50 protein-coding genes and 1 pseudogene are annotated in these 57,284 nt (G+C 63.8%); 34 read left to right on the forward strand and 17 right to left on the reverse strand.

Annotated elements, in window-relative coordinates; all coding sequences use genetic code 11:
• From VGH41_RS00075 to VGH41_RS00110, 8 genes are all read left to right on the forward strand, one after another.
• On the forward strand, positions 1–1,324 hold a 1,324-nt coding region (locus VGH41_RS00075), incomplete at its 5' end, for a mannose-1-phosphate guanylyltransferase/mannose-6-phosphate isomerase (protein ID WP_331595261.1).
• Positions 1,325–1,372: 48 nt separating this feature from the next.
• The gene (locus tag VGH41_RS00080; protein WP_331595262.1) at positions 1,373–2,761 is read left to right on the forward strand and encodes an undecaprenyl-phosphate glucose phosphotransferase; all 1,389 of its coding nucleotides are present in this window, start codon (positions 1,373–1,375) and stop codon (positions 2,759–2,761) included.
• Positions 2,762–2,873: 112 nt separating this feature from the next.
• Complete coding sequence (locus VGH41_RS00085) at positions 2,874–3,953, forward strand: polysaccharide biosynthesis/export family protein (protein ID WP_331595318.1); 1,080 nt, start codon at positions 2,874–2,876, stop codon at positions 3,951–3,953.
• Positions 3,954–4,038: 85 nt separating this feature from the next.
• Positions 4,039–6,276, forward strand: a complete 2,238-nt coding sequence (locus VGH41_RS00090) for a polysaccharide biosynthesis tyrosine autokinase (RefSeq protein WP_331595263.1) — start codon at positions 4,039–4,041, stop codon at positions 6,274–6,276.
• 92 nt (positions 6,277–6,368) lie between these two features.
• The gene (gmd, locus tag VGH41_RS00095; RefSeq protein ID WP_331595264.1) at positions 6,369–7,487 is read left to right on the forward strand and encodes a GDP-mannose 4,6-dehydratase; all 1,119 of its coding nucleotides are present in this window, start codon (positions 6,369–6,371) and stop codon (positions 7,485–7,487) included.
• Positions 7,488–7,491: 4 nt separating this feature from the next.
• On the forward strand, positions 7,492–8,448 hold the full coding sequence (locus tag VGH41_RS00100) for a GDP-L-fucose synthase (protein WP_331595265.1): 957 nt from the start codon (positions 7,492–7,494) through the stop codon (positions 8,446–8,448).
• Between the two features lies 1 nt (position 8,449).
• Entirely contained in the window at positions 8,450–9,595 is a 1,146-nt protein-coding gene (locus VGH41_RS00105; protein ID WP_331595266.1) for a glycosyltransferase family 4 protein, read from the forward strand.
• 74 nt (positions 9,596–9,669) lie between these two features.
• Positions 9,670–11,001, forward strand: coding sequence for a glycosyltransferase WbuB (locus VGH41_RS00110; protein ID WP_331595267.1), 1,332 nt, complete (start codon positions 9,670–9,672; stop codon positions 10,999–11,001).
• 64 nt (positions 11,002–11,065) lie between these two features.
• Here VGH41_RS00110 and VGH41_RS00115 read toward each other — a convergent pair whose 3' ends face one another.
• Positions 11,066–11,566, reverse strand: coding sequence for a hypothetical protein (locus VGH41_RS00115; protein WP_331595268.1), 501 nt, complete (start codon positions 11,564–11,566; stop codon positions 11,066–11,068).
• 273 nt (positions 11,567–11,839) lie between these two features.
• On the opposite strand from VGH41_RS00115, the gene VGH41_RS00120 reads away from it, so the two are divergent.
• A complete protein-coding gene (locus VGH41_RS00120; protein ID WP_331595269.1) occupies positions 11,840–12,469 on the forward strand; it encodes a DapH/DapD/GlmU-related protein in 630 nt (209 codons plus the stop codon).
• A 285-nt stretch (positions 12,470–12,754) separates the two neighbouring features.
• Positions 12,755–14,503 carry a GMC family oxidoreductase gene (locus VGH41_RS00125; RefSeq protein ID WP_331595270.1) on the forward strand — a complete coding sequence of 583 codons (1,749 nt, stop codon included), beginning with the start codon at positions 12,755–12,757 and terminating at the stop codon, positions 14,501–14,503.
• Between the two features lie 67 nt (positions 14,504–14,570).
• On the opposite strand, the gene VGH41_RS00130 is transcribed toward VGH41_RS00125, so the two are convergent.
• Both VGH41_RS00130 and VGH41_RS00135 read right to left on the reverse strand, forming a co-directional pair.
• The gene (locus VGH41_RS00130) at positions 14,571–15,785 is read right to left on the reverse strand and encodes a glycosyltransferase (protein WP_331595271.1); all 1,215 of its coding nucleotides are present in this window, start codon (positions 15,783–15,785) and stop codon (positions 14,571–14,573) included.
• On the reverse strand, positions 15,782–17,200 hold the full coding sequence (locus tag VGH41_RS00135) for a hypothetical protein (RefSeq protein WP_331595272.1): 1,419 nt from the start codon (positions 17,198–17,200) through the stop codon (positions 15,782–15,784). Before VGH41_RS00135 ends, VGH41_RS00130 begins: the two co-directional genes overlap by 4 nt.
• 577 nt (positions 17,201–17,777) lie before the next feature.
• Between VGH41_RS00135 and VGH41_RS00140 the strand changes: the two genes are divergently transcribed.
• Complete coding sequence (locus VGH41_RS00140; protein WP_331595273.1) at positions 17,778–18,947, forward strand: acyltransferase; 1,170 nt, start codon at positions 17,778–17,780, stop codon at positions 18,945–18,947.
• 147 nt (positions 18,948–19,094) lie between these two features.
• On the opposite strand, the gene VGH41_RS00145 is transcribed toward VGH41_RS00140, so the two are convergent.
• On the reverse strand, positions 19,095–20,333 hold the full coding sequence (locus tag VGH41_RS00145) for a glycosyltransferase (RefSeq protein WP_331595274.1): 1,239 nt from the start codon (positions 20,331–20,333) through the stop codon (positions 19,095–19,097).
• A gap of 163 nt (positions 20,334–20,496) precedes the next feature.
• On the opposite strand from VGH41_RS00145, the gene VGH41_RS00150 reads away from it, so the two are divergent.
• The 5 genes from VGH41_RS00150 (at position 20,497) to VGH41_RS00170 (ending at position 24,657) form a co-directional block, all read left to right on the forward strand.
• A complete protein-coding gene (locus VGH41_RS00150) occupies positions 20,497–21,714 on the forward strand; it encodes an oligosaccharide flippase family protein (RefSeq protein WP_414696551.1) in 1,218 nt (405 codons plus the stop codon).
• Positions 21,714–22,787, forward strand: coding sequence for a glycosyltransferase family 4 protein (locus VGH41_RS00155; RefSeq protein ID WP_331595276.1), 1,074 nt, complete (start codon positions 21,714–21,716; stop codon positions 22,785–22,787). Before VGH41_RS00150 ends, VGH41_RS00155 begins: the two co-directional genes overlap by 1 nt.
• A gap of 128 nt (positions 22,788–22,915) precedes the next feature.
• The gene (rfbC, locus tag VGH41_RS00160) at positions 22,916–23,467 is read left to right on the forward strand and encodes a dTDP-4-dehydrorhamnose 3,5-epimerase (RefSeq protein WP_331595277.1); all 552 of its coding nucleotides are present in this window, start codon (positions 22,916–22,918) and stop codon (positions 23,465–23,467) included.
• A 123-nt stretch (positions 23,468–23,590) separates the two neighbouring features.
• Positions 23,591–24,241, forward strand: coding sequence for a GNAT family N-acetyltransferase (locus tag VGH41_RS00165; protein WP_331595278.1), 651 nt, complete (start codon positions 23,591–23,593; stop codon positions 24,239–24,241).
• A gap of 95 nt (positions 24,242–24,336) precedes the next feature.
• Positions 24,337–24,657 (forward strand): hypothetical protein, encoded by a 321-nt coding sequence (locus tag VGH41_RS00170; protein ID WP_331595279.1) that lies wholly within the window; start codon positions 24,337–24,339, stop codon positions 24,655–24,657.
• Between the two features lie 169 nt (positions 24,658–24,826).
• Here the strand turns inward: VGH41_RS00170 and VGH41_RS00175 are convergent, their stop codons facing one another.
• The 3 genes from VGH41_RS00175 to VGH41_RS00185 all read right to left on the reverse strand — a co-directional run bounded on the left by VGH41_RS00175 (position 24,827) and on the right by VGH41_RS00185 (position 27,464).
• Positions 24,827–24,988, reverse strand: a complete 162-nt coding sequence (locus VGH41_RS00175) for a DUF1328 family protein (RefSeq protein ID WP_331595280.1) — start codon at positions 24,986–24,988, stop codon at positions 24,827–24,829.
• Positions 24,989–25,176: 188 nt separating this feature from the next.
• Entirely contained in the window at positions 25,177–26,592 is a 1,416-nt protein-coding gene (locus VGH41_RS00180) for a GGDEF domain-containing protein (protein WP_331595281.1), read from the reverse strand.
• 239 nt (positions 26,593–26,831) lie between these two features.
• Positions 26,832–27,464 (reverse strand): LysE/ArgO family amino acid transporter, encoded by a 633-nt coding sequence (locus tag VGH41_RS00185; protein WP_331595282.1) that lies wholly within the window; start codon positions 27,462–27,464, stop codon positions 26,832–26,834.
• A 98-nt stretch (positions 27,465–27,562) separates the two neighbouring features.
• Here VGH41_RS00185 and VGH41_RS00190 point away from each other — a divergent pair, with 98 nt between their 5' ends.
• The gene (locus tag VGH41_RS00190; protein ID WP_331595283.1) at positions 27,563–28,456 is read left to right on the forward strand and encodes a LysR family transcriptional regulator ArgP; all 894 of its coding nucleotides are present in this window, start codon (positions 27,563–27,565) and stop codon (positions 28,454–28,456) included.
• A gap of 105 nt (positions 28,457–28,561) precedes the next feature.
• Here the strand turns inward: VGH41_RS00190 and VGH41_RS00195 are convergent, their stop codons facing one another.
• Both VGH41_RS00195 and VGH41_RS00200 read right to left on the reverse strand, forming a co-directional pair.
• The gene (locus tag VGH41_RS00195) at positions 28,562–29,806 is read right to left on the reverse strand and encodes an MFS transporter (protein ID WP_331595284.1); all 1,245 of its coding nucleotides are present in this window, start codon (positions 29,804–29,806) and stop codon (positions 28,562–28,564) included.
• Entirely contained in the window at positions 29,803–30,843 is a 1,041-nt protein-coding gene (locus VGH41_RS00200) for a PRC-barrel domain containing protein (protein WP_331595319.1), read from the reverse strand. Before VGH41_RS00200 ends, VGH41_RS00195 begins: the two co-directional genes overlap by 4 nt.
• Positions 30,844–31,449: 606 nt before the next feature.
• Here VGH41_RS00200 and VGH41_RS00205 point away from each other — a divergent pair.
• From VGH41_RS00205 to VGH41_RS00220, 4 genes are all read left to right on the forward strand, one after another.
• Positions 31,450–32,832, forward strand: coding sequence for an NCS2 family permease (locus VGH41_RS00205; protein WP_331595285.1), 1,383 nt, complete (start codon positions 31,450–31,452; stop codon positions 32,830–32,832).
• A 207-nt stretch (positions 32,833–33,039) separates the two neighbouring features.
• A complete protein-coding gene (locus VGH41_RS00210) occupies positions 33,040–33,444 on the forward strand; it encodes a metalloregulator ArsR/SmtB family transcription factor (protein WP_331595286.1) in 405 nt (134 codons plus the stop codon).
• On the forward strand, positions 33,351–33,779 hold the full coding sequence (locus tag VGH41_RS00215; RefSeq protein ID WP_331595287.1) for an SRPBCC domain-containing protein: 429 nt from the start codon (positions 33,351–33,353) through the stop codon (positions 33,777–33,779). Before VGH41_RS00210 ends, VGH41_RS00215 begins: the two co-directional genes overlap by 94 nt.
• Before the next feature lie 21 nt (positions 33,780–33,800).
• Positions 33,801–34,547 carry a thioredoxin family protein gene (locus tag VGH41_RS00220; RefSeq protein WP_331595288.1) on the forward strand — a complete coding sequence of 249 codons (747 nt, stop codon included), beginning with the start codon at positions 33,801–33,803 and terminating at the stop codon, positions 34,545–34,547.
• A 39-nt stretch (positions 34,548–34,586) separates the two neighbouring features.
• On the opposite strand, the gene VGH41_RS00225 is transcribed toward VGH41_RS00220, so the two are convergent.
• Positions 34,587–35,435, reverse strand: coding sequence for a helix-turn-helix transcriptional regulator (locus tag VGH41_RS00225; protein WP_331595289.1), 849 nt, complete (start codon positions 35,433–35,435; stop codon positions 34,587–34,589).
• Positions 35,436–35,664: 229 nt separating this feature from the next.
• Between VGH41_RS00225 and VGH41_RS00230 the strand changes: the two genes are divergently transcribed.
• Complete coding sequence (locus VGH41_RS00230) at positions 35,665–36,483, forward strand: carbon-nitrogen hydrolase family protein (RefSeq protein ID WP_331595290.1); 819 nt, start codon at positions 35,665–35,667, stop codon at positions 36,481–36,483.
• Between the two features lie 207 nt (positions 36,484–36,690).
• Entirely contained in the window at positions 36,691–38,052 is a 1,362-nt protein-coding gene (locus VGH41_RS00235; RefSeq protein WP_331595291.1) for an APC family permease, read from the forward strand.
• 9 nt (positions 38,053–38,061) lie between these two features.
• Here the strand turns inward: VGH41_RS00235 and VGH41_RS00240 are convergent, their stop codons facing one another.
• Together VGH41_RS00240 and VGH41_RS00245 are read right to left on the reverse strand one after the other, a co-directional pair.
• A complete protein-coding gene (locus tag VGH41_RS00240) occupies positions 38,062–38,244 on the reverse strand; it encodes a hypothetical protein (protein WP_331595292.1) in 183 nt (60 codons plus the stop codon).
• 197 nt (positions 38,245–38,441) lie between these two features.
• Entirely contained in the window at positions 38,442–39,338 is an 897-nt protein-coding gene (locus VGH41_RS00245) for an NAD-dependent epimerase/dehydratase family protein (protein ID WP_331595293.1), read from the reverse strand.
• A gap of 148 nt (positions 39,339–39,486) precedes the next feature.
• On the opposite strand from VGH41_RS00245, the gene VGH41_RS00250 reads away from it, so the two are divergent.
• From VGH41_RS00250 to hutG, 8 genes are all read left to right on the forward strand, one after another.
• Positions 39,487–40,374 (forward strand): LysR family transcriptional regulator, encoded by an 888-nt coding sequence (locus tag VGH41_RS00250; protein WP_331595294.1) that lies wholly within the window; start codon positions 39,487–39,489, stop codon positions 40,372–40,374.
• A 226-nt stretch (positions 40,375–40,600) separates the two neighbouring features.
• Complete coding sequence (gene hutH / locus VGH41_RS00255) at positions 40,601–42,124, forward strand: histidine ammonia-lyase (RefSeq protein ID WP_331595295.1); 1,524 nt, start codon at positions 40,601–40,603, stop codon at positions 42,122–42,124.
• 15 nt (positions 42,125–42,139) lie between these two features.
• Positions 42,140–42,835, forward strand: coding sequence for a histidine utilization repressor (gene hutC, locus VGH41_RS00260; RefSeq protein ID WP_331595296.1), 696 nt, complete (start codon positions 42,140–42,142; stop codon positions 42,833–42,835).
• Positions 42,836–42,897: 62 nt separating this feature from the next.
• A complete protein-coding gene (gene hutU, locus VGH41_RS00265) occupies positions 42,898–44,586 on the forward strand; it encodes a urocanate hydratase (protein ID WP_331595297.1) in 1,689 nt (562 codons plus the stop codon).
• A gap of 17 nt (positions 44,587–44,603) precedes the next feature.
• Positions 44,604–45,269: a HutD family protein gene (locus VGH41_RS00270; RefSeq protein ID WP_331595298.1), complete on the forward strand. Its 666-nt coding sequence runs from the start codon at positions 44,604–44,606 to the stop codon at positions 45,267–45,269.
• 98 nt (positions 45,270–45,367) lie between these two features.
• A complete protein-coding gene (hutI, locus tag VGH41_RS00275) occupies positions 45,368–46,603 on the forward strand; it encodes an imidazolonepropionase (RefSeq protein WP_331595299.1) in 1,236 nt (411 codons plus the stop codon).
• Between the two features lie 69 nt (positions 46,604–46,672).
• On the forward strand, positions 46,673–48,076 hold the full coding sequence (locus VGH41_RS00280) for a formimidoylglutamate deiminase (RefSeq protein ID WP_331595300.1): 1,404 nt from the start codon (positions 46,673–46,675) through the stop codon (positions 48,074–48,076).
• A gap of 29 nt (positions 48,077–48,105) precedes the next feature.
• The gene (gene hutG, locus VGH41_RS00285; RefSeq protein ID WP_331595301.1) at positions 48,106–48,921 is read left to right on the forward strand and encodes an N-formylglutamate deformylase; all 816 of its coding nucleotides are present in this window, start codon (positions 48,106–48,108) and stop codon (positions 48,919–48,921) included.
• Positions 48,922–49,106: 185 nt separating this feature from the next.
• Here the strand turns inward: hutG and VGH41_RS00290 are convergent, their stop codons facing one another.
• The gene (locus VGH41_RS00290; protein WP_331595302.1) at positions 49,107–49,253 is read right to left on the reverse strand and encodes a hypothetical protein; all 147 of its coding nucleotides are present in this window, start codon (positions 49,251–49,253) and stop codon (positions 49,107–49,109) included.
• Positions 49,254–49,667: 414 nt separating this feature from the next.
• On the opposite strand from VGH41_RS00290, the gene VGH41_RS00295 reads away from it, so the two are divergent.
• The gene (locus tag VGH41_RS00295) at positions 49,668–50,333 is read left to right on the forward strand and encodes a hypothetical protein (protein ID WP_331595303.1); all 666 of its coding nucleotides are present in this window, start codon (positions 49,668–49,670) and stop codon (positions 50,331–50,333) included.
• Between the two features lie 42 nt (positions 50,334–50,375).
• On the opposite strand, the gene VGH41_RS00300 is transcribed toward VGH41_RS00295, so the two are convergent.
• A complete protein-coding gene (locus VGH41_RS00300) occupies positions 50,376–51,230 on the reverse strand; it encodes a LysR substrate-binding domain-containing protein (protein ID WP_331595304.1) in 855 nt (284 codons plus the stop codon).
• A gap of 120 nt (positions 51,231–51,350) precedes the next feature.
• On the opposite strand from VGH41_RS00300, the gene VGH41_RS00305 reads away from it, so the two are divergent.
• Both VGH41_RS00305 and VGH41_RS00310 read left to right on the forward strand, forming a co-directional pair.
• A complete protein-coding gene (locus VGH41_RS00305; RefSeq protein WP_331595305.1) occupies positions 51,351–52,562 on the forward strand; it encodes an aminotransferase class I/II-fold pyridoxal phosphate-dependent enzyme in 1,212 nt (403 codons plus the stop codon).
• Between the two features lie 379 nt (positions 52,563–52,941).
• Complete coding sequence (locus tag VGH41_RS00310; protein WP_331595306.1) at positions 52,942–54,999, forward strand: DUF3857 domain-containing transglutaminase family protein; 2,058 nt, start codon at positions 52,942–52,944, stop codon at positions 54,997–54,999.
• On the opposite strand, the pseudogene VGH41_RS00315 reads toward VGH41_RS00310, so the two are convergent.
• From VGH41_RS00315 to VGH41_RS00325, 3 genes and pseudogenes are all read right to left on the reverse strand, one after another.
• A pseudogene (locus VGH41_RS00315) lies at positions 54,996–55,463 on the reverse strand (undecaprenyl-diphosphatase); the annotation flags it as partial. The gene VGH41_RS00310 and the pseudogene VGH41_RS00315 overlap by 4 nt on opposite strands.
• Before the next feature lie 51 nt (positions 55,464–55,514).
• A complete protein-coding gene (locus tag VGH41_RS00320; RefSeq protein ID WP_331595307.1) occupies positions 55,515–55,715 on the reverse strand; it encodes a hypothetical protein in 201 nt (66 codons plus the stop codon).
• Positions 55,716–55,816: 101 nt separating this feature from the next.
• Positions 55,817–56,971: a branched-chain amino acid ABC transporter substrate-binding protein gene (locus VGH41_RS00325; protein ID WP_331595308.1), complete on the reverse strand. Its 1,155-nt coding sequence runs from the start codon at positions 56,969–56,971 to the stop codon at positions 55,817–55,819.
• Positions 56,972–57,284: the final 313 nt, after the last annotated feature.

Below are 57,284 nucleotides of genomic sequence, written 5' to 3' on the forward strand. Positions count from 1 at the left end.
GCGCATGGCCGGATTTCCTTCGCAATGGACAGTACGCGCGGCGCCCATCATCGTGTGCGGCGACGAGCATCGCTTTGTGACTGCCGAGCAGTTGCGCGAGAACGGCGTCACGGCACAACTGGTGGTAGAACCGGCGCGCCGCGATACGGCGCCCGCCTTGACGCTCGCTGCCGCAGCCGCGCTGGTCGGCGGCGAAGACGCGATTATCGTCGCGATGCCTGCCGATCACACGATGCTCGACACGCCCGCCTTTCAGCAAGCCGTCGCGCAAGCCGCATTGCACGCGCAGCGCGGCGTAATCGCCACCCTGGGCGTGCCGCCGACGCGTCCTGACACCGCGTTCGGTTACATCCGGGTCGGCGCCGAACTCGAAGACGGCGCTCACCGGATCGACCGTTTCGTCGAAAAGCCCGCGCTTGAACTGGCTGCGCAGTATGTGGCGTCGGGCGGGTACTGGTGGAATAGCGGCATTTTCGTTGTACGCGCATCGGTGTGGCTCGAACTCGTCGAGCGTCTGCAGCCTGCCATGGCCGAAGCCTGTCTCTGCGCATACACGGCCGGCAAGCTGGACGGTCCGTTCTTCCGGCCGCAAGCCGAGGCGTTTTCGAAAGCGCCGTCGGATTCGATCGACTACGCCGTGATGGAGCGGCTCGGCACCGCAGGCGCCGATGGCGGTCCGTTCGAAGGCGTGGTCGTGCCGCTGGTGGCGGGCTGGTCCGATCTGGGATCGTGGGACGCGGTGTGGGATGCACTCGACAAGGACGCCGCGGGCAACGTGGCGCGCGGCCGGGTGCTGTTCGAAGGTGCGAGCTCGTCATACGCGCATTCGGAAGGACGCCTCGTGGCCTGCGTCGGCACCCACGACATCGTGGTGGTCGAGACCGCGGACGCCGTGCTGGTAGCGGATCGTTCGCACGTGCAGGACGTCAAGGGACTGGTTGCGCGGCTCAAGGCGCAGCAGGGGCCCGAAGCGAACGAACATCGCAAGGTGCGCCGCCCGTGGGGCTTTTATGACTCGATCGATCACGGCGAGCGCTTCCAGGTGAAGCGCATCGTGGTCGCGCCGGGTTCGCGGCTGTCGCTGCAACTGCACCATCACCGCGCCGAGCACTGGGTCGTCGTAAGCGGCACGGCGCTGGTCACACGCGGCGAAGAGTGCTTTTTGCTGAGTGAAAACGAATCGACCTTCATTCCGCTAGGCGTGCGTCACCGATTGGAAAACCCGGGCAAGGTGTCGCTCGAAATCATCGAAGTGCAATCAGGATCGTATCTCGGCGAAGACGACATCGTGCGGTTTGACGACACGTACGGCCGCTGCAGTTGACCATGTCGTAGTTGGCGAATCCGTTTCGATGCAGGTGGGGAGAAAAAAATGATCAAGCCGGAAGCATTGGCCGCACGCCTCGTAGACGTCGTGCTGGTCGTGTCGGGTGCGGCGATCGCGTCAAACATACGCTTTGACGACATCGGGCAGCGTAATTCCTATTACGCGTTTGTTGCATTTTCAGCCGCGTTCGCGCTGGCGCTGTTTCCCGCGTTCGGGGTTTACGTGTCCTGGCGGGGCCGTTCGAAGATGGGACTGGTCGGGCAGGTATCGCTCGCCTGGATCACGGTGCAGACCTGCGCACTGGTGCTGATGTTCTCGCTGCACCGCGCCGATTTCGTCTCACGTCTGTGGTTCGCTTACTGGACCGGCACGACGGGCGCCCTGATGATCGCCTCGCGGATCGTCGTACACCGCGTGCTGGCGCGCGTGCGTCTGGCCGGCATGAACCTGCGCCAGGTGGCGGTGGTCGGGCGGGGCGCGCACGCCGCCGCCCTGGTGCGCAAGATTGACGGCTGCACCGCCGCCGGCTTTCGCACCGCCGCGGTTCTCGACGTGTCGCATGACACGCCCGCTCTGGAAGGGGCCATTCCCTCCGTGCGATCGTTCGACGATCTGCGCGCCTTCGCGGACTACATCCGCGCTCAGGACGTTCACGAATTGTGGCTGGCGTTGCCGCTATCGGAAGAGCACACCATCTATGAGTGCGTGAAGGAATTGCGCGACGATCTGATCAACATCCGCTTCATGCCGGATCTGCGCAGCGTGGCGATGTTCGAAAGCACCATGATCGATCTGCTCGGCGTGCCCGCCATCAATCTGGTGGCCTCGCCGCTGTCGCAGACTTCGCAATTGCAGAAGGAGATGTTCGACCGGCTTTTTGCGGCGGTCGCGCTGGTTTCTCTGGCACCGTTGCTGGCGGCGATTGCAATTGCGGTCAAGCTCTCTTCACGTGGCCCGGTACTCTTCAGGCAGAAACGCAAGGGTGCGGACGGCCGCGTCTTCACCATCTACAAGTTCCGTTCCATGCGCCTGCATACCGAGCAGGCCGGCATGGTTCATCAGGCGACCCGTCACGATTGCCGTATCACCCGCGTGGGTGCCTTTTTGCGCCACACGAGCCTCGACGAATTGCCGCAGTTCTTCAACGTGCTACGCGGCGATATGTCGGTGGTCGGACCGCGTCCGCATGCGCTGGAACATGACGACCTCTATCAGAAAGTGGTGGCGGGCTATATCCAGCGCTACCGGATCAAGCCGGGCATCACCGGATGGGCTCAGATCAATGGTTTTCGTGGCGAAACCGACAGGATCGAAAAAATGGAGCGGCGTGTGGAGCATGACCTGTATTACCTGGGCAACTGGTCCTTTGGTTTGGACATGCGCATCATTGCGGCAACGATCGTCAAAGGCCTGGTGCATAACAATGCTTATTGACGCAGTGAGGGAGACGAAGATGTTTCAAATAACAAGAGCAGCGAATAAGGTGGAGTTCGCGCACACGGCGGTCAGGCGTGCACGGGGTCTCTTGATCGTGGCGTCATTCGCAATGCTGTCGGCGTGCTCGCTCTCGCCGGGCATGCGGATGCTCCAGCCACCTACATTACCCGTCAGTAATACTGATGATGGCAAGGCCACCGGCGAGCAGCAGGTTCCGATTACGGATATCACGCTGGCTTCGGTGCAGAAAATGCGTCAGACCGTGGTGCAGGGCGACGCGAACGGTATTGCGGCGCTCTACGGCAAGCCGGGTGCCTACAAGCTCGGCCCGGGCGACGTGTTGCAGATCACCGTCTGGGACCACCCGGAACTGGCCGCCGCACTGGGTCAGCCGGCAGCCTCCGCGCGTCCTGCGGATGCGGCAATCGGTTTTGTCGTCGATCACGACGGTAACCTGCAGTTTCCGTACGCCGGCAATCTGCATGTAGCCGGTGAAACGGCGGAGCAGGTGCAGACCAAGATCTATCAGAAGCTGAGTGCTGTGATGGTCAAGCCGCAAGTGACGGTACGGGTCGCTTCGTTCCGTGCGGCGCAGATCTACATTGACGGTGAAGTGCGGGCGCCGGGTGCACAGACCATCAACGACATTCCGATGACGTTGACCGAGGCGGTCAACCGGGCCGGCGGCTTTACCCCGAACGCGGATCAAAGCCACCTTGTCGTCGTGCGCGACGACAAGACCTACGAGATCAACATTTCGCAAATGCTTCACAACAACCAGAACCCGTCGAAGATCGTGCTGCAAAACGGCGATCTGCTGCGTGTCGAGGCGCGGGAAGATTACGGCGTGTATGTGATGGGAGAAGTCGGCAAGCCGGCGACGATCCTGCCGATGAAGAACGGCAAGCTGTCGCTCGCTGAAGCGTTGTCGCAAGCCGGCAGCGTGAATCCGGCCTCGGCCGATGCGAAAGAACTGTATGTGATTCGCGGCGGCCCAGGCATCGAGCCGCAGGTCTATCACCTCGACGCGACTTCGCCGGTTTCGATGCTGCTCGCCAACCAGTTCGAACTTGAACCCAAGGACGTCGTGTATCTGGATAGCAGCGGTCTGGTGCGCTTTAGCCGGGTGCTGAATCTGTTGCTGCCGCTGGTCAACGCAGGGCTGACTGCGGCGATTGTCACGAAGTAAGTCGCTCGCCGGGCACCTGGGCATGGTCCACTGCCCGGCGCGGCGCGCCGATTCAACGCAATTGTTGTGCGGGATTGAAGAAACCATGGCTACTAACTTCGAAAATCGTTACATCGATGTCCAGACAGGCGATGAATTGCGCCTGTCGGACTACCTGTCCGTCATCACGCAGCATTGGCGCATGATCATGGTGGTCACGCTGCTCGCGCTGCTGGTCGGCACTACCGTTGCGTTCGTGATGACGCCGGTATATCGCGCCGACGTGATGATTCAGGTAGAGGACACCAGCAACGATGGCAACGGCGGCGGCGGCGCCAACGGCAAGCAGGATGCGTTGCAAACGATGGCGTCGATCTTTGACACCAAAGCGGTGACCTCGGCGCAAATCGAGTTGATCCGCTCGCGTCTCGTGATCGACGAGACCGTGCGCAAGCTGCATCTGGATATGTCGGCCACGCCGCGCCACTTTCCGGTGATCGGCACCTTTCTCGCGCGCTGGCGCGGCGGCGACGGCGTCGCAGCGCCGCTGTTCGGCATGCCGCAATACGGCTGGGGCGGCGAGCAGATCAGCGTCGCCACTTTCGATACGCCCAAGGAAATGTATGGCAAGCCGTTCGTGCTGACCGTGCAGCCGGACGATTCATTCATCGTGACGGACGAGAGCGGCGCCGAGGTGCTGCGGGCGCGCACCGGGCAACTCGCTGTCGGTACGACCTCGCGCGGTCCGGTGCGTTTGCAGGTGGATACGTTGTCGGCGCGCCCCGGCACGCAGTTCGATTTGACGCGTGCTTCGACGCTAGATACGGTCACCAGGCTGCAAAAGGCGCTTAACGTCGTGGAGACGACCGTGCAGTCCGGCATCATCGCGGTGACGCTGGAGGGCACCAACAGCGAACTCACGGCGGCGATCGTCAACAGCATTGCGCGGCAATACGTGCAGCAGGATATCGACCGCAAGTCAGCGGAAGCCGAGCACACGCTGGCCTTCCTCGACCAGCAATTGCCGCAGCTGCGTACCGAACTGGATCAGGCCGAGCAGCGCTACAACTCGTTTCGCAACAAGCAGGGCACGGTCGATCTGAGCGAGGAAAGCCGCCTGCTGTTGCAACAGATCGTCGAAAACAAGACCAAGCTGGTGGACCTGCAGCAACAGCGCGCGGAACTTGCTACGCGCTTTACTGCGGCACACCCCGCGGTTGCCGCGCTCGATGCGCAGATTTCGCAATTGCAAAGCGTGCAGGGCTCGCTGACACATAACGTGTCGACACTGCCGGACACCGAGCAGACCGCGCTGCGTCTGTTGCGTGACGTGCGGGTGGACACGGAGCTGTACACGAACCTGCTCAATAGCGCGCAGCAGCTGCGCATCATCAAGGCGGGGCAAGTGGGCAGCGTGCGCGTGGTCGACTACGCGGAACCGTCCGACGATCCCGTGCGCCCGCAACGCGCGCTGTTCATTCTGATTGCCGGCGGTCTGGGTCTGGTGCTGGGCATTCTGGCGGCTTTCACGCGCAAGACACTCTACGGTGGTGTGCAGAACACGACGGAAATCGAATCGCTGCTCGGCGTACCGGTCTGTGCCGTGGTGCCGCGCAGCAACCTCCAGCTGCGCGTGCAGCGCAACGTCGGCTTGCGTCGCGCGGGTGTGCATGTGCTGGCCGCGCAGGCGCCCGACGACGTCGCCGTGGAAGGCGTGCGCAGTTTGCGCACGACGCTGCAGTACGCGCTGGTCTCGGCGCGCAACAACGTCGTGATGCTGACCGGCTCGCGACCGGACGCCGGCAAGTCGTTCATGTCGGTGAACCTGTCGGCGCTGGTGGCTTCGGCGCACAAGCGCGTGCTGCTGATCGACGGCGACATGCGGCGGGGCGACATTCACAAGCATTTCGGCTTGCCCCATACGCCGGGCCTCGCCGATGTGCTCAACGGTGCCGATCCGCAGGAATGCGTGCTGCACGACGTGCTGCCCGGGCTGGATGTGCTGACCAAGGGCGGCTTGCCGGGCAACCCGTCCGAACTGCTGATGAGCGACCGCTTCCGCACCTTGCTCGAGCATTTCTCCCGCGCCTACGACCTCGTGATCGTCGATACGCCGCCGGTCCTCGCCGTCACCGACGCCGCATTGATCGGCAAGCACGCGGGCACGACGCTGATGGTGGTGCGCCATGGACGGCACCCGCCGAACGAAATCTCCGAGGCGCTCAAGCGTCTCGTGAATGCGGGCGTCAATCTGCACGGCGTATTGCTCACAGACGTGCCGCCACCCTCGCTCAATCTGGGCGGCTACACCGGGTACTACGGCTACGAGAGCCGCGCGGACTGATTGCGCGCGGATATTCAGGTTGGTTTTCACGCATGGCCGGTGGACCGCCGGCCGCGCAGTAATGCAGTCAAACGCTCGTCGAGGGGAACAGAATGGATCGGAAGGTCGCTTTGATTACCGGCGTCACAGGGCAGGACGGCTCCTATCTGGCCGACCTGCTGCTGTCCAAGGGCTACGATGTGCACGGCATCAAGCGTCGCACGTCGTTGTTCAACACCGATCGGATCGATCATCTGTGCTGTGATCCGCACGTGGCCGACCGTCACTTTTTCCTGCATCACGGGGATTTGACGGACTCGTCCAGCATGGTGCGCATCATTCAGCGCGTGCAACCGGACGAAATCTATAACCTCGCCGCGCAAAGCCACGTTGCGGTGTCATTCGAAGAGCCCGAGTACACGGCGAATGCAGATGGCCTTGGCCCGCTGCGGATTCTGGAAGCCATGCGCATTCTTGGACTCGAAAAGAAAACGCGCTTCTATCAGGCGTCGACCTCTGAGCTCTATGGTCTGGTGCAGGAAGTGCCGCAGAAAGAAACCACGCCGTTTTATCCGCGCAGCCCGTACGCGGTGGCGAAGCTCTACGCCTACTGGATCACGGTGAACTATCGCGAAGCGTACGGCATGTATGCATGCAACGGCATCCTGTTCAACCACGAGTCGCCGGTGCGCGGCGAAACCTTCGTGACGCGCAAGATCACGCGTGCCCTCGCTCGCATTGCGGTCGGGCTGCAGGACGATATGTACCTGGGCAATCTGTCGGCGCTGCGCGACTGGGGCCATGCGCGCGATTACGTCGAAATGCAGTGGATGATGCTGCAGCAGGAGCAGCCTGAAGACTTCGTGATCGCCACCGGTCAGCAGTACAGCGTGCGCGAATTCATTCAGGCGGCAGCGGGCGAGTTGGGTGTGACAGTGCGTTTCGAAGGCGAGGGTGTGGATGAGCTCGGCATCGTCGACAAGGTGGAAGGCAAGGAAACGCGTCTGTCGCCCGGCGACGTGATCGTGCGTGTCGATCCGCGCTACTTCCGTCCGACGGAAGTGCAGACTCTGCTCGGTGATCCGTCCAAGGCGCATGCGAAGCTGGGCTGGAAACCGACCACGCCGTTCCAGACGCTGGTGAAGGAAATGGTGCGCTCCGACTATCAGTTGGCGCGTCGCGATGCGCTGGTCACCCTGGCTGGCTTCAAAGCCCTCGAACATCACGAGTGACGCCATGAACAAGAGCGCGCGCATTTTCGTCGCCGGCCATCGCGGCATGGTCGGCTCGGCGCTCGTCCGCCGGCTGCAGGCGGACGGCTATACGGACATTCTGACCCGGTCCCACGCAGAACTGGATCTGCTCGATCAGGCGGCGGTGCGGCGCTTTTTCGATAGCGAGAACGTCGACGTGGTGTTGCTGGCGGCGGCGCGAGTAGGCGGTATTCTTGCCAACGCCACGCAGCCGGCGGACTTCATTTACCAGAATCTCGCGATCGAAACCAACGTGATCCACGCGGCCTATCAGGCAGGTGTGACGCGCCTCGTGTTTTTCGGTTCATCGTGCATTTATCCGAAGGCTTGCGCGCAGCCGATCGAGGAAGAGTACCTGTTGAGTTCGGCGCTCGAATCGACCAACGAGCCGTACGCCATCGCCAAGATTGCCGGTCTCAAGCTGTGCGAGGCGTACAACCGCCAGTACGGTACGAAGTTCGTCGCGCTGATGCCCACCAATCTTTATGGACCGAACGACAACTACGATCTGCGCAACAGCCACGTGCTGCCCGCGCTGATCCGCAAGGCCCACGAGGCGAAGCTGCACGGCGAGAGCGTGCTGACCGTATGGGGCACCGGCACACCGCGCCGCGAGTTTCTGCATGTCGACGATCTCGCTGCGGCCACTGCATTCGTACTGGAGCGCGAAGTGGCGGATGGACTGCTGAACGTGGGCGTCGGCGACGACCTGTCGATTCGCGAAGTGGCGGAGCGTGTGGCGCAAGCCGTGGGCTTCGACGGCCAGATCGTGTTCGATACGTCCAAGCCGGATGGCACGCCGCGCAAACTACTCGACGTGTCGCGCCTGGCGCGAATGGGCTGGCGCGCGCGCATCGGCCTGCAGGAAGGCATCGAAGCAACCTATAAGGACTTCATTGCGCGCTTTGGCACCGCTACGCTTTCTGAAGGGACAGTCTGAAATGGCAACCGGCTCCGTCACGATCTTCCACAACGTGGTCTGGTCGCGCCATAAAGGCGTGGTGTTCTCGGCGCTGCACGCCAGCTCCGCGGCAAGCGCGATCAAGTATTCGATCGTGCAGATTTCGGAGACCGAGCACTTCAGGCTCGGCTTTTCCGATGTCGATTATTCGTACCACCGTTATCCGATGCGCAAGCTGTTCGACGGCTGCTACGAGGACGTGCCCAGATGGCGCATGACCTATCGCCTGACGATGGAGGTGCTGAAGACCAGAGCCGATCTCGTCGTGCTGCCCGGCTATCATCGCCCGGAGTACTGGGCCATGCTGATTGCCTGCATCCTGACCGGCAAGCGCCGCGCCGTGTTCTGCGATTCGACCGGACGCGACCGTCCGCGGCGTTTGTTGACGTCGATTCCGAAGCGCGTGTTTTTCGCGCTGTGCGATGGCTATTTCGGTTTTGGCGAACGCAGCCGCGAGTATCTGATGTCGCTGGGTGCTAAACGCGAACGCATTTTCATTCCGTGCCAGGCGGCTGCGTTGCCGAAGTCCTTCGTGCCGGACGAGGCGCTCGACGAACGCTTGCGCGCGCGCAGCGGCCAGCAGCCGGTATTTCTGTTCGTCGGGCGTCTGTCGCAGGAGAAGGGCGTGGACGCGCTGATCGACGCGTTTGCGGCGGTCCGGCGCAGCATTCCGGAAGCGCATCTGCGGATTGTCGGCACCGGCCCGCAAGGCGAGCAGCTGCAAAAAACCGTGAACGAAAGCGGTCTTGCCGAGGCGGTGACGTTTGTCGGCAGTCTGCAGGACGAAGGCTTGTCGCGCGAATATTTCGGCGCGACCTGTATGGTGTTGCCGAGCTTCAGCGAGCCGTGGGGCCTCGTCGTCAATGAGGCGCTCAACCATGGCTGCCCGGCGGTGGTCAGCGACAACTGCGGCTGTGTGCCGGAACTGGTGATCGACGGCGTCACGGGTTATGCGTTCCGTTCCGGTGATAGCGCGTCGTTGCATCGCACGATGCTCAAGGCCCTCGAAGCCTTCGCCGATACGGAGAAGACGGCACGTGCCTGCATGGAGGTGATTGGGCGCTTCGACCCGCCGAATGCCGCATCGAACATTGCACGTGGATGTGCCGTCATGCTTACCAGCTGAACACGCAGCGCCGCTGGGCAGATCGAAGCGGGGCGCCGGCGCGTGCTCCGCGGAGTGCTGAAGGGGAGAGGGGTATGAGAATATTGATTGTCGGGCTCAACTACGCGCCGGAGCTCACCGGAGTCGGTAAGTACACCGCTGAAATGGCGGAAGCGCTGGCCACCGAAGGACACGACGTACGGGTCGTGTGCGCGCCGCCGTACTATCCGCAATGGCGGATTGCCGAGGGCTTCAGCGCGTGGCGCTATCGCTTCGAACAGCGCAGCGGCGTATCCGTCATGCGGGTACCGCTCTGGGTGCCCGCCAAACCGTCAGGCGTTTTGCGCCTGCTGCATCTCGCCAGCTTTTCGTTGACGTCGCTGCCGGTGCTGGCGGCCCAGGTGGCGTGGCGCGCGGACGTCGTGATGAGCATCGCCCCCAGTCTGATGAGCGCGCCTGCGGCATGGCTGGTTGCGCGCTTGAGCGGTGCGAAATCGTGGCTGCATATTCAGGACTACGAGGTGGATGCGGCCTTCGATCTGGGCATGATCAAGGGCCAGCTCACGCGGCGCATCGCGCTTGCCATCGAGCGCCGGCTGCTGACCCGTTTCGACATGGTGTCGAGCCTGTCTGAAAAGATGGTGGAGCGTGCCGTTCTCAAAGGTGTCGACCCGCTCAAAACGGCCTGTCTGCCGAACTGGGTCGATACGCGCTCCATCGTGCCGCTCGCGCACGCCCGCCACTACCGCAGGTTGCTCGGTCTCGACAAAGGCCCTGCGCCGCAAACGGTGGTGCTGTATTCCGGCAACATGGGTTCCAAACAAGGGCTGGAAATTCTCGCGGAGGCCGCGGCTCAACTGGTTCGCCGTCCGGATATCAGTTTCGTGTTTTGCGGGAATGGGCCGCTGCGCGCGAAACTCGAAGCACGCTGCGCGGGCCTCGCGAATTGCAGCTTCATTCCATTGCAGCCGGCGCGACAGCTGAATCAGTTACTCAACCTGGCGGACATTCATGTGCTGCCGCAACGTGGCGGCGCAGCGGATCTGGTGATGCCGTCCAAACTCGTCGGCATGCTGGCGAGCGGTCGCGCAATCGTCGCGATGGCCTGCGCCGGAACCGAACTGTCGGACGTCGTGGCGCCGCGTGGTGTGGTCATTCCTCCGGAAGACGTCGATGCACTGGTGCAAGCCATCGAGGCGCTTGCCTCGGATCCGGCGCGCCGTGCCGCGCTCGGTGCAGCAGGGCGTGAGTACGCCGAACGCAGGTTGTCGAGCGTAAGTGTGCTGGGTGGTTTGAATCTGAAGCTGGCGGAACTGTGCGGCCAGGGCGCCGAAGCCGTGCATGGTGGTGGCGCGGCGAGTCCGGCGAATGGTCTGTCTCACGAGAAGCTGGCTGCTGCGCCGCTCGAGCCGACTCAGGTTGATTGAAATCGACATGATGTAATGAATCAGGCCGCCCTCAGGCGGCCTGATTCAGGCGCTGCGATGGGGCTTACCAGGGCTGCTTGTAGACATCCTTATGGACTGACCCTTTGGCAGTGCCGTTGCCATAAAGTTGGATGGCGGCCGTATCGGGCGCCTCCGTGAGCATGGTGGCCTTGACGTTGCCGTTCGCATTAGCGGGCCTCGCGCCCCCGGCACGCGCAGCACCTCCTGCTTGCGGTGCGTCGGGATTGTTGAGCATGCGCTGGTTCGGGGTGGCGGCCTGTGCCTGTGCGTTCGCCCCTGCAGTCGGAATGCGTCGTTCCAGCGAGGTTTGCGCCTGATAGACGTCGCCGTAGGCATTGGGTGCGCCAAGCAGTGACGCGTCGCCTGCGCCTGCGTTGAGGGCGCCGCCGTTACCGCCGCGGTTCGCTGCAGCAGCGGCGCCAGCGGCTTCGGCGGCCGGCGCATCGCCGTAAGTTGCGAGCGCCTGGGCATGCGCGAACTGCGAGGCGAGTGCCATTGAAACAACCGCGAGGGTCGATACGATGCGTAAGGCGAGAGCGTTCATGGCACGGTTCCAAAGCACTAAAACGGGGCAGCGCGCGAATTCGCGCCGCGCCATCCTAATGGTAGTGTCAACCGCGTCGTTTCCTGGATGAGAGACCTGTCGAATGCCGACAAAGCCTGTGCACATCAAGCCAATCGCGATCCGCAAAAAGAGAAATAGTCTGTGGACTCGGCACAATTTCCGGGACGGTGCTGCGTGGCGTAGACACAGCGTCGACGGTGGACCCGGTCCACGCAGAAGGTGAGCAGCATGCAACTGGAGCGCAAACTTCACATGAAACGCGACGATCTCGACGCACCATCCGGCTGGGATCCGGCTGCCGTACCGGCAGCGCCGGAAACACCGCGCGTGATCGATTTGAGCCTTGCCGGCAAGGGCAATTACGTGCGCCGCGTGAGCGCGTTGACGGAACTCGTGTGGTTCATCGTCGAGGCGTGCGTGATCAACAACAAGCTGGTGCCGTTTTCCGCGCTGCGAGTCGGGCTGTTGCGTCTGTTCGGCGCGAAGATCGGACCGAACTGTCGTTTCGTGCATCCGATACGCGTCAAGGCACCGTGGAATCTCGAAGTCGGTGCGAACTCGTGGTTCGGCGTGGACGCATGGATTTACAACCAGGCGCCGATCCGCATCGGCGCGAATGTGTGCATTTCTCAAGGCACTTTTTTAACCTCAGGCTCTCACGATCACGCGACCAGCATGGACCTGCATGTTGAGCCCATCGTGATTGAAGACGGCGTATGGATCGCTTCGAAGTGCGTGGTACAGATGGGTGTGACGATCGGCCGTTCCGCGCTCGTGACACCGTTGTCGGTGGTGCACCGCTCGCTCGAAGCGGGCGGTGTTTATGGCGGCAATCCGGCGCGCTTCATCAAGAAGCGCTTCCCGCCGCCACGCGCACAGTAATGCGCGATACCGAACACCCGACAATACCAGTTGCATGAAAGATAGATGGCAGTGCTTGTGATGAATTACCCGGGCCGGTTCTGTCCGGGCGACCGCAGACCGCAACGAGCGGCTTGTCGGCAGTGTTGCACAAGTACCTGAGCACGTACCGCTGAATGCCGCCGCGGGCCAGGCGTCGGCATCTCAAGTGCGTGAAACGCGAGGGTCTTGCGCAACGCTCATGAACATCAGGTGGCCGGCGTGACGCGCCGGTGAGGCGGCTGCACAAGAATCACGGGAGCGGGGATGTTCATCGACAGCCGAAGTGTGGAAGAAGGGTCAGTCATTGGGACCACGGTTTGCATTATCGGGGCAGGCGTCGCCGGTATTACGTTCGCGCTCGAAATGGACAAGCTGGGTATCGATACCTGTTTGCTCGAGAGCGGCGGTTACAAGGCCGACGACGAAACGCGCGATCTGTATCGCGGCGAGAACGTAGGGATTCCCTACACCTTCGCAGATGGCAGCCGCAGCCGCTTCCTTGGCGGCAGCAGCAATTGCTGGGGTGGCTGGTGCCGTCCGCTCGATCCATGGGACTTTGAAAAGCGCGACTGGGTGCAGGATAGCGGCTGGCCGTTCGGACTCGAAGAACTCAAGCCGTACTATGCGCGCACGCACGAGCTGCTCAAACTGGGACCGGATAATTTCGACCCCGCATTCTGGGAGTCGGCAATCAACCGTTCCGACGTAAAGCGTCATCCGCTGCCAAGCGGCAATGTGCGCGACACCATTTCACAGTTCAGCCCCCCGGTGCGTTTCGGCAAGATGTACCGTGGCGAATTGCAGAACTCGCGGCATGTGCGCGTGCTGATCAATGCGAACGCACTCGATATCGACACCGACGGCGAAGCGCAGAACGTTTCGCGGATTCAGGTCGGCACCCTCAGCGGTCGCCGCTTTGCGGTTGCGGCCAAACTCTTCATTCTGGCCACGGGCGGAATCGAGAACGCGCGCATATTGCTCGCCGCCAACAAGGTGCAGGCGGCGGGCCTCGGCAACGGCAACGATCTGGTGGGTCGCTATTTCATGGACCATCCGCGCGTGATGTCGGGCAGTATCCGCTTCAACAAGCCGTGGGCGCGCAACAAGCTCTACGACATCAAGTATCACTATCAGAACGACGCCGTGAAGGCGCATGGCCAGCATATTTCGTCGCAGTTCGCGCTCACGCAGCAGGTCCTGCAACGCGAGAAACTGCTGAATGCACGCGTCTGGTTCTACTCGATGTTTTATGGTGAAAATACTCAGGGAGCCGAAGCACTGATCCGCTGCAAGCAGGCGTTGCTGAACAAGGATCAACCTGGCTGGAGTCTGCGCAAGGATCTGATGGCGATGGCGCTGCATCCTGTTGAAGCAGGCTGCTTCGGTGCGGCACGTTTATTCCAGCCGCGCGCGCTGATTACGGATGTGAAGTTCCAGACCATTGTCGAGGCCGAGCCGAATCGCAACAGCCGAGTGACCTTGTCGACGCAGAAAGACCGGCTCGGCATGAATCGCGTGAAGGTCGACTGGCAGCTGACGGATCTGGTGAAGCGTACCTTCGATCGCACCAACGCCTTGCTGGCCGAGGAAATGCAGCGGGCGGGCGTGGCGAGCGTGACGCTCGGCGCGCCGCTGGAGGGACGGCCGTGGCCGGCCGAGCTCGAAGGCACGTGGCATCACATGGGCACGACGCGTATGCACGATTCGCCGCAGCAGGGCGTGGTGGATCGTGATTGCAAGGTGCACGGCATCTCGAACCTTTACATCGCCGGCAGTTCGGTATTCCCCACAGTGGGCGCCAATTTCCCGACCATCACGATTACCGCATTGGCCTTGCGTCTTGCCGAGCACATTGGCAGAACGCTCAAGGAACAGGGGTCCGCGCCGCTCGCGAGCTTTTCTACGCTGATGTCGGCGCCGGCTGCGACCGGAGAGCCGGTGGGAGAGAAATTGCCGTTCGCGGCCGAGGTGCGGCCGATGGACGAGGATTTGTTGTTCCTCGCGAAGAAGTGAGCGGGTGAGGACGTAGCGGCTTGCACGCTACGTCCTGCAGCTTCCGTGAGCGAGGCAGGACGAACGCCTAGCGGGGTGCAGTCAGTCCGGCTCCGGCGCGAGCCAGCGTCGGTTTCTGTTTACCTTCGTCCCGACGGCCTTCCTGAAGGATCCGCAGCAGGTCCGCCGACATCGCATCCACCGTAAAGTGACGCTCGAAGCATTGCAGTGCCTGCACGCGCATGGCCGCGGCCAGTACAGGGTCGAGCTGCAGCCAGCGCGTGAGCATATCGAGCGTGCCGTCGACCGTATCCGGGGCGACCAGACCCGCCCCATCTGTTTCGACTTCGCGCCAGATATTCACCTTGTCGGAGATCAGGGCGGGCAGGCCGCATGCGAGCGCCTCGGCAACCGCAATGCCGAAATTCTCCTGATGCGAGGGCAACACGAACGCGTCGCTTGCGTAGAACGCTCCCCACTTTGCGTCGCCTTGCAGCATGCCGGTCCACGTGACGCGCCCGGCAATGCCGAGTTCGGCGCCGAGCGTTTTCAGTGCGGGCGTCCAGTCGCTGCCATCGGGGCCCGCCATCACCAGGTGCGCGGCCGGGTCAAGATTGCGTGCCTGGGCGAAGGCCTTGAGCAGCAGGTCACAGCCCTTCTTTGGATGAATGCGGCCGAGAAAAAGAATCAGGCGTTTGTCACGCAGCGCCGGGTGCGCAGCGTAAAACGCTTCGCGCAAGCCGGCTGCATCGGCAGGCGGCCGGTTGGTACCGAACGCCACCACTTCTTCCCTGGCGCGATACAGCCTGAATGATTCGCGTGCGAGGCGGCATTCTTCCTGGGTGGTAAACATCACGCGCGTCGCATCGCGCAGCACCCGATATTCCGCCCACGGCCAGTACAAACATTTCTTCAGATGCTTGAGCGGGTAGGTTTGTTTGAACCAGGGATCGAGCATGCCGTGCGGAAACACGTAATAGGGCACGTCCAGATGACGCAGTGCCTTCCACGTGCCATAGCTGTGGTATTGCCAGAGGCCGTTGACGATGAGCGCATCGAAGCAGGACGCGTGCGCCTGCAGCCACGGGACGAGCCTTGGCGTGAGCCCATAGAATCCTTTGCCCGGTCCAAGCGCATGGACCGTCAACGGGAAATCGCGCAGCCACGGCGCAGCGGGATCGTCGACGGTGGCCACCTCGATCTGGTGACCCAGCGCCGTCATGTTGAGGCCGCTTTGGCGCACGCCTTCCGTGGGGCCGCCGGCGCGCGGATCGAGGGTCGACAGCAGATGAAGGATCTTCATGATTGCGTCTCGCCCTGCAGACCATGCGGCAGCTGGGCAACGCCGGGCCGCGTGTCGATGGGCGAGACCGGCCATTGCGGCGCGGGCGACACCGACGGTGCGCGACGGTATGCGCGGCCGACGTGGCGTGCGGCACGCGCGCGCATGGTCTTCGCAATCCGTGCGTAGGTGGCTACCACCAGGCCAAGCGCGACGCCATAGATGAGGCCGGAGAAGCGTGGTCCCAGCGGATTGCCGCCAATCGAGGTGGCCGGCAGCGCGGCCAGCAACAGGATGGAGCGTCCCAATACCGGCAGATACAGCATGCCCGGCATGCGCCGGCGCCACTCGCGATGCGCCATCACGCTCTTATAAATCGCATACAGCACGGCGAGCGGCAGGCCGATACCAAACAGCAGGCCGCCTGCGAAAAACTGATACACCCAGAAGTTGTGGCCGGCTACCCACTCGTGGATGGCGAAGAAATCCTTCGCGCTCATCTGGCCGTGCAGGTCGCGCAGGTAAGTGGGCGAATAGCGGTACGGGTGTCCGTAGCCTTCACCGGCGAGTAGCGAGACCGTCGACGACGTCACCTGATCGTACTGGTTTTTCATTTCTGCGAGCCGCGTGATGGTGGTCGGATCGACGCCGGCTTCGGTTCCCTTGGACGCAAAAATCCGCTGGGTCCAGTGTGCGGATACGCCCGGAAATAGCGACGCCGCCCCCATAACGGTGACGCCGATCAGAAGACCGATCACGAGCGAGCGCATCGCCGCACGCAGCAGATGTCGAAACGAGGTTGCGCTCAGCCAGGTGGCGAGCATGAACAGCAGCGCGGTGCCGACCAGCAGCGAGCGCGTGACGCTCAGCAGTTCGATCACGATGCTGCCGAGAAACAACGCAAGAGCGAAACGGGTATAGCGCTTGGCGACCACGAACTCATGCAACAGGATGGCCTGCAATCCGAGGAAGGTCACCGAGACGATGCGAAAGCGTAACTGGTCCAGGCCGCCGCCGGTCGCCATGCCGTACATGAAACTGAACACAAGCGAAACGATCATGGACCACATCAGGGCCTTTTCGATTTGCGCGAGGCGCACGTCGCTCCACGGATGACAGGCCACAAAATAGCCGAGCGTGAACAGTAAAAACGGCAACATGACGCGCATATAGTTGCCCGCATCATTGCCTTGCAACGCCTGGGTGAGGACGCTGCCGAGAATCGTCGTCAGCAGCGCGAACGTGATGACCTTACGCAGATGCGAGCGAGATTCGGAGCGCGGCGCGATCAGCAAGAGCAACAGTCCGGCACCCACCGAGGGCGCCACGAGCAGGATCTGCGTGAGGTGGCTGGAGGCGTCTTCGGCACCCTTGAAATCCAGAGCGAGAGGCAGCAGGAAAAGCCAGATCCAGACGCCGGTGAACTTGTTACGCACGGTTGGGTTCTCCTTATGCTCCGGTGTTCACGTCACACGCAATGTGCAGGCCCGCCGCGCGACTGTCGGTGTGCCACGCCACGCAAGCCGCGCGTCGGCCACGTAAGCTGCGCATACACGTTGGTGCGCGAGGCAAAGCGTGGCGCGAGCGCGAGGCCCGGCATAAGTATCAGGAGGATTCCGCTGAAAGCGCGTAACGTGAAGGTGCCGGCTGCCGCATCGTCGTGCGCATCACCGCGACGGCAGACAGGCGCGTGACGGCCCGGTAAAGGCCGCGTGATAACGGGTTTTCTCATGGTGGTTCCCATGGCCCCGGATTCCCCCAATAACAAGTTCGAATATAGCAGTGCTCAAATTGGCGCCCGCCAGCGGCGGCGTGCTACGACTAGCGTTCGGCGTGAATCGACTGCCGCCCTGGTATGAGGTATTCAACGGCCGTTGGAGAAGGCCCACAGTCGCCGCGGATGGCCGCGAATGGCGCAATGTTGGCGGGTAAAGCCGGAAATGGCACAAGAAGATGGCAGGAGAGGTGGCGAAAATCAGTTCAAAACGTTAATTCCGTGGTTGGGGGAAGATCATGCGCTGGTTCGGCACAGCAAACACAACAGGGCCGCAACGCTCCATCGAGCTGGACTTCATTCGAGGCATTGCCATCATCGCGGTGATGGGCTTCCACTTCCATACGGTGCATACCGGTAGCGCGATTGTGGCCGCCATCGAGTATCCGCTGAAGAGCTTCGGCAAGGAAGGCGTCAACCTGTTCTTCACGCTGAGCGGTTTTCTGGTCGGCGGGCTGCTGCTCAAGCAATATGCCAAAGTCGGCCATATCGATGCGCGGCGTTTCATCATCCGGCGGATCTTCAAGATCTGGCCCGCTTACTACGTGCTGATCCTGTTCCACGTCTTTGCCGGCCGCCATCCGACCAGCACCTTCCTCGTGCAGAATCTCACGCACATGCAGAACTATCTGGGGTCTTCGATTACGCAGACCTGGAGCCTCGCTGTCGAAGAGCATTTCTATCTGTTCCTGCCGGCCCTGCTGCTGGTCGTGACCATGCTCAAGCTGCGGGCGAACGCCATTCTTGCCACGCTGCTCGCCATTTGCGCGATCGTGTTGGCGGCGCGTTGCGTGGTCGTCGCGAGAGGCGATCTGGATGCGGCGTTCTATTACACGCAATATCGCATCGACAGCCTGCTGTTCGGTGTGATCCTTGCCGCCATCTACTGGATGAAGCCTGAGGTATACCGGCGCCTTGCCTCGCACAAGAGAACGTTGATCGCCATCGTCGTCGCACTGGTCGCATGGCTTGTGCTCGCCACGAAGAATGTGCCGCTGGACGAAAGCATTGGTTATACGATTCAGGCGCTGGGCTTTTGCGCGCTGATCGTACTGACCATCGAGTATGCGAAGAACATTCGCGACGCGTGGCTGTTTCGCGCGATTGCCTGGATCGGCGTGTATTCGTATGGGATTTACCTGTGGCATTCGCTTGCGCTCGCGCCCGGCGACATGCTGATCCGCAAGGCCGCGGCCCTGCATGTTCCGCCGCTTGCCGCGTGGGCGCCGGTGTTGATCGCGCAGTTTCTGATCGCGATCGTGATCGGCTATGTAACGACGCGCGCCGTCGAGTTCCCGTTCCTGCGTCTGCGCGACGCGATTTTCCCCGCTCGCCGCAAAGGCGCGACGGGCAAGGACGCCATGCCGGAGGAGCTGGAAGTGCCGGCCGTCGGCGGGCACGTATTGTGAAGGCGGTGCGAGCGGTGAATGCGGGGCACTGGTAGAGGTGGCAAGCGTCCGCAGGAGCGCGCCGGAGTCTGGCGCCGCCGCCCGCGCCTGGGCTGATACCGCTGCGTGAGGTTGTTGCAGCGCGCGTCGGTTTGTTCGAGTTGGTCTTCAGGTTGCCGCGGCCCGAGGCTGCAAGCTACTTTGCGCCTGCACGTCCGGATTCTCGCGCATCACCGACTGTAGCGTCAGCTTGAAATGGGCGAGTGTATTGCGTTCGAGCAGATGCCCTGCCACGCCAGCCTGCGGGCTGATGATGTCCGGATCCAGTGCGGTATCCAGCGCCGTGTTGATCGAGTCGGTCGAGAGGTCGTCGATCAAGGGCCCGAGTGCGCCGTCGCGGCAGAACCAGCCAATCAGTCCATCGGCCGTCGCAATCACCGGCTTGCCGAACCGGTAGGCCTGCACCAGCACGCCGCTCATGCCGTAATGCCCCTTGTAGCCGAGCCACACCACATCGCACGCCGAAAAAAGCGCATCTTCGGTGTCGTTGTCGATGAAGCGATCGAGCACGACAGGCGAGGGTGACAGTTGCGCGAGGGCTTTTTGTAAGGTTGCGCGCGCATTCATATCCTGGGAACCCGCGATCACCAGGGTGGGTGCGTCGTCGCGCACATTGAGTGCTTCAACCAGTTCGTACACGCCTTTGCGCTCGCTGATCGCGCCGTACACCAGCACGTATTGCCTGTGCGCGGAGAGCCCCAGCTTTTGCCGGGCGAGCAGCGGGTCCGTCAGGCGCGCATCCGGCGACGGGTCGGCCAGATATTGGACCGGCGCGGCGCCCGCTTCAGGATGGCTTGCACACCAGTCGACCAGCGTGGGATCGATCGTCAGCAGGGTCTTCAGCCCCCTCGCGCGAATCGCGCGGCGAAATAGCTGCGCCTTGACGGCATTGACGAGCGGACGGCGCGGCGCCCGCACACCGGCTTCGTGGTGATGGAACGTGGAGCGCATGGTGATGCCGGCCCACGGCGTCGTCCCGAACGGCGAGCCGAAGAACGGCAGCGCGTAGAGGAAGTAATCGGCATACGGCACCATCACCAGCGCCACGCCGTATTCGCGACTGACCGTGCGATACAGGTGCTGGAACAGCCGCACGTAGCGCACATAGGTGATCGAGCCGAGGCCGGTGCGGGGCGCGTCGGTGGGCTCCTCGACAAAGGTGATCTGCAGGTCGGCGAGGCCCGCGGCGGCAAGACGCTGCGCAAGCGGATGCGTCGCGTTAGCAGAGGACGTGACGATCACGCAGCGGTAGCCCGCTTCGATATACGCCTGAGCGGCCCATTCCGCATAACGCCAGCGATGTCCGGAGAAGTCTGGTTCGATGACCAGGATGGTGTCTTTTGTCATGCCGCCAAGGTAGCGAAAAACATTGTCGCGAACCTGCTCGGGGCCGATATAGGCTATGAGATGGCGGTCCCCGCATAAACAGGCGCGTTACCGTGTCAGGCATGATTGGCGCATGCTTAAGGGGAGGGCATCCGTGAGATCGATAAGGGTTCCGCTTGTCTCGATGAGACCTGCATTCGGAGGCAGTGCGGCGACCTGGGTCCTGATCCAGCAGATTGTCGTGCGCGGTCTGGTGGCGATCAAGTTTCTCGCCATTGGGCGCATGCTCGGGCCGGCGGCGATCGGCAGCGTGAGCGTTGCCCTGCTGGCCGTGGCGATTGCGGAATCCTTGAGCGATACCGGTCTTGCACAGGCCGTGGTGCAATCCAAAAGCGTGCCGACCCGCTCGGAACTCGGTGCGGTCTGGACCACCTTGACCACGCGCGGCACACTGATTGCACTGTTGCTGATCGCGCTGGCACCATTAATGAATGCGCAGTTCCATCTGGGCGGCTCGCTCGTGCTGCTGCAACTGGCGGCCGCATTGCCATTGATCCGCGGGCTGGCATCGCCCGCCTATTACATGGTCCAGCGCGAACGGCGCTTTCAGCAGCTAGCGGGCGTCGAAACCTCTGCCGCCTTTGCCGATTGCGCGATCGGTCTCGCGTGCGCGTGGGGCGGCGCGGGCGCGTTTGCCGTGCTGATCGGCATGATCGCCGGCGAAACCCTCAAAACCGGGCTTACGTGGGCCACCATGGGGCCGCGGCCGCCGATCCGTCTCGCGTGGCACGGCATCGGTCATTACGTGAATTTCAGCCGCTGGATCTGGGCGGGCAGCGTGGTCAATCTGCTGCTCAACCAGTTCGACAAGGTGCTGGTCGCGAAGCTGCTCGGACCGGTTGCACTGGGCGCGTACCAGATGTCGTCGAAGCTCGCGCAGATGTTGCTCGCGGATGCCGCGATCGCGCTCGGTCAATATCTGTTTCCGACTTTCTCCGCGCATCATCGTCGCGAGGATGGTTCGGCCTCCAGGCTGTTCATGCGTTACCTGACCATCATTGTGATCGGTCTGATCGTGGTGGTGCTGGTGTTGAGATGGACGGCCGGGCCGCTCTTCATGTTCGTGTTGGGACCGGCGTGGATGTCCGCCGTGCCGCTGTTCCGCATCTTCGTCATCAACATGGCGATCGGCGCGGTGATTGCGATGCTGGTCGCCTATCTGCGGGCAGTCGGCCAGCCCAAGGCGGCCACGCAGGCGTCGGTGCTGCAGGTGATTGCGCTGGTGATCATCGTGCCGCCCGCCACGCATCTGTGGGGCGTGACCGGCGTGGCGTGGGCGATGACGGCCGGTCTGTCCGCCGCCGCCGGCTGGATGTTTTACCGAATCATGAAGAGGCCTTGATGCGAGTTCTTCACCTGGTGCTGGCGCCGCGCCTGTCGGGAGCCGAAGTGCTCGCGAAGGATCTTGCCGTGCATCAGCGTCTGCACGGCGATGCGGTCGGACTGACATCGTTGCTGCCGCAACATGATGACTTCGCCGCGATGCGCAGTGAGCTCGAAACGCATGAGGTGGCCTGCCTTTTCCCCGCAAAAACCCACGGCAGTCCCGGCAAGCTGTGGCATCTCTATCAGGCGATTCGCCGCTTCAAGCCCGACGTACTGCTTGCGCACGCAACCATCCCGGCGTTTTATGCGCGTGTCTTGCCGACCGGCGTGCCGGTGATCTACGTGATGCATTCGGCGGCGAACGATTTCGAGCGTTCGATGTTTCGCCGCGTCGAGCGCCTGCTGTCGAGCCGCGCGGGTGCCGTGGTCGGTGTGTCCGAGACCAACGTCAAGGATTATGTGGCCGCGATTGGCCGGCATCCGCTGATGCAGGTGATCCCGAACGGCGTGGATACGAGCCGCTTCGTTTGTACGCCGGGTGCCCAGAACATTAGCGCGGGCCGGGTGCCGCAGATCGTGCAGATTGGCCGCTATACGACGGTGAAGAACCAGTTGCAGACAGTTAGCGCGTTTGCCGAGGCGAGCAGGCTGATGCCCGAGGCGCGACTGCTGTTGATCGGCGTCATCGAAGATTCTGCCTATTTCGCGGCGGTTAAGGAGCGGGTGCGTGAGCTGGGGCTCACGGAGCGCGTTGTCGTGGATGGCCCGCGCGGTGACGTGTCACGGCTTTTGACCGAGTCCACCGTATTCGCCATGCCCTCACGTTCGGAAGGGCATAGCATCGCATTTCTCGAAGCACTGGCAACCGGGATTCCAGTCGTGGCGAGCGCGATCGAGGCGTTCTCTTTCGCGCGTGAGTTCCCCGGCGTGCAGTTACTCGATACGGCTGACACTCCTGCCTATGCGCAGGCGCTGTTGAGTGCGTTGCGTCAGCCGCGCATGGAACGCGCGTTGGCGGGGCTCACGCTGAACGACACCGCAGAGCAGTATCTGGCGATCACGCGCAGAGTAGCAGGTGCGCCAGCATGAGCACACGCTATTTGCATGCGGTGCGGAACGCCGTCGCGCACGCCGCGAGAGGCGGCTCCGAACGGCCGGCCAGCCGCAGCGCGTATGCGCGGCAGGCAATGGCGGCGCCTCATTACGGATCGAGTGCCATGAGTATCAAGGTGACGCGCACGGCGCTTCCGGAGGTCAAGATAGTGGAGACCGAGTTGTTCAGCGACGATCTGGGCAGCGCGTTCGAGACGTTCAATTCTGCTGAATTTTCCAATTACGTCGCCGGCGGGGTGGATTTCGTCCAGGACGATCATTCGCGCTCTCGGCGCGGCGTGTTGCGCGGGCTGCATTATCAGATCCAGCATCCACAGGGCAAACTGATGCGGGTGGTCGCGGGTGAAGTGTTCGACGTGGCAGTCGACATTCGCCTCAGTTCGCACAACTTCGGCAAATGGATCGGCGTTCATCTGAGCGCGGCAAACCGTAGGCAAGTGTGGGTGCCCCCTGGTTTCGCGCACGGTTTCGTGGTGATGTCGGATATGGCCGAGTGCCTGTGCAAGTCGACCGATTACTGGTTTCCGGAGCACGAGCGCAGCATCTTGTGGAGCGATCCGGATATCGGCGTTGACTGGCCGATCGAATTTGCGCCGATCCTCGCCGCCAAGGACGAGGCCGGCAAGCGCCTTTACGAAGCGGAGTATTACGCTTAGGCGCCGCCTCAACGCCGTCCACTGTCCCCGCCGCTGCAACCGCGCGCCGCGATTTTTTACGACATTTTTTCTTGCGGCGCCCGGCCCGCCAAACCTACACTTCGATCAACCAGATGAATGTGGATGGTCAAGGTGAACAAACCCGCAGCGCAGCAGCAGCCCTCACGCGTTGGCCACGTCCGCCAGGCTAACGGTCGTTTCGGCCACATCGAGCTGCGACGCTTCGATCCGGCACGCGACTCATTCGATGCGCTGACAACCATGTTGCATCGGGCTTTTAGCCGGCTTGGCGCGATGGGACTCAACTGCACCTGCGTCGATCAAAGCACGGCCGTGACGCGTGCGCGGGCAAGCCGCGGCGCCTGCTATGTGGCGCTGTGCGATGGGCGCATCGTCGGCACGATGACGCTCTATGCGCCGGATCAGGAGTCGCCGTGCGAACTGTACCAGCGCGGCGACATGGCGAGCTTGCGGCAGTTCGGGGTCGAACCGGAATGGCAGGCGCGCGGCATCGGCACCATGCTGCTCGCCTTTGCGGATCACTGGGCCGCCTCGCGCGGTTATGCGGAACTCGCGCTCGACACACCGCAGCCCGCCGCTCATCTGATTGCGTTCTATCGCGGCCACGGGTTTCGGATCGTCGACTTCGTGCGCTTTGACGGCAAATGCTACGACAGCGCGATCCTCAGCAAACCAGCGGTGGTCGCGCGCACGCTTGCGACCTGGTCGCAGCGGCTCGAACTGCCGCGCCGGCAGATCGCCCGCGCGGCCTGAAAAGCATGAGGGCGCAAGCGCGCCCAGCCAGATTCAGGCAATCGAACTGCAGAGAAGGACAGAAGATAAAGATGGTGCGCCAAAGACCCGCTTCGATGTTTCGAGGCATGCTGAAGGTCGTGCTGATTGCGATCGTATCGAGCCAGATCTTGACCACACTGTTTAGCGTGTGTGCACAGCAGATCGACGCGGCCGCGTCGCCGCAAATTACGGCGGCGTTCGGCTTTGTGACGTGCGGTCTGATCTCGTTGTGGTTGCAGTCCGATGCGCGGCGTGCGTTTGGTTTTGCCAAGGGCAAAGGCTTTGTAGCGGCGGCGCGTGATGGTCAATCGGGACTACAGATTGCCGCCGACTGCCCGAAGCGCTGGCTGGTCGTGCTGCACGCCGAACTGAATCCGGCAGCGGCTGCTGTCTAGTTCATCCAAGGCGCGTCGATTTTCGCGTTGCAGTGCATGAATGGCGCGCGGGCCGCAAGTATTGCAATCAGGATCGGCAACTATTGCAATACGAAGCGGCCCGCGTCCGCGCTTTGCCTGGTTTCGTCCGCAGGTCAAAGAGCGGCGGCTTGCCTGATCGAAGCCGCCGTCAGCGTCGGACCACGCCCATCAGCAAGGTCACCAGGAAGATCACGATAAAAATGAAGAACAGGATCTTGGCGATCTCTGCCGCGCCCGCGGCGATCCCACCAAAGCCGAACACCGCGGCAATGATGGCGATGATGAAGAAAATTGCTGCATAGCGAAGCATGGGCATCTCCTCGGAAGGTTGCTGACATATCGAAGGCTGGCCGAACGGGTCTGCGTGCGCCTGTCCTGAATGCCCAGGCTTTGCACGGTGCCGCCGTGCCTTATTGAGCAACTCCTATGCCCAGCGGCGCGCAGCGTTGCGACGGGAGACCGGATCGAGGCGCGCGTGCTTCGAGCCGGCGCGCAGCATCAGGACAGACGGCGCTGGATGGTGGGTGCCGGCGCGAACGCGCGCGGCGCTGCCGGCCAGATCGAGACGCGGTCGCGGCCGGCTTCCTTGGCGCGATAGAGAGCCGCGTCGGCCTGCGCGAGGAGGTCGGCCGCCGGCGCCTGGGCGTCGACGCTGGAGGTCGCCACGCCGACTGAGACCGTGACGCGGCCCGCGTCGGTAAACGGCGCGGCAACCGCGAGCCGTGCAATCGCCTCGCGCAGATTTTCGCCGATGCGCGCCGCCATTTCACGCTCGCAATCAGGCAGCACGACGGCGAACTCCTCGCCGCCGAAGCGCGCAACGAAGTCGCCCGAGCGCCGCAGGCTTGCCTGCAACGCATTGGCCACGGCAATCAGGCACTCGTCGCCGCGCAGATGCCCGAGCGTGTCGTTAAAGCGCTTGAAATGGTCGATGTCGACCATCAGGATCGACAGCGCGCGCTGCGTCCCGTGGGCCCCGGCGAGTGCGAGCGGATAGCGTTCTTCGAAGTAGCGCCGGTTATAAATGCCCGTCAGGCCATCGCGCGCCGCGAACTCGCTCAGGCGCGCATTGGCCGCGTGCAGCTCGCGATACAGGTGGCTGATTTCCCAGATCAAGACACCGAGCACCGCGCTCGAGGCCAGCACCGATTCGAGCCGTGCGACATACCAGCCAATGCTGAAACGCGAGTTCGCCACCATCGACACGACGACATCGCCCAGCGCGGCAAATAGCGCCACGGCGAGCCACAGATCGAGCATGGTCCGCAAGCGGGTGGTGAAGACGAGATAGAGCAGCGTGCCGGCGGTGATGAGGGCGATGCCGATGCCGGACGGGGCATGCAGCAAACGGCGGTACGAGTGATCATCGACGAGTTGCGGCAGCCACTCTGCATGGCGAATGGCCACATAGCACAGCGCGAGCGACAGCATCATGGGGGCGCCCAGCAACGCCAGGCCGGCGCGGCGTAGACCGCGCTCGGGCAAGGACGCGGGTAAGGCGCGGCGCAGCATGAGCGCGGTCACCATCAATAGCGGAGAGCCGAGATGCCAGAACGCCCAGATCCAGACGGCGCTCTGCGCCCCGGCGCCGAGCAGGCCGGTCGGCGCGAACACGCCGGGAAACACCAGCAGCTGGATCGCCACGGTCACCGCCGTATAGGCATAGGCACCCGCCAGGGCGCCGAGAAACGCCTGGCGGGTGATCATGAATTGCGTCCACAACAAATACGCGGTGAGGCCCTCGGTGGCGAATACGGCCATCGCGAACAGCGGCAAGAACGCCGGTATGGTCGGCTCGACGACGGCGGCAACCGGCAGCACGGCCAGCACCACACACAAAATAAAGCCCGCAATGATGCAAGCGGCCACGCGGTGATGGCGGCTCACCGCCAGACTCATGATGCTGCTCTTCATGCGACGCTTGATCGAAGGATAAGAGGAATGCGCCAGTGAAAGGCGGGCGAAAGGTGGCGCGTCAAGGCGCGCGCGACCCACCGCGCATTCTATCCACTGCTAAATGATTTGGGCGGATTTAGCCGGTTTTGAGGCAACCGTGTGGACGATCCCAGGCTGCGTGGCTCGTGTCAAAGCAGTTCTGAAATTTCGATCAGGTTCAGGTCCGCATCGGGGACCTGAGCGGAGCGTCGCTCCATTTAGCGCAACTGCGTGACGGCGAGCAGCAAGACCATGCTGCCGATCGCGCCGTCCAGCACCCGCCAGGCCGTGGCGCGGCGAAACAGCGGAGCGAGCATGCGTGCCCCGTAACCCAGGCCGACGAACCATACCGCGCTGACCGCCATCGCGCCGAGCGCGAAAGCGAATCGCGCGCCTTGCGGCTCACGCGCGCCCGCAGTGCCGATCAGCAGGAAGGTGTCGAGATAGACGTGCGGGTTGAGCCAGGTGAAGGCGAGCGTCATGAGGACGATCGGCATGGCGCGCTGTGCGACGGGTGCACCGGGGCCGCCGCCGTCCGGGCCTTCGACGTCGAGCACTGCATGAGCGGGCCGCAGCGCGCGGCGCAGCGCGTTGATACCGAACCACGCGAGGTAGGCGAGACCGACGTACAGCATCGCATGCACGAACACCGGATAACGTTCGACGAGTACCGACGCGCCGCCCACGCCCGCGCCAATCAGAATGAAATCCGATAGCGTGCACAGCAGCACGATCTTGCCGACATGCGAGCGCATGATGCCCTGGCGCAGCACAAAGGCATTCTGCGCGCCGATGGTCACGATCAGCGATGCGCAGAGCGCCGCGCCGTGAGAAAAAGACAGCCAGTTCATGATCGATCCGGTAGACGGGTGAGACGAATTGGGACTAGTCTGCGGGTTGGCAGTGAGTAAGAGAAGCTAATTTTCATAATGCTGATTAAGGAACGCTAATGCTGGACTATGCCTTGCTCGATGCACTGGCCGCCGTGGTGCGCCACGGCTCGTTCGACCGCGCGGCCAGTGAGTTGAACGTGACGCCGTCAGCGGTATCGCAGCGCGTCAAACTGCTGGAGGAGCGGGTCGGCAGCGTGCTCGTCAAACGCGGGCAACCGTGCGAGGCGACCACCGCCGGCGCACTGCTGTGCCGGCATACCGAGCGCGTGCAATTGCTGGAGTCCGAACTGAGCGGGCGTTTGCCGGCGCTGCCGGGCGCGCTGGTCGAGTCGTGGCCGACCTTGAGGGTCGCGGTCAATGACGATAGCGTCGGCACGTGGTTCATCGACGCCGTGGCCGGCTTTTGCGTGGAGCGCGAGATGCTGCTCGACGTGGTGATCGACGATCAGGATCACACCGCGCAGCTGATTCGCGACGGCAGCGTGCAGGGCGCCGTGACGACGCAGGCCGAACCGGTCCAGGGCTGCCGCTCGACGCGTCTTGGGCGCATGCGTTACCTCGCGGTGTGCGCGCCGGATTTCTTCGAACGCCATTTCGCCGGCGGCGTGACGCGCGAGTCGCTGCGGCGCACACCGTGCGTGGCCTTCACTCCGAAGGACCAGTTGCAGACCCGCTTCATGCGGCGCGTGACGCGAGCGGAACTGGACCCGCCGCTGCACTGGATTCCGCACGTCGCGGGCTTTCTGCGTGCGTGCGCGACGGGGATGGGGTGGGGCATGTGTCCGGAGCGGATGGTGCTGCCGCATCTGGAGCGGGGCGAACTGGTGGATATGGCGCCGGGCAAACCCATCGACGTGGATCTGTACTGGCAAAGCTGGCGCCTGTCGATTGGCTGGCTGGACGACTTCGGGGCGGCGTTGCGCCAGCGGGCAACGGAGTTTCTGGATTGAAAACGCAACGGGGCTTCTTTGCCGCTGCGCCTCAGCGGATCAAAAAGGCCGGTGCCGCTCACTGAGCTGACACCGGCCTTGATCTGCCTCGTGCGGCTTGAAAACCTAGTGCGCCTCGGGCAGGCCTTCCGCGCGCGGCACGCTTTCCGTCTCCCGCGTCTCGGGCATCGCGGCCCACACCAGCAGCACCGCAAGCGCGCCCGCTGCTGCGAGACCGAAGAAGCTGATCGCATTGCTGAAGTGATCGGCGATGAATCCCGCCGCCGCCGTGCTCAGGGTCGCACCGATCCCCGCGGCCAGCCCAAACAGGCCGATACACAGGTTATAGCGTCCCTTGCCGCCGGCCACGTCTGCGGCAATCAGCGGCAGCATCACCCCGAACACCGCGGCGCTCAGGCCGTCGAGCATCTGCACCGGCACCAGCAGGTACGGGCTGCTGATGCCCGCGAACAGCAGCGCACGCACCGGCAACGCGGAAAAGCCCAGTAGCAGGATCGGCCGCCGGCCCCAGCGTTGCGCCGAACGTCCGACCCAGGGCGACATCATCGCCACGATTGCCTGCGGCACGATGATGCAGGCCGCAATCACGAGTTGCACGTTGTCGCCCATGCCGGCCGTCACTTCGCCCGCGGCGAGATTCAGCATCGCCGCGTTCGACAGGTGGAACAGCACGATACAGGCGGCGAAGATCAGCATGCGCCTGTCGCGCAGCAACTCGCGCAGACTCTCGCGTTTTGCGTCGGCGTCGGGGTCCGGCGCGGCTTGCGGCAACGGGTTCACCGTGCCGGTGTGCTGGATCATGCTGAGTGCGACGAGCGCCGGCATCGCCAGTCCGGCGGTGAGCCAGAACACCGCGCGCGACGAGAAGTACTCGCCGAACAGACCCATCAGCCCGGCCGCGACCGCGCTGCCAATCGACGCCCAGCGCGCATTGCGCCCCAGCCGGTCGCCGAGGTTCTGGCGTCCGACCAGCGCGAACGAAATGGCCGCCATGGCCGGCACCAGCATGCAGCTGGCGAAGCCGTGGAAGACCTCGGCGGCGATCACCGGCAGCATTTTCGGGCTAGCCGCCAGCAGCACCGCGCTCAGAATGATCGCAATGATCGCCCAGGCGGCGGCGCCTTTCTTGTTGCGCATCGCGTCGACGGCGGCGCCGGCCGGCACCTGGCTCACCATCGCGCTGATGGTGCCGACCGACAGCACCATGCCGATCTCACCCTGGGTCCACTTGTGCGACGCCAGGTAGGACGCAATGAACGGTCCGAAGCCAGTCTGCACATTGGCGACGAAAAAGTTCATCCAGTCGAGTGCCCGCAGGCTGCGAGCGGTAACCATCTGCCGTGCTGTCATCGGACCGCCTTGGCGGTCGAAGCCGCAGCAGCAGAGGACGACGGGGCGCTAGCCGGTGCAGATGGTGCAGCCGCAGCAGGGGCCGAGGCGGGCGATGGCGCGGGCGGTGCCGGCGACACGGCGCGGATCGGCTGGCCCGGCGCATACAGCGGGGACGCGGCAAGCTGCGCGTCGCTCAGATCCAGCAGCGGATGCAGCTCCTTGTCCTTGGTGACGAAGCGCAGCGCCGACCAGTTCGCCGCGATCGTGCGCCGGTCCGTGCTCACGAGGCTGTTCACGTCGAGCACGACCGCTTGCGGCTGCGCGCTGTCGTCGATCAGCACGTCCACCACGCGGCCCACCTTGGCGCCGTTGGGCCGCTCGACGGTCGAGTCGAGCATCGGCAGCTGTGTGGCGGTCGGATTGCCGGCCAGCGCGGCGACGGTCGCGACGTCCTTGGGGTGCGCGGCGGGCGGCACCTGACCCGGCGCGAGGTTGAGCGTGATCGGCGCCTTGGTGGTCGGCGTAAAGCGGAACACGTTCCACGGGAAGCTGACCTTGCGATCGCCCACGCCGAGGAAGCCCAGCAGATTCACGATCATTTCCTGCGGCTTGCCGGCGGCGTCCGTGACCATATCCACGGCGCGGCCGACCACCTTGCCATCCGGCTTCTGCACTTCGCTATCCAGCAGCCCATGCACCTGGTTGCGGTCCAGCAGCCGCGTCGTGATGAGCGGCGGCGGTGGGGGCGGCGGCGGCGCGGGCGCGGCGACCGGCGGTGGCGGCGGCTCCACTTTGCGCGGCGGAGCAGGCGGGCGCTTCGGCTTTTTCGGCGCCTCGGGCTCGGTCGCCTCCGGCGGCGTCGTCTCCGGCGGCCCGGCCACGAGGGCCGAACTGGCCGGTTCGACGAGGACCGGCACTGCCTCGGTGATGGGCGCCTGCTGCGGCCCGCGCAACAGGCTGCATCCCGGGAGGGCAAGGGCCGCAAGGACGACAAGGATCAGGTAGCGGAACGCTGGGGGCGCACAAAAAGCGGAACGTGGAAAGCCGCCACTCATCAAGAAGGACTCCATGGGCCAGTGCGGCGGTGCACGCTTTGCGCTGCACCTGCCGCCGCTGCAATTGAAACGGCGTACGCGTCAGAGTTTAACCCGCAGGGCGGGCCGCTCCCGTCTGATAGGGCACGACGGCATGTTGGCGCAGGTGCAGCCGCGAGCCTGCACTGCATCCAGAAGAGGGCTGCCCGCTCCCGGCGCGCGCATCGACCTGCGTGAGGCTTACCACAAACGGACTCGCAACCGTAGGTGTAAACACGCGGCCCGGCAGCGCCTGCCGCCGTGCCTTAAACGATATAAGCACCGCGACATGACCGGCATGCCATTCATGCGATGGGAGCCATATTGGTATTCGCCTACATTTCGAGACAGCAAACGACGAACGATCCCAACGCGATACGTGGGTTGCCGATTGTAAGTGAAGTCGGAAATCTTCGGATGGAACCGGAGCAGCGGAAAGACTTGCCAGCGGGCTTGCCCTGAGGCGTGCCGCACACCCGGGAGGCCGTTCCAACCTTGCGACACCACATCAAATAAACGCAACGAGACGAACCTGACGACAGCCGGTGCCCCGGCTGTTTCAGCATGCTGATAAAGGAGGCACTCATCATGATGGAACCCCACGCCCAGCCGATGTCCGACGTCGCTGTCGAACACTTCGACTCCAAGGGCTTTCTCGACCGCTATTTCGAAATCTCCTCGCGCGGCAGTTCGCAGCGCCAGGAGATCATCGCCGGCGTCACGACCTTTCTTGCCATGGTCTATTCGGTGTTCGTCGTGCCGGGCATGTTCGGCAAGGCGGGCTTCGACACCAGCGCAGTGTTCGTGGCGGTCTGCCTGACCACGGCCTTTGGCTCGCTGTTGATGGGCGTGTGGGCCAAGCTGCCCATCGCGATTGGCTGCGCGATCTCGCTTACGGCCTTCACCGCGTTTGGCCTCGTGCTCGGCAAGGGGCTGCATCCGGGCGTCGCGCTGGGCGCGGTGTTCCTGATGGGCATCGTCTTCACGGGCATTTCGGTGACGGGCGTGCGTTCCTGGATCCTGCGCAATCTGCCGTCCGGCGTCGCGCACGGCACGGGCATCGGCATCGGCCTGTTTCTGCTGCTCATCGCGGCCAATGACGTGGGCCTCGTCGTGAAGAATCCGGGTGCCGGTCTGCCGGTATCGCTGGGCCATCTGACCGCGTTGCCGGCGCTGATGTCGGTGGTGGGGCTTGCCGCGATCTTCGGTCTGGTGCGCCGCCGTGTGCCGGGTTCGATCCTGATCGTGATCGTCGCGATCTCGGCGCTCGGTCTGCTGATCGATCCGGCCGTGACGTATCACGGCGTCTTCGCGGTGCCGTCGCTGAGCGCGCCGGGTCATGCGTCGCTGATCGGTTCGATGGACATCAAGGGCGCGCTGTCGCTGGCCGTGCTGCCTAGCGTGCTGGCGCTGGTGATGACCGCGGTGTTCGATGCGACGGGCACGATCCGCGCGGTCGCAGGACAGGCCGGTCAACTCGATGCGAACGGCCGCATCATCAACGGCGGCCGCGCCTTGACGGCGGACTCTCTGAGCTCGATTTTCTCGGGCTTCCTGGGTGGCGCTCCGGCTGCGGCCTACATCGAATCCACCGTGGGCGTCGCGGCCGGCGCGAAGACCGGCATGGCCGCGGCCGTAGTCGGCCTGCTGTTCCTCGTAGTGATGTTCTTCTCGCCGCTGGCCGGGCTCGTGCCTTCTTACGCGACGGCACCCGCCTTGATGTACGTCGGTCTGCTGATGCTCTCGAGCGTGAGCAAGCTGGACATGGCCGATATGGTCGACGCCATGTCGGGACTGGTCTGCGCCGTGTTCATCGTGCTGACCGCGAACATCGTCACCGGCATCATGCTCGGCTTCAGCACGCTCGTGATTGGCCGCATCGTCAGCGGCGAGTATCGCAAGCTGAATGTGGGCACGGTCGCGATCGCGATCGTACTGGCGGCGTTCTATCTCGGCGGCTGGGCGATCTGATTCAGGCAGGGCGTGGTTGGCGGGCTGCTCTGCCCGAGCTGGGAGGCGACTGCTTCTCCAACCTTGACGCGGCGTTGCGCAGGCTCTTGCCTGTGACGCGCCGCGTTTTTTTTGAAGTTTCATGGCGACGCCATCGGCGTGCTTGACATCTGTTGTCACGCGACTAAACTTAACTCCATGGTTAAGTTTTCAGAAGCTTCAGAGGCAATGCTCGACCGCACCTTCGCCGCGCTCGCTGATCCGACGCGGCGCGCGCTCCTCGCGCGCCTGTCCGGCACGCACGACCTGTCGGTGAGCGAACTCGCGCAGCCCTTCGAGATGTCCTTGCCCGCGGTGATGAAGCACCTCGACGTGCTGTCCGAGGCCGGCCTCATCACGCGGACCAAGACCGGCCGCACGGTGGCGTGCCGGCTGAGTGCCGGGCCCATGGAGGAAGCGATGCAATGGCTCGCGCGCTATCAACGCTTCTGGACCGAGCAACTCGATCGCCTTGCCGCTTTTGTCGAAGAGGAAGAGCCATGTCCACCAAACCCAGTCTCTCGCTCCGGCGCCACATCAAAGCCTCGCCCGCCAGAATCTTCCGCGCCTGGACGGAACCGGCGCAAATCCTGAAGTGGATCCGACCGGCCGACACCGAAATGCTTCACGCCGAGATGGACGCACGCGTGGATGGGCGCTTTCGCATGCTCATGCGCGGGGCAAGCGGCGAGGAGCACGACGTCAGCGGCAGGTATCTGGAAGTCGTGCCCGACGCGCGGCTGGTGTTCACATGGGCGTGGCGCTCCACGCCGGAGCGTGAGTCGCTGGTGACCATCGACTTGCGACCGGACGGCGAGGGCACGCTGCTCACGCTGACGCATGAACAGTTCTTCGACGAAGCAGCGCGCGACCGGCATCAACAAGGCTGGAACAGCTGGCTCGATTGCCTCGAACGCTACTTCGCCTGACCTCAGAGGAAGGAGACGCAGATGGAACCGCATAGCACTGTCTCAAGGGAAGAGTGGCTGGTTGCGCGCCGTGCGCTGCTGGCTGAAGAGAAGGCTTTTACGCGCGCTCGCGACGAACTCAACCGCAAGCGTCTCGCGTTGCCGTGGGTCAAGGTGGACAAGACCTACACGTTCGATACGCCGGGCGGCCGCAAGACGCTCGCCGAGCTGTTCGATGGTCGCAGCCAGTTGATCGTCTATCACTTCATGATGGGCCCGGACTGGCAAGAGGGCTGTCCAGGCTGCTCATTCATCTCGGATGGCGTCGACGGCATGCTGACGCATCTGGAGCATCACGACGTGTCGTACGTGACCGTTTCGCGCGCCCCGCTTGCAAAGATAGAAGCCTTCAAAAAACGCATGGGCTGGGGATTCGACTGGGTGTCCTCATTCGGCAGCGAGTTCAATTACGACTATCACGTGTCGTTTACGCCCGAACAGATGGCCAGCGGCAGAGGCTTTCATAACTTCGCGGACGAGCCTTTGTATTGCGAGGAGATGCACGGCCACAGCGTGTTCTACAAGGACGATGCGGGCACCATCTTCCACACCTACTCGGTCTACGCGCGCGGCGACGAGTCGTTTCTGATTGCCTATGCGGCACTCGACATTGCGCCGAAAGGGCGCAACGAAGTCAACAACATGAACGACTGGATGAAGCACCACGACCGTTATGAGGACGCGCCCAGCGGTTGTCCGGCCTGCGCCGCCAAGGCAGCTGCGAGTTGAGTGCCAACGCAAGCAGGGCGTGCAGGCAGGTATGACGCGCTACGCGCCCTTGTTGCCCGCCTCGTAGAACAGCGCGAACAGCTCGGACTGCGAATTGATGTTGAGCTTGGTATAGATGTGCTTCTTGTGCGCGCGCACGGTCTCGAACGAGATGCTGAGCTTCCCGGCAATCGCGCGCGTCGAGAAGCCGCTCAACGTCAGCATGGCCACTTCCACTTCGCGCGCGGTCAGCGGTGAGCGGCCCCCCGCTTGCGACACCTGCGCGAAACGCGCGCTGTAGGTCAGGGCGTCGGCGGTGGACTGCGGGTTCGATTCGCCGGCTTCGTTTGCATCGTGTGCGGCGGATCTCGCCGCTGCGTCGAACGTCTCATACGGCAAGCGCTGGCGCATCAATGCGATCACCCACGGCGCGCACAGTGCGAGCACCGCGAGGTCGCGGTCGCCATAGCCATGGGTCGCGCCCAATGAAAACGCCAGCGTGTGCCGCGCGTCGATCATGTAGTTGAAATGCACCTCGTCGCCGACGATATTTTTCTTGAAGTAGCGCTGGTAATACGAGGTCATCGTGAAGTTGTCCGGTGCGACGTCGGCGAGCGTGACGAAGCCCGACGCCGGCCGTTCGCAGGCGCCGATATAAAACGGATCCAGTTGATACAGCGCGGCCAGATAGTCCTGGAACATCGCATCGACGGTGCCGTCGGGGGTCGGCGATTCGGCACATACGAGAGGTGCCGAATCGGGCGTGAAGCGCAGCGCGACCCAGTTGTCGAAGGCGACGTAACGTTGCAGCGCGCGCGTGAGCCGGGTCCAGAATTGCGCGCTGTCGAGCGCCTCGATCACTGCGCCGAGTTCCCGGTGAAAGGCGAGATCGCGCCATTCGAGTTCCATGCTTGCTCCGTTGAGGTACCCCAGCCGGGTGATTCCCGGATAAATTTGTCTCGTGATAATAGCCCCAAGCGCTTCGCCTGCGGCTGAAAGTCTCACCCTGCAGACGCGGAGCAATTAACTGGCATGGCGACGGAGCGTTTTTGCGTGGGACCGCAGTAAGTGCTGAAGCACTCACCCCGGATCGACACGGACGCTGTAGCGCGAACTTCGCTCGACAGGAGACAAACAGATGCAACTCGAACTGGCGCAGATTCCGATTGACGACGGCGCGGTCGATACCAACCTGCAACGGGTGCTGGAGGTGATCTCCAAACGCACGCCCGGCACGGATCTCATCGTATTCCCGGAGACGACGCTATCGGGTTTTCCCACCCGGGACACGGTCGCCGACGTGGCGCAACCGCTCGACGGCGCCGCGCTGACCCGGGTGCGCAATGCCGCCCGCGAGGCCGGCGTCGCGGTGGCCGTGGGCCTCGCCGAACGTGACGGCAAGCGCTTTTACAACACCACCGTGCTGATCGACGAGCAGGGTGAACTGGCGCTGCGCTATCGCAAGACGCATCTGTGGGCGTCGGATGTGGGCGTGTTCGAACCGGGCGACCGCTACGAGGTGTGCAGCTTCAAGGGCATGATCGTCGGCCTGCTGATCTGCTACGACATCGAGTTTCCCGAGACGGCCCGCGCGGTCGCCTCGCTCGGTGCCGATCTGCTGATCGTGACCAACGGCAACATGGACCCGTTCGGGCCGGTGCATCGCCGCGCCATCGTCGCGCGTGCGATGGAAAATCAGATGTTTGCCGCGCTCGTCAACCGGACCGGCTCCGGCGACGACAACCTGACGTTCCCCGGCGAGTCGGCGTTGATCGACCCGTACGGCGAAGTGGTCAGTGAAGTAGGCGCTGGCGAAACCGTGCTGCGCGCCACGCTGGATCCTGCGAAGCTCGAAGGCGCACGCGAGCACTACCGCTATCTGCACGACGCCAGGATTTCGCTCGACCTGAACACGGTCGACGATCCCAGTGGTCAACGCTCCCGCGTGATCCGCTAAGGCTCACGCTCACGCGAAGTCGCGAACCCGCTGAACATGGCCATGTCCAGCGTCGAACTACCCGAAGTCGTCTTGCCGAACCTGTCTTGTCAACCGGTTGATGCGGCGCGTCCCTCATAGGGGTGCGTGCGTCCGCATTGTTCCCATTACTAGCAGCATTGCACGCTCGTCTGGCAAGTTTTGCCGGCGGGTCTCAGGAGATCTTCCATGTCGACCACTTCGCCCGCCGAACGCACGGGCACCCAAACCCCGCATCTCAAGCGTACGCTCGGCTTGCCCTCGGTGCTGCTGTTCGGGCTTGCCTATATGGCGCCGCTGATCGTGTACGGCACCTATGGCGTGCTTGCCGGCGCGAGTAACGATACCGCGGCGCTCGCGTATCTGATCGCGTTGATCGCCATTGTGTTTACCGCGCTCAGCTACGGCAAACTTGCGCGGCTCTTTCCCGTTGCAGGCTCCGCTTATACGTACACGCGCAAGACGTTCAGCGCACATCTGGGTTTCATGATCGGCTGGGCGACGCTGCTCGATTACTTCTTCCTGCCCATGGTGATCTGGCTGATCGGCGCGGCTTATCTGAGCGCGGCATTTCCGCATGTGCCGAGCTGGATCTGGATCGTTTCGTTCATCGTGCTGACGAGCGCGCTGAATATCCTCGGGATCGAACTGGCGAACCGGTTCAACATCGTGCTGATGGTCGTACAACTGGCGATCGTCGCGTTGTTCGTCGTGCTGTGCTGTCACTACGTGACGGCGGCGATGGGGCCGGGCGGACTGATCTCGGCCGAGCCGTTCTTCAAGCCGCAGGTGCCGTTCTCGGCCACCATGGCAGGCGCCGCGATTGCTGCGTACTCGTACCTCGGTTTCGACGCGGTCTCGACGCTGACCGAAGAAACCATCGAGCCTGAAAAGACCATGCCGCGCGCCATCCTGCTGATTGCGCTGATCGGCGGTGCGATCTTCGTGATTGCGGCTTATACGGTGCAGCTGGCGCATCCGGGCGCCGTCTTCAAGGACCCGGATTCCGCGGCGTTCGAAGTGGCGCGCAAGGTGGGCGGCGATATCTTCGTGACGGTGTTTCTGGCCGGCCTGATTCTCGCGCAATTCGCGTCGGGCATTTCGGCCCAGGCGAGCGTCGGGCGTCTGCTGTATGCGATGGGCCGCGATGAAGTGCTGCCGAGACGCGTCTTCGGCTTCGTGCATCCGAAATTCAAAACGCCGGCAATCAACATTGCAATTGCAGGCGCTGTGGGTCTGGTGGCCTTGAAGCTTGACGTCGCGACCTCCACCTCGTTCATCAACTTCGGTGCGTTCCTCGCGTTCACTGCGGTCAATCTGTGTGTGATGCGCCAGTACTTCCTGGCGAAGGGCGGCGCGGGGAGGCTGGGCGTGCTCGGCGGGCTGCTGTTCCCGCTGCTGGGGGCCATTGCCGATTTGTGGCTGCTGGTGAGTCTGGAGAAAACCGCGCTGGTGCTGGGTGGGATCTGGTTCGTGCTGGGGCTGGCGTATCTGGCGTGGCTCACGCGGGGATTTCGCCGGGCGCCGCCGGAAGTGGCGGTGATTCTTTGAGCGCTATGACTACAGTGCCATTTCAAACGCGGGCTTGAGGAACACTTCGATGGCCATGACGGCGAGACCCATCGCGGCGGCGGCCAGCGTCAGCGTGCCGTATTCGTCGTAGCGCGCATCATAGAGGCAGGCTACGACGAACAGTATCGCGAGCAGATTGGTCAGCCAGTCGAAGTTCAGCGCGAGGGTCATTAAAGAATCCGGGCACGGTGGCCGACTCACTCCCGAGAATCGGTCCATTAATTTGCCGGGATTCTAGCGAGTTGAGCTTACGGATTCGCAACAGACTCGCTTACACGGATTACGCCCTGGAGGGCTCCCTTTAGGGAGCCCGGAAGAAGTACTCTTGGGGTGCGCCCTGGAGGCGGCCCATTGGGGCCGCCCCTCGCTCACACCATCTCGTGCTTGATCCAGTCAATGACTGAGGTGTGCTTAGGTTGCCAGCCGAGCAGTTTGCGGGCCCGTTCGCCCCGTACGCGGCTGTTCGAACCGAGCCCGTACGAGGCCATTTCATAGCCCCATTCCTGTTGCGCGTCGGCGAGCGGCCAGTTTTGCGGCGCGCCCAGTTTCAGCACCTCGGCGATCGCGGCGCTCATGTCGCGGAACGACGCTTCGCCGCTTTCCACGAAATAGAACGTGCCGGCCGGCGTGTTCTCGAGCGCAAGACGATACAACTCGACCACATCGTCGATATGCACGTTCGACCAGATGTTGCCGCCGCTTCCCACGTGACGCACCACGCCGCTCTTGTGCGCCTGACGCACGAGGCGCGGCAACTGCACGCTGGCGCTGCCGGCCACCACCCCATTGCCGTAGATCAGCGTATTGCATAGCACCGCTGAGCGAATGTGCTGTTGCGCCGCGTCGAGCACGAGACGGTCGATAGCAACGCGCGCCGCCTTGTCGGCAGTCGGTTCGGGCAGTGCGTCTTCGTGATGGATCGCCGCAGTACCGGCTTCACCGCCGGAAGCGTCGCCGACGATGCTCGAACCGCTCGTATGCAAAAACGGTTTGCCGGAACCGGCAAGTCCTTCGATCAGCGCTTCGACCGCGCCGCGATGATCGCTGCTCGCCGCGTTGATGACGGCGTCTGCCGCCTGGGCTTCGGCAATCAGCAGATTACGGTCATCGAGCGTGCCGGTCACGGGTTCGATGCCGAGCCGCTTCAACTCGGCCGCGTGTTCGGGGTTGCGGATCAGACCGCGCACATGATGTCCGGCACGCGCGAGGCCCGCGGCAATCGAGCCGCCAATGAAGCCGCCGGCACCGGTAATGAAAATATTCAAAACGTTCTCCTTCCTGATGACTGGAAACACTGCAATCAATCGAATCAACCGGATCAATCGGATCGCAGTGGAATGCAGCCAGTATCCGCCGTCCTGATTCTGGCAAAAAGCGTGTTAGTCTCAAATCAATCTTGATTTGAAATCAACAATGAAGACTTCAACCGACGAGTTACTGGTCTTTGTCACCGTGATCGACAGCGGCTCGATCACGGCCGCCGCGGAGAAGCTGCAGCAGACGGTATCGGGCGTAAGCCGCGCGCTGACGCGGCTGGAGAAGAAGCTGGATACCGCGCTGATTCGTCGGACCACGCGGCGTTTGCAGCTCACGGAAGAGGGCGTGCTGTTCCTCGCCCGGGCGCGGGCGATTCTCGATGCGATGGAGGAAGCCGAGCAGTCGGTTGCCCGGCGGCGCGAGCGGCCATCCGGCAGGCTGCGGGTGGACGCGGCGTCGCCCTTCATGCTCCATTGCATCGCGCCGCATATGCAGGCTTTCGCCGCGCTTTTTCCAGAGATCCGGCTCGAACTGACCAGTAACGAACGCATCGTCGACCTGCTGGAGCAGAAGGTGGATATCGCGATTCGCATCGGCGCGTTGCAGGATTCGACGCTGCATGCGCGCGCGCTCGGCAGCAGCAAGCTGCGCATCGTCGCGAGCCCGGGCTATCTGGCCGAAGCGGGCGAGCCCCGCTCGGTGGAGGCGTTGCGCGCGCATCGTTTGATCGGCTTTACCGCGCCGGAGCATCTGAACCGCTGGCCGCTACGCGACGGCGAGCGCGACGCGCTGAAGATCGAGCCGGCGATCACCGCATCGAGCGGCGAAACGATCCGTCATCTGGCGCTGGCGGATGGCGGCGTTGCATGCCTTGCCGATTTCATGACCGTCGCCGATGTAAACGAGAAACGCCTCGTGCCGATTCTGGACGACATCCTTATCGACGAACGGCAGCCGGTCAGCGCGGTGTTTTATCAGAGCGCATCGCTGGCGGGGCGGGTGCAGGCGTTTCTGGATTTCATCGGCACGCGGCTGGAGCTTTAGGCACGCCCTGCATCTCCTTTTGGCTATTTCGAGTGTGCCGGTTGCCGGCGTGTCGTGTCCGGCGCTCCGAAACACTCGCGGCGAACCTCTGAATTCCGCCCGGAACCATGCCGGCAGGTGATCCGCGCCTAATGGAAACCCCTAACGCTGAAGCATTAAAAATAAGTTGTATATACAAGCTGGCGCCGCTAGACTTATCTCAACTTGTATAGACAGGATGCTCTCCATGATGATTCTCAAGCCCGGCCACCTGAGCCTCCCGCAACTGCGCCAGATCGCCCGTGAGCAGGTCACGCTGCAACTCGATCCCGCCAGCTTCGCAGCCATCGATGCGTGCGCCAAGGCGGTGGCCGACATCGCCGCGAAGGGGGAGCCTGCATACGGCATCAATACCGGTTTTGGGCGCCTTGCCAGCACGCACATTCCGCACGATCAGCTCGAACTCCTGCAGCGCAATCTGGTGCTCTCGCATGCGGTGGGCGTGGGCGAGCCGATGTCGCGTCCGGTCGTGCGTCTGTTGATCGCGCTCAAGCTGTCGAGTCTCGGCCGCGGTCATTCGGGCATTCGCCGCGAAGTGATGGATGCGCTCATCACGCTGTTCAACGCCGACGTGCTGCCGGTGATTCCGGTCAAGGGTTCGGTGGGCGCGTCGGGCGACCTCGCGCCGCTCGCGCATATGTCGGCCACGCTGCTCGGCGTCGGTGAAGTGTTCGCGAAGGGCGAGCGCATGGCCGCGACCGAAGGCCTGCGCCTCGTCGGACTGAAGCCGCTCACGCTGCAGGCGAAAGAAGGCCTCGCGCTGCTGAACGGTACCCAGGCATCGACCGCGCTCGCGCTCTACAACATGTTCGCCATCGAAGACCTGTACCGCACCGCGCTGGTCGCGGGTGCCTTGTCGGTGGATGCCGCGGCGGGTTCGGTGGCACCGTTCGATGCACGCATCCACGAATTGCGCGGGCATCAGGGGCAGATCGACGCGGCGACGTCGTATCGCGCGCTGCTGCAAGGCTCGGGCATCAACCTGTCGCACCGCGATTGCGGCAAGGTGCAGGACCCGTACAGCCTGCGCTGCCAGCCGCAGGTGATGGGCGCGTGTCTTGACCAGATGCGTCACGCCGCGGACGTGCTGCTGATCGAAGCCAACGCCGTCTCCGACAACCCGCTGATTTTCCCGGACACCGGCGAAGTTTTGTCAGGTGGTAACTTCCACGCCGAACCGGTCGCGTTCGCGGCGGACAACCTGGCGCTGGCCGCCGCTGAAATCGGCGCGCTGGCGGAGCGTCGCATTGCACTGCTGATCGATTCCACGCTGTCGGGTCTGCCGCCGTTCCTCGTTCGCGATGGCGGCGTGAACTCCGGCTTCATGATTGCGCACGTCACGGCTGCGGCGCTCGCATCGGAAAACAAGACGCTGGCACATCCGGCTTCGGTGGATTCGCTGCCCACGTCCGCCAACCAGGAAGACCATGTGTCGATGGCGACGTTTGCTGCGCGCAAGCTGGGCGATATCGCCGAGAACACCGCCAACATCCTGTCGATCGAACTGCTTGCCGCCGCTCAAGGTGTCGACCTGCGCGCGCCGCACGAAACCAGCCCGAGCCTGCAGAAGGTCATGAAGACCGTGCGCAAGGAAGTCGCGCACTACGAGCTGGATCATTACTTCGCACCGGACATCGCGGCAATCACGCAGCTCGTGCAGAACGGCACGATCGCCGCGCACAGCCCGTTCGCGTTCCGGTCGGAACAGTAATCCGGCAGCGTGGGCATGAACGCACCGGCTTATCAGGGCATCAAGGACTTCATCCTGTCGCGCATTCACGCGGGCGAATGGGCGGAGGGCGACCAGGTGCCATCGGAAAACGAACTGGCACGCGAATTCAACGTGGCGCGCATGACGGTCAACCGCGCGCTGCGCGAACTGACCTCCGAGCAGGTGCTCACGCGCGTGCAGGGTTCCGGTACGTTCGTGGCGCGCCCGAAGTATGAATCGACCCTGGTAGCCATCCGCAGCATTTCGGACGAGGTGGTGGCGCGCGGTCACCGGTATCAGGCGAAGGTATTGCAAATCGGCGCCACGATCGCCGACGAGCTGCTGGCCGAAGAGATGCAAATGGACGCCGGCAGTCGCGTGTTTCATTCGCGCGTGCTGCATTTCGAAAACGACGAGCCGGTGCAGCTCGAAGAACGCTGGGTCAATCCGGCGGTCGCGCCCGAGTACGCGTTGCAGGACTTCACCAACACCACGCCGAACCAGTATCTGGTGCGCGTCGCGCCGCTGCAGCGCGTCGAATACCGCATTGAAGCCGCCATCGCGGATGCCGACACCCGGCAACTGCTGACCATGGATGAGCTTGAACCTTGCCTCGTGCTGCATCGACGCACGTGGTCGCAGAGCCTGGTCGCATCCGTGGCCAATCTCTGGCATCCGGGCAGCCGCTATCGCTTCACCGGACACTTCTGATTTCGTTTTTGACTGCGACTTTGACCTGATTTTTGAGCACTTTCCAGCTTCCGAGGGCCACCATGAACAACCCGAAACACATCGATCCGCGACTCGACCCCACCCGCACGATTCACGCCCCGCGTGGCGCGGAAAAGACCTGCAAGAGCTGGCTCACGGAAGCCGCTTACCGGATGATCCAGAATAATCTGGACCCCGAAGTGGCCGAGCATCCGCATGCGCTCGTGGTGTATGGCGGCATTGGCCGCGCCGCGCGCAACTGGGATTGCTTCGATCAGATTCTCGCCTCGCTGAAGGACCTGAACGACGACGAAACGCTGCTGATCCAGTCGGGCAAGCCGGTCGGCGTGTTCCGCACGCATGCGGACGCACCGCGCGTGCTGCTGGCCAACTCGAACCTCGTGCCGCACTGGGCGACCTGGGAACACTTCCACGAACTCGACCGCAAGGGCCTGATGATGTACGGCCAGATGACGGCGGGCAGCTGGATCTATATCGGCAGCCAGGGCATCGTGCAGGGCACCTACGAAACCTTCTTCTCGGTGGCGAACCAGCATTTCAACGGTGACCCGAAGGGCCGCTGGATTCTGACGGGCGGCTTGGGCGGCATGGGCGGCGCGCAGCCGCTCGCGGCGACCATGGCCGGCTTCTCGATGATCGCGGTGGAATGCGACGAGACGCGTATCGACTTCCGTCTGAAGACCCGTTACGTGGATCGCAAGGCGAAGACGCTCGACGAAGCGCTGGCGATCGTCGAGGCAGCAAAACAGAGCGGCAAGCCGGTTTCGGTCGGTCTGCTCGGCAATGCGGCTGACGTGTTCGCCGAATGCGTGGCACGCGGCATCACGCCGGATTGCGTGACCGACCAGACCAGCGCACACGATCCGATTCACGGCTATCTGCCGCAGGGCTGGAGCGTCGAAGACTGGCGCGAGCGCATGAAGACAGCGCCGGACAGCATCGTGACGCCTGCCAAACAGTCGATGGCGAGGCAGGTGCAAGCCATGCTGACGCTGCAGGAACGCGGCGCGGCGACGCTCGACTACGGCAACAACATCCGCCAGATGGCGCTGGAAATGGGCGTCGAAAACGCCTTCGATTTCCCGGGCTTCGTACCCGCATATATCCGTCCGCTGTTCTGCGAAGGCAAGGGCCCGTTCCGCTGGGTCGCGCTGTCGGGCGATCCGGAAGACATCTACAGGACGGATGCGAAGGTCAAGGAACTGATTCCGGACGATCCGCACCTGCACAACTGGCTCGATATGGCGCGTGAACGCATCGCGTTCCAGGGCCTGCCGGCACGGATTTGCTGGGTCGGCGTGAAGGATCGTTATCGTCTGGGTCAGGCCTTCAACGAAATGGTCAGGAACGGTGAGCTGAAGGCACCGATCGTGATCGGACGCGATCACCTGGACACGGGGTCGGTGGCCAGCCCGAACCGCGAAACCGAATCGATGAAGGACGGCTCGGATGCCGTCAGCGACTGGCCGTTGCTCAACGCGCTGCTGAATACCGCAGGCGGGGCGACGTGGGTGTCGCTGCATCACGGCGGCGGCGTGGGCATGGGCTTCAGCCAGCACTCGGGCGTGGTGATCGTCGCGGATGGCACGGATGCCGCCAAAGAGCGTCTCGGCCGTGTGCTGTTCAACGATCCGGCAACGGGTGTCATGCGTCACGCGGATGCCGGTTATGAACTCGCGCAGGAAACCGCGCGTGAGGTGGGGTTGAACCTGCCGATGCTGGGACGCTGAGCATGGCGGCGGGCGTCATGGGCAACCGCGTCATCGGGGCTGCCGGCGCAAACCCGTCGGCGTGCGGCGCGAGCAGCGCGATCACGCTGCTGCGCGGCGCCGATCTGGTGGCGTCGGCGTGGAAGAACGGTGGCGGGACGACGCGTGAGGTCGCAGCCTTTCCGCAGGGCGCGGGACTCGACGCGTTCCTGTGGCGCGTGAGTATCGCCGACGTGGCGCAGCCCGGCCCGTTCTCGCGCTTTGCGGGTATCGACCGGACGCTGGTGCTGTTGTCCGGCGCGGGCATGCTGCTCGACGAAGCGCGCGAAACGGACGGCACGCCCGCTGCGCTGACCCACGCCTTGACGCAACCGCTGGATCTCGCCCGTTTTGCGGGTGAGGCAGCAATCGATGCGCGTCTGGTCGACGGTGCAACCCGCGACTTCAACCTGATGGTGCGGCGTGACGCGGCGACGGGCGAGGTCGAAGTGTGGCGGGGCGGCGCGGCCGCTTCGCAACGCAGCCTGTCCGCTGATGTGGTGTTGCTGTTTTGCGCGGCGGGTTCGTTCGAGGTGGCGGTGGGCGAGACCCCACCCGTCGCCCTGACGGGCGACGACACCTTGCGGATCGACGCGCCTGCGGCATTACGGTGCACCGTAGCCGGCGACGGCGCGCTGCTCGCGGTCAGCATCCGCTACACGTGAGGGCGATCGCGCATCGGCCTTCGCAACCACATACCAGCAGCCACGCACCAGCAACCGGCAACCAGCAACCAGCGGCAACCCGCTGCAATGAGCCCGCGATGAAGCAAACCGTCTGGCATCACCTGAATCTTTGCCCTCAGGGCGATCCCCAACACACCGTGAGCGATGCCGCGATCGCGGTGCGCGACGGCCGGATTGTCTGGCTCGGCGCGGCCGCCGAGGTGCCCGCCGAATACGCCGATCACACTGCGTGGCCGCGCGAAGATCTGGGCGGCGCGTGGGTCACAGCGGGCCTCGTCGATTGTCATACGCATCTGGTGTACGGCGGCCAGCGCGCCGACGAGTTCGCGCAGCGGCTCGCGGGTGTGAGCTATGAAGAAATCGCGCGGCAGGGCGGCGGCATCGTGTCCACGGTGCGCGCGACCCGCGCCGCCGACGCCGACACGCTGTATCGCCAGTCGGCGGCGCGGCTCGAAGCGCTGCTCGCCGAAGGCGTCACCGCCGTCGAAATCAAATCCGGCTACGGTCTGGACCTCGACAGCGAACGCAAGATGTTGCGCGTCGCGCGGCGTCTCGGCGAACGCTATCCGGTGTCGGTCTATACGACCTTTCTCGGCGCGCACGCGTTGCCGCCGGAATTCGCCGGCCGCGCCGACGATTACATCACCGAGGTCTGCGAGCGCATGCTGCCCACGCTGGCCGATGAAGGTCTCGTCGACGCGGTGGATGTGTTCTGCGAGCGCATCGGCTTTTCGCTCGCGCAAAGCGAGCGCGTGTTCGAAGCGGCCGGGCGTCGCAACCTGCCGGTGAAAATGCATGCCGAGCAGTTATCGAACGGCGGTGGCACGGCACTGGCGGCGCGCCATCGCGCGCTGTCGGCCGATCACCTCGAATTCCTCGACGAAGCGGGCGTGGCCGCGATGAAAGAATCGGGCACCGTGGCCGTGCTGCTACCGGGCGCGTACTACTTCATTCGCGAGACGCAGTTGCCGCCGCTCGAACTGCTGCGCCGCTACCAGGTGCCGATCGCCATCTCCACTGACAGCAATCCCGGCACCTCGCCCACCACCTCGTTGCTGCTGATGATGAACATGGCGACCACGCTATTCCGCATGACCGTGCCCGAAGTGCTGCAAGGCGTGACGCACCATGCGGCGCGCGCGCTCGGCCACGCGGATCGGCACGGCACGCTCGCGATTGGACGCGCGGCGGATTTTGCCGTGTGGTCCGTGGATACGCTGGCCGAACTGGCTTACTGGATGGGTCGTCCGCTGTGCGCGCGCGTGGTGCGCGCCGGCCAGACGGTTTATACGCGGCGCGCATACGCGGGCTAACGTGGAAAGTGGTACGAAGTCGCCGGCCGCGCCCGGCCATCACACGCGAAACCCCTTTAAGGTTTGAGAATGACGCAAGTGACCAAGCAAGCTTCACAATCGCTGTTCGCCGAACATGCTTACCTGCCCGATGGCTGGCGCCGTCAGGTGTTGCTGCAATGGGACGCGCAGGGCGTGCTGACCTCGGTGACGCCGGATACGGCCGCGCCGGCCGACGTCGCGAAGGCTGCCGGCCCGGTCGTGCCCGGCATGCCGAATCTGCATTCGCATGCCTTCCAGCGCGCCATGGCGGGCCTCACCGAATATCGCGCCAACGCCACGGACAACTTCTGGAGCTGGCGCGACCTGATGTACCGCTTCGCCGCCAGGATCACGCCGGAAGGGCTGGCGGCGATTGCACAGTGGCTCTACATCGAAATGCTGAAGGCCGGATACACGTCGGTGTGTGAATTCCACTACGTGCATCACATGCCGGACGGCAGCCGCTATGGCAATGCGGCTGAACTGGCGCAGCGCGTGGTCGATGCGGCGCAGGCAAGCGGGATCGGCATGACCATGCTGCCGGTGCTGTACCAGTTCGGCGGGTTCGGCGCGCGTGCGCCGCGTGAGGATCAGCGGCGCTTCATCAATACGCCGGACAGCCTGCTCGAGATGCTCAACACACTGCGTGGTGCGCGGCCTGAAAGCAGCGCATTGCGCTACGGCGTGGCGCCGCATTCATTGCGCGCGGTTTCGCAGCAATCGCTGCGTACCTTGCTCGAAGGCCTCGATGCGGATCTGCCGGGCGCGCCGGTGCACATCCATATCGCCGAACAGACCGCCGAAGTCGATGCATGCCTCGAAACCGAAGGGGCACGTCCGGTGCAATGGCTGCTCGACCGCTTCCACGTGGATGGCCGCTGGTGCCTCGTGCACGCCACCCATGTGAATGCTGAAGAAACGCTCGCGCTTGCGAGGAGCGGGGCGATTGCGGGCCTATGCCTGACCACCGAGGCAAACCTCGGCGACGGCATTTTTCCGGCGCAGGAGTATCTCGACGCGCAGGGGCGGTTTGGTATCGGCTCGGACAGTCATATCGGAGTCGACTGGCGCGCGGAATTACGTTTGCTCGAATACGGCCAGCGCCTCGTGCGCCGGCAGCGCAACGTGTTGGCCAGTACCGATGCCACCCACGTCGCCGATCGTCTGTTCGACGCCGCGCTCGACGGTGGCGCGCGCGCCACGGGCCGCGCGGTCAACGGCTTGCGGCCCGGTCAACGGGCGGACTGGCTGGTGCTCGATGCCGATCATTCGAGCATTGCGGAGCATGCATCCGACGCGTGGCTGTCAGGCGTTGTATTCTGCGAGCATGGCGAGACGCCGATCCGCGACGTCTACACGGGCGGCACGAAGGTCGTCTCCGAGCGCAAACATCGCGACGAAGAGCGTGCCTACGCGCAATACCGCGTGGCGCTTGCCGGGTTGCTGAAGTGACGCCCCGATTCCCCTGATTCCGGACTGACATGACTGCTTCGAACCACCTACCGGTTTTCTCGCTGCGCGAAGGCAGCCTGCCGCTGCTGATTTCGATCCCGCATCTGGGTACGCGTATCCCCGACGACATCGCCGCGACGATGACCCCCGTAGCCCAGCGCACCGACGATTGCGACTGGCACCTCGATCGTCTGTATGGGTTCGCCCAGCGTCTTGGCGCGTCGATTCTGACCCCCACCTACGCGCGCTATGTGATCGACCTGAATCGTCCGCCCGATGGCGCAAACCTCTACCCTGGACAGGACACCACCGGACTGCTGCCGGTCGACACGTTCGACAAGGAGCCGCTCTATCAGGACGGCCACTTGCCGGGCGAGGCCGAAGTCGCGCGCCGCCGCGACGCTTACTGGAAGCCGTACCACCAGGCGCTGACCGAACATCTGGCGGCATTGAAAGCGAAGCACGGCAAGGTGCTGCTGTGGGAAGCGCATTCGATCCGCTCGCATGTGCCGCGCTTTTTCGAAGGACGCCTGCCCGATTTCAACTTCGGCACCTCGAACGGTGCAAGTGCGGTGGCGGGTCTTGCCGAGGCGCTGGCGGGCGTGGTCGAGCAGCACGGCGGTCCATATACCGCAATCGCCAACGGACGCTTCAAGGGCGGCTATATCACGCGTCAATACGGGCAGCCGGCGCAGGGCATCCACGCGGTGCAACTCGAATTGACGCAGATTACGTATATGGAAGAGCAGATGCCGTATGCGTACCACGAAGCCGCGGCGGCCAAAGTCGAACCGTTGCTGGAGAAACTGGTCAAGACGGCGATGGAGAGAGTGGCAGCGGCGTAGCACCGAATCGAAAGGGCATGACAGCGCCCTGACGGCACAACTGGATTGACGACCGGCGGCCCGCCTTCGTTGCCTGCAACGGAGCGGGCCGCTTTGCTTTCTTTGCTTTGCCAGCCAGATTTACGGCTGGACGGCGATGGTCGAGGGTGAGGCGGCCAGGCGCCGGTCAGCCGCGCGGCCTGGCGTCAATGGCAACGTTTTTCCCAGTGTCCATGCACGTGCACCTTATGGCATACGGGATGGCGGTGATCGTCGTGATCGTCAGCCTGTGCAGGTGCGATTGCGCCGAGCGTCATGAGCATGGCGGCGAGTGCGAGCAGGACTTTCTTCATTGTGATTCCCTCGGTTGCGGTTGATAACGGAGGCTATTAAGCAGGTTGCGTGCCGCAAAGGTATGAGGATTACCTCGCAAGCCGGAATCGCCCTCCGCGAACACGCGTGAGCCGCAGCAGGACTGGCGGGCAGCTGCATGCAGAGGTGAAAACGCGCTGTGTTACGGCGGATTACGCGGGACGGAAAAGCGTATATCGACTAGGAACGCATGCCCGGATGGTCTGTCAACAGGTAGGAAGTCCCTGCGGTACTTCCCTGTTGGTCGCGGCTTCCACGAGGCTCCCTACGTGCAGAACATACCGATTGCGCGTCGCATGGCCGAGCGACTACCCTTCACGAAGATGACGTGCGCGCGCGTTGAGCGCAGCGGGCGTTTCAGACTACTCGGGCGAGAAAAGATGGAAGACCCAGCGATGGAAGATTCCGACGAATCCCTGCTCCCGGTCTGGCGGGCAAATCTGGTGGTGCTGACCCAGGAGGTGGGCGCGGCGACGCGGCTCGCGCGGATGATGACGTTTTCCGCGAGCTATCTGAAGTTGATGCTGTCCGGCCAGCGTGAATTCAGCGAGGAATTCGTGCGCGGCGTCGAAGCGGTCGCCGGCTTGCCGGCAGGCTGGATGAATACGGCGCATCAGGTGAGCGAGATTCCGGCCAACGCGCGCGAGGCCATCGACAATGAAATGCCGCTGGCGCGTTTTCGCGGCACGGCGCACCCGGCGCGCAAGAAAACCGTGCTGCGGCCGCCCGAGCCGATTTTCGGGCAGCCGGGTTCCGCGCGTCGCGCGGAAGAGGAGAGCTTCGACGCCGAAACGCATCGGCGCCAGGCGCATTTTCGCAAGGTGCGCGATCTGGCCGTACAGGACGTGCGCCGCTTCGAGCGTCATCTGAGTCAACCGCCGGTTGAGCTGGCGGTGTTGCGCGCCAAGGTGGAGGACGTCATCGCGGCGGCGGATCTGGAAGATACCGTCCATGCGGATCTCGCCGGGCGCCTCGAGCAGATCGAGAAGCACCGGCATCTGCTGATGCGGCACGTGGAAAAGCTGCAGGCGTTGCTGGTGAAGCTGGGCGAGACCGAGTGAAAGCGAGGTGAGCCGGGCGATGCACGACAAGGTCATGCTGCGTCACAGGCGCAGTTCGGACAGAATCTGTTCCGCGAGAAAATCGCAAGGCGGGCGATTCGAACGCGCGCTGCGCGCGAGCACGATTTCCAGTTCGGGCAAACCCGGCAGACCCTGCGGTTTGCCGAGTTGTACGAAGTGACCCGGCACCGCGCAGCGGGCCAGCGGCGCAATGGCGAGGCCCGCTTCGACCATGCTGAACAGGCCCATCAGACTGGGACTTTCATACGACGTGCGATAGGCGATCTTCGCGCGCTCCAGCGCATGAATCGCATTGGCGCGTGCGACGCTGCCCGCGCCGAAGAGCGCCACCGGCAGGGGCCGTTCTTTCCAGATCTCGCGGCCGCTCGCCGCTGCTCCGGCCCAGACCATCGGCTCGAAACGGATGAAAGCGCCGCTCAAGCCCTTCATGCGCGTGACGCAGGCCAGATCGATCTTGTTGTCCTTGACGAGCGGCGCGAGTGCGCGACTCGGCAGGCCGATCACCTGAATTTCGACCTTCGGATACGACGCCGAAAACTTGCGCAGCACCGAGGGCAGGAGCGACGCCGCGTAGTCATCCGGCACGCCGATCGCGACACGCCCCTTCACCTCGGGATGGACCATCGAGGCCCACGCCTCGTCGCGCAGTGCCAGCATGCGGCGCGCATAGGTGAGCAACACCTGGCCGTCGGCGGTGGGCGTGACGCTGCGCGGCCCGCGCACGAACAGCGGCTTGCCTAGCGCGTTCTCCAGCGTGCGGATCTGCATGCTGAGCGCGGACTGCGAACGATGCACGAGCGCCGCGCCGCGCACGAAGCTGCCGGCATCGGCGATGGCGACTACCATCGACAGCACATCGAGATCCAGGGCTTTCATAGATATCAGAAAAGCTGATTGAAACGTTCAATATAACGCGTTTGTCTGAACCAGAGGTGCTGGGCATACTGCGGACGTGGCTGCATCGTGCAAGCCTTTTTCAAACCTTCGATCCTTACCATGCCAATGACTTACGACGACTTCAAACAACTGGGCATTCGTCTCGACATGTCGCGCGGCAAACCTTCGGCCGAGCAACTCGACCTGTCGCGCGCGCTGCTCGACGAGGCGGGGACGATGGGTTACCTGTCGCGCGACGGCATCGACTGCCGCAACTACGGCCATCTGCTCGGCCTGCCCGAAGCGCGCGAGTTCGGCGCCGAACTGCTCGGCGCGCCGGCGGCGCAAGTGGTTGCCGCGGGCAATTCGAGCCTCGAACTGATGCACGACGTGCTGGCCTTCGCGATGCTGTTCGGCGTGCCGGGCGGCGAAGCGTGGCGCAAGCGCGGCGAGATCGCGCTGCTGTGTCCGGTGCCGGGCTACGACCGCCACTTCGCGATCTGCGAGGCGCTCGGTATCCGCATGATCAACGTGCCGATGCATGACGACGGCCCCGACATGGACTTCGTCGAAGCGCAGGTTGCCGCTGACCCTTCCATCAAGGGCATGTGGTGCATGCCGCTCTATAGCAACCCGAGCGGCGCGATCTACTCGGACGCGGTGGTTCGCCGGCTGGCGGCGATGCCCGCTGCCGCAGCGGATTTCCGGCTGCTTTGGGACGATGCATACCGCTTCCATCACCTGACACCGCAGCTGCACACCACGCTCAATGTGCTCGACGCATGCGAGGCGGCCGGACATGAGGACCGCGCGCTGGTGTTCGCGTCGTTGTCGAAGGTGACGTTCGGCGGCGGCGCGCTGGCGTTCCTCGCGTCTTCGCAGCGCAACGTGGCGTGGTGGCAGCAGCGCGTAGCCGTACGCACGATCGGGCCGGACAAGCTGAACCAGTTGCGGCATGTGCGCTATCTGCGCGACCGCGCGGGTCTCGAGCGGCTGATGGAGCGGCATCGCGCGTTGCTGAGCCCGAAATTCGCGGCGATTACCGCAGCGTTCGATGCACAGCTCGGCGATCTGCCGGACGTCACATGGAACCAGCCGGCCGGCGGCTATTTCATCAGCCTGTACACGCCACCGGGCGTGGCGAAGCGCACGGTGGCGCTCGCGGCTGAAGCCGGCCTCGTGCTGACGCCTGCAGGCGCGGCTTATCCCTATGGACGCGATGCGGACGACCGGCATCTGCGGATTGCTCCAACCTTTCCGTCACTGGATGAGGTTCGGCTGGCGGCGCAGGGCATCGCGCTGTCGTTGCGGCGGGCGCTGCAAGTGGCTTGATGCGACGCGCATTGTCGCCGTCGCCGCGTTGTCTTCTCGGCGCCGCAGCGCCGCCCGGCGTTCACATCGACGCGGTAATGCACGACATCCATGTCCCAACTGCCGATCAGCCAGCCGTAAAGATCGTCGGCTGCGTCGATCGTGGCGGATCGCGCAGGGGCGCTCAACACCTCGCGTAAGCCTGCATTCATCATCTCACCTCCCGCGCTTGAAAAGATCTGGGCGGCACGCCACGGCGGCGCAGCAAAACCGCGCGCGCCGCCAATGTGCTAAAACCAGAATACCGACCGGCACGAGGTGTCATCTTGGGGAAAATTGCCACAGAGTTGCGCGAGCGCCGCGGCCGCACGCCGCGCTCGCAGGGCAGGGCGCGCACAGCATGAGGAGACCCGCGCGGACCCGGCTGATCAATCTCGTATGGATCCTCTGCGGCGTCTGTCGCGCAGCTGCCGCGCAGACGGACGATCCGGCCGCGAACGACGAACTTGCACCGTCCACCATCGAGCGCGACGTCCATTACTTCGTGATTCAGAAAGACGGCTCCGTCGAAGAGCGCGACGACACGATCCTGCGCGCCAACACGACGAGCGGCGTCGACGATATCGCGCAGCGCTACGTGTGGTTCAACAAGGATATCGAACATGTCGAACTGCTCGGTGCGGACACCATCGATCCGGACGGCACCGTGCATCCGGTCGGCCCGGATGGCATCCGCGATGTGCAAGAGCTGCGCTCGGCGGGCGCGCCGACTTTCGAGGACGGCGTCTTGCGCACGGTGATTTTTCCCGGCGTGGAAGCCGGCTCGCGGGTGCATCTGGCGTTCCGCAAGACGCGCGCGAAACCGCTGCAGGCCGGCACGTTTGCCTACCTCGTCGAACCGACGCGCGACCCGGTCGAGCGACAGCGGCTGATCTTCGATCTGCCCGCCGACCTGCCGTTCTACGCCGACGCCCGCGGCTATGTCGCATTGCCCCCGGTGACGGCGAACGGCCGCACCCGCTACGAGTTCGACTACCGGCATGGACCGTACGCCCGCATCGAGTCCGGCGCGGTCGGCTATGCCACGTGGGGCGACCGGCTGATGGTCTCGACCGTGCCCGACTACGCCACCTTTGCCGCACGCTACAAGGCGCCCGCCACCGACGCCACCATGAGCGACCCGGCTATCGTGCAACTCGCGCAGTCGCTGACCGGCACGAGCAGCGACCCGCGCGAGCAGGCGCGAATCCTCTACGACTGGGTGCGGATGAACGTGCGCTACGTGGCGCTCTTTCTCGGCGAGACGGCGGCGATACCGCACAAGGCGATCGACATCCTGCACAACCGCTACGGCGACTGCAAGGATCACGTGGCGCTGTATAGCGCGCTGCTCGCGGCGGTGGGCATCCGCAGCGAGGCGGTGCTGCTGAATCTCGGGCCGTACTACACGCTGCCGGACGTGCCGGGCTACGGCGAGAGCGCGATCAATCATGCGATTGTCTGGATCCCGCAGTTGCAGCTCTATGCGGATACGACGGCGGGCGGCACCGGCTTTGGCTATCTGCCGCTGGTGGTGATGGACCGGCCGGTGCTGCTGGTCGATCAGGGCGTCATGTCGCGCACGCCGGCCGTGCAGCCGCGCGGCCGCGCGGTGCGCTTGCAGATCGACGTGAACGAAACGGGCGCGGCGTCATACGCGTATCGCGTCGAAGATACGGGCGCCACTGCCGAGCCCGAACGCAACGTGTTCCGCCGCGCTACTCATCAGCGTGCCCAGCAGATTGCCGCCAGCCGTCTGCTCCAAACCGGTTTGCACGGCACGGCACAACTACGGACCAGCGACGTGACGACGACCGAAGGGCCGTTCACCACCACCATTCAGGGCACGCTCGAGCATGTCACGTGGACCGACGGCACCACCGCCGTGCCGGCCATGACGAGCTTCGCGGGCGGCATTGCGAGTCAGGTGCAGTCATGGCTTGCCGAGCCGCAGCGCACCCAACCCTGGGTATGCGTGGGCGGCGAATTCGACGAGACCGCGCAGATCAGCTTGCCCGATACCGTGCATGTGACCGATCTGCCTGCCGACACGGCCGTGCAGGACAACACCTTCGATTACACCTCGCACTATGTGTTCGATCCGTCCACTAACGTGCTGCAGATCACGCGCCGCCTGCATGCGCAATTCGGCCATCAGGTCTGCTCGCCGGAAGCGTTCGACGAGATGCGGGCGTCGCTCGTCAGAATCGAACGGGACGCGTTATCGCAAGTGGTGGTGCACGCGACGGTGCCGGTTCACCGTTTCGCGGCGCCGAGCCGGATCAACGGCGCGAACGCGAACCGGTATAGCCGCTCGGCGGCGCCGAACAGCGAATCGAACAGCGGCCCCTCGCAGAGCGCGAGGCCGCTGGCGGCAACCAGCGCGACCAGTGCCGCGCCGACGATATCCAGCGGATAGTGCACGCCCAGATAGATGCGCGCCCATGCCATCGGCAGGCCGAGCAGCGCGAGGACGAGGCCGGTACGCTGCAGCAGCGGGGTGCCGCGCTGCGCCTGGGCAGGCAGCAGGAGGCTGAAGCTGATCGACCACCAGACCGTGAGGTGGTCGCTCGGAAACGACGAGTCGGCGCCATGCGGCAGCAGGTTGGTGCCGATACCCAGCACGAACGGCCGCGGATGCGGCCACGCGAGGCCGATCACGAGACTGATGCCCGCCGCGAGCAAGGCGGTCACGGCGGCATGGAAGGCGGCGCGGCGCCACGGCTCCGGTCCGCGCAGCCATGCCCCGACGAGCCCGCAGGGAATCACCCAGACCAGGTACTGCGCAAAGAACATCGCCCATTCCAGCAGGGCGCGATTGGCCGGCAAACGCGCGTTGATGATCAGGAAAAGCGTGCTGTTCAGGTGTTCGATGTAGGACATTGCAGGCGGTCGATCGGTTGATACGGGGCAACCGGCGGCATCGGGAGGGACTCAGGTCGCGGTTTCGTCAGTGAAGCCGCGGATCAGCCGCTCGATGCCGCCGGGTTCTGTCTTTTGCACAGCAGGACCACGCCTCGCGATAAAACGATCAGCGAAGGGACGATATTCCAGTGTGCGTTCACCGGCAGCATAGCGCGGCGAAGCTTGGCGCAAGCTTAAGCGGGGGATCGGGATGGCGGCGGGCGCCGCCATGGACGTGTTGCCGGGATTAGGCCCGGCGCGCCGCCTGTGCAATCCACGGCACGGCGACGCGTCAGATTCAGCTCATGCGGCTCGACTGGGCGGCCTGTTGATCAATTGCCGCCGCCCTTGGTCACGATCGCGACCCACGCGCCGCTTTTGACCTGATACAGGGTCGAACTGGCGTTCTTCAGCGAACCGTTGGCTTCGAACGCAATCGGGCCGGTCACGCCGTCGAAGCTGATCGCCTTGAGCACCGGACGATACACATTCGGCGAGGTCGACTTGGCCTGCTGCATCGCCTTGATCGCCGCCCATGCCGCGTCATAGCCGAACGGCGCATACGACAGGATGTCGACGCCAAAACGCTTCTTGAACTTCTCCGAGAAGTCCTTGCCGCCCGGCAGCGCCGCGAGCGGCCGGCCGTATTCCCATGCCATCGCGCCTTCGGCCGAGTCGCCGGCAAGCTTGATGAACTCCGGATCCATCACGCCGCCGCCGCCCACCAGTTGCGCGGTCACGCCGAGCTGCTTCATCCGCTTGGCCACGCCGGCCGCCTGGGTATCGAGCCCGCCGAAGAAGATCAGATCCGCGTTGGTCGCCTTGATGGCGGTGAGCTGCGTGCTGAAATCGACCGCCTGGTTGTTGGTGAATTCATGCGCGACGATCGTGCCGCCGTGCGCCTTGACCGCCTTCTCGAACTCGTCGGCTTCGCCCTGGCCGAACGCGGTGCGGTCGTCGAAGATCGCGATGCGCCTGGCCTTGGTCACTTCGACCGCGTAGGCGCCTGCGTTGCCGGCGTTTTGGGCGTCGGTGGAGATCACCATGAAGGTGTTGGCAAAGCCGCGGCCGGTGATGATCGGATTGGTGGCGGCCGGGTCGATCACGGGGATGCCGGCCTGTTCGTAGATCTGCGAGGCCGGAATCGTCGTACCCGAATTGAAGTGGCCCACTACCACGGAGACGTTCGCATCCACCAGCTTTTGCGCGGCCTGCACGCCGACGCGCGGGTCAGCCTGGTCGTCCTCGGAGACGATCTGGAAGTTCGCGACCTGATTGCCGATCTTGATCTTCTGCGCGTTGGCTTCGTCGATGGCAAGCCGCACGCCGTTCTCCAGGTCCTTGCCGTAGCCGGCATTCACGCCCGTCAACGGCGCCGCGAAGCCGATCTTGACCGGCAGGTCGTCGGCGAAGCCGGACAGCGGCGCAATGGCGAAGATCGTGCCGAGCATCACAACGAGGGGTTTCAGCGTCTTGCGAAGACTCATGGTCTCTCCTTCCGTCGACAGGTTCAGGTTATGAAAATCAGTCAAGGTGCACCGGCCGCAAGCGGCATGTTCGGGAAGCAGGCGGCCGGGTAAGGCGGTCACGCTGAAGCCGGGTGCCGCGCGCGTCATGCAGGCCAGTGCGCGCGGTCAGGCTGATAAGTCGAGTCGCGGTTCGATCCGGGTGCGGGTGGTCTCCTTCAAAGGACCGGCTCGTGCAGGGTACGGGTGATCGTGCGCCGGAAACAATGGTGAAAAATACTGGTAGGGCCGCACCTGAGGCGGCGGCCGGGAACATTTGCCCGTGCGGAACTCC

Origin of the sequence: Paraburkholderia sp. (genome assembly GCF_036488795.1) — a bacterium.
GTDB lineage: Bacteria > Pseudomonadota > Gammaproteobacteria > Burkholderiales > Burkholderiaceae > Paraburkholderia.

Coding starts and splice junctions, on each gene's coding strand:
- VGH41_RS00080 (WP_331595262.1), top strand. CDS start 1,373: ATGATCAAGCCGGAAGCATTGGCCGCACGCCTCGTAGACGTCGTGCTG.
- VGH41_RS00085 (WP_331595318.1), top strand. CDS start 2,874: ATGCTGTCGGCGTGCTCGCTCTCGCCGGGCATGCGGATGCTCCAGCCA.
- VGH41_RS00090 (WP_331595263.1), top strand. CDS start 4,039: ATGGCTACTAACTTCGAAAATCGTTACATCGATGTCCAGACAGGCGAT.
- gmd (WP_331595264.1), top strand. CDS start 6,369: ATGGATCGGAAGGTCGCTTTGATTACCGGCGTCACAGGGCAGGACGGC.
- VGH41_RS00100 (WP_331595265.1), top strand. CDS start 7,492: ATGAACAAGAGCGCGCGCATTTTCGTCGCCGGCCATCGCGGCATGGTC.
- VGH41_RS00105 (WP_331595266.1), top strand. CDS start 8,450: ATGGCAACCGGCTCCGTCACGATCTTCCACAACGTGGTCTGGTCGCGC.
- VGH41_RS00110 (WP_331595267.1), top strand. CDS start 9,670: ATGAGAATATTGATTGTCGGGCTCAACTACGCGCCGGAGCTCACCGGA.
- VGH41_RS00115 (WP_331595268.1), bottom strand. CDS start 11,566: ATGAACGCTCTCGCCTTACGCATCGTATCGACCCTCGCGGTTGTTTCA.
- VGH41_RS00120 (WP_331595269.1), top strand. CDS start 11,840: ATGAAACGCGACGATCTCGACGCACCATCCGGCTGGGATCCGGCTGCC.
- VGH41_RS00125 (WP_331595270.1), top strand. CDS start 12,755: ATGTTCATCGACAGCCGAAGTGTGGAAGAAGGGTCAGTCATTGGGACC.
- VGH41_RS00130 (WP_331595271.1), bottom strand. CDS start 15,785: ATGAAGATCCTTCATCTGCTGTCGACCCTCGATCCGCGCGCCGGCGGC.
- VGH41_RS00140 (WP_331595273.1), top strand. CDS start 17,778: ATGCGCTGGTTCGGCACAGCAAACACAACAGGGCCGCAACGCTCCATC.
- VGH41_RS00145 (WP_331595274.1), bottom strand. CDS start 20,333: ATGACAAAAGACACCATCCTGGTCATCGAACCAGACTTCTCCGGACAT.
- VGH41_RS00150 (WP_414696551.1), top strand. CDS start 20,497: ATGAGACCTGCATTCGGAGGCAGTGCGGCGACCTGGGTCCTGATCCAG.
- VGH41_RS00155 (WP_331595276.1), top strand. CDS start 21,714: ATGCGAGTTCTTCACCTGGTGCTGGCGCCGCGCCTGTCGGGAGCCGAA.
- rfbC (WP_331595277.1), top strand. CDS start 22,916: ATGAGTATCAAGGTGACGCGCACGGCGCTTCCGGAGGTCAAGATAGTG.
- VGH41_RS00165 (WP_331595278.1), top strand. CDS start 23,591: ATGGTCAAGGTGAACAAACCCGCAGCGCAGCAGCAGCCCTCACGCGTT.
- VGH41_RS00170 (WP_331595279.1), top strand. CDS start 24,337: ATGTTTCGAGGCATGCTGAAGGTCGTGCTGATTGCGATCGTATCGAGC.
- VGH41_RS00175 (WP_331595280.1), bottom strand. CDS start 24,988: ATGCTTCGCTATGCAGCAATTTTCTTCATCATCGCCATCATTGCCGCG.
- VGH41_RS00180 (WP_331595281.1), bottom strand. CDS start 26,592: ATGAAGAGCAGCATCATGAGTCTGGCGGTGAGCCGCCATCACCGCGTG.
- VGH41_RS00185 (WP_331595282.1), bottom strand. CDS start 27,464: ATGAACTGGCTGTCTTTTTCTCACGGCGCGGCGCTCTGCGCATCGCTG.
- VGH41_RS00190 (WP_331595283.1), top strand. CDS start 27,563: ATGCTGGACTATGCCTTGCTCGATGCACTGGCCGCCGTGGTGCGCCAC.
- VGH41_RS00195 (WP_331595284.1), bottom strand. CDS start 29,806: ATGACAGCACGGCAGATGGTTACCGCTCGCAGCCTGCGGGCACTCGAC.
- VGH41_RS00200 (WP_331595319.1), bottom strand. CDS start 30,843: ATGAGTGGCGGCTTTCCACGTTCCGCTTTTTGTGCGCCCCCAGCGTTC.
- VGH41_RS00205 (WP_331595285.1), top strand. CDS start 31,450: ATGATGGAACCCCACGCCCAGCCGATGTCCGACGTCGCTGTCGAACAC.
- VGH41_RS00210 (WP_331595286.1), top strand. CDS start 33,040: ATGCTCGACCGCACCTTCGCCGCGCTCGCTGATCCGACGCGGCGCGCG.
- VGH41_RS00215 (WP_331595287.1), top strand. CDS start 33,351: ATGTCCACCAAACCCAGTCTCTCGCTCCGGCGCCACATCAAAGCCTCG.
- VGH41_RS00220 (WP_331595288.1), top strand. CDS start 33,801: ATGGAACCGCATAGCACTGTCTCAAGGGAAGAGTGGCTGGTTGCGCGC.
- VGH41_RS00225 (WP_331595289.1), bottom strand. CDS start 35,435: ATGGAACTCGAATGGCGCGATCTCGCCTTTCACCGGGAACTCGGCGCA.
- VGH41_RS00230 (WP_331595290.1), top strand. CDS start 35,665: ATGCAACTCGAACTGGCGCAGATTCCGATTGACGACGGCGCGGTCGAT.
- VGH41_RS00235 (WP_331595291.1), top strand. CDS start 36,691: ATGTCGACCACTTCGCCCGCCGAACGCACGGGCACCCAAACCCCGCAT.
- VGH41_RS00240 (WP_331595292.1), bottom strand. CDS start 38,244: ATGACCCTCGCGCTGAACTTCGACTGGCTGACCAATCTGCTCGCGATA.
- VGH41_RS00250 (WP_331595294.1), top strand. CDS start 39,487: ATGAAGACTTCAACCGACGAGTTACTGGTCTTTGTCACCGTGATCGAC.
- hutH (WP_331595295.1), top strand. CDS start 40,601: ATGATGATTCTCAAGCCCGGCCACCTGAGCCTCCCGCAACTGCGCCAG.
- hutC (WP_331595296.1), top strand. CDS start 42,140: ATGAACGCACCGGCTTATCAGGGCATCAAGGACTTCATCCTGTCGCGC.
- hutU (WP_331595297.1), top strand. CDS start 42,898: ATGAACAACCCGAAACACATCGATCCGCGACTCGACCCCACCCGCACG.
- VGH41_RS00270 (WP_331595298.1), top strand. CDS start 44,604: ATGGGCAACCGCGTCATCGGGGCTGCCGGCGCAAACCCGTCGGCGTGC.
- hutI (WP_331595299.1), top strand. CDS start 45,368: ATGAAGCAAACCGTCTGGCATCACCTGAATCTTTGCCCTCAGGGCGAT.
- VGH41_RS00280 (WP_331595300.1), top strand. CDS start 46,673: ATGACGCAAGTGACCAAGCAAGCTTCACAATCGCTGTTCGCCGAACAT.
- hutG (WP_331595301.1), top strand. CDS start 48,106: ATGACTGCTTCGAACCACCTACCGGTTTTCTCGCTGCGCGAAGGCAGC.
- VGH41_RS00290 (WP_331595302.1), bottom strand. CDS start 49,253: ATGAAGAAAGTCCTGCTCGCACTCGCCGCCATGCTCATGACGCTCGGC.
- VGH41_RS00295 (WP_331595303.1), top strand. CDS start 49,668: ATGGAAGATTCCGACGAATCCCTGCTCCCGGTCTGGCGGGCAAATCTG.
- VGH41_RS00300 (WP_331595304.1), bottom strand. CDS start 51,230: ATGAAAGCCCTGGATCTCGATGTGCTGTCGATGGTAGTCGCCATCGCC.
- VGH41_RS00305 (WP_331595305.1), top strand. CDS start 51,351: ATGCCAATGACTTACGACGACTTCAAACAACTGGGCATTCGTCTCGAC.
- VGH41_RS00310 (WP_331595306.1), top strand. CDS start 52,942: ATGAGGAGACCCGCGCGGACCCGGCTGATCAATCTCGTATGGATCCTC.
- VGH41_RS00320 (WP_331595307.1), bottom strand. CDS start 55,715: ATGGCGGCGCCCGCCGCCATCCCGATCCCCCGCTTAAGCTTGCGCCAA.
- VGH41_RS00325 (WP_331595308.1), bottom strand. CDS start 56,971: ATGAGTCTTCGCAAGACGCTGAAACCCCTCGTTGTGATGCTCGGCACG.